This is a genomic window from Streptomyces sp. NPDC048664 (genome assembly GCF_040650555.1).
Lineage (GTDB): Bacteria > Actinomycetota > Actinomycetes > Streptomycetales > Streptomycetaceae > Streptomyces.
In genome coordinates, this window is sequence record NZ_JBEZHK010000013.1 from 1 (window position 1) to 57,671 (window position 57,671).

The following is a 57,671-nucleotide window of genomic DNA, read 5'->3' on the forward strand; positions in this document are numbered from 1 at the left end:
CTGAACCCCCCCCCACCACCCGGCGGCCCCAACCCCCAACACGGGGCCGCCGGACCCCCACACCCCCCACCAAGGCCCGGCCCAGGGCCCCCACGCCGGAGCCCGGACCCACCCGCACCGCACGGGCCTTCGCGGCCCGCGCCGACGGAAGCGGAACACCCAGACCAGGGCAGGATCAGTCCCAACGCCCAGGACCCGCCCACGTCCACCCTTGGCCCGGCCCCCCGGCCCCACCAACCCCCTCCACGCGGGACCCGGGGCCGGGCCACCAACCACGAGCGCAGAAAGGCCGCAGGCATGAAATTCGACGAGTGGGCCGAGCGCCTGGACCAGGTCTACATGGACGGAACCCAGCACGACTGGCGTGATGAGGACAAGACGGCGTGGGAGGATGCCATCCGCGAAATGGCGGCCGAGTTTCCCCACATCACCATCACGTGGATGGATCCAAAGTGTGGCTGCTGCACCTTGGACGCCCCGGCGCTGCTCGCCTTCGACGACCCGCGGGGCCCGGGTGCATTCGAATTGCTCTACCCGACCTTTCGCCCGACACACACCTACTACCTGGGCTGACGACGCCCCCCGCGAGGTCTGCTCGACCTTGATCAAGTCCCAATGCGAGGGCGCGGTGGGGAATCGGCCGGCGGGGTGGTCATGTCGCGGCGCGCAGGGTGGTGCGGCGGGCGAAGGCTGTGACGCCGGGTAGGTCCGGCCGACGCGCGGCGACCTCGGCCGTCAGCGCGCGGACTGAGGGGCGGCGGGCCTCCTGCGGCGCGGCTCGTTCCACGAGTTGTAGCTGGACGAACGCGGTCGCCACGTCTCCGGCGGTCAGCAGGGCGCGGGCGGTGTCGGTCGCCGCGCGGGCTCGGCGCTCCGGTGTGGTCAGCGCGGTCGGCTCCAGGCCCGCGGCGTACGCCAGGGCTCGGTCGACGTCGCCGAGCTTCTGGTGGATGCCGACCCGGTACAGCACGCACTGCGCTGGCGACAGCTCTGCGCCAGCCGGTACCCGTCCGCGGTCGCGGAGGAGGCGGGCCGCGGTCTGTTCGGCCAGGGACGCAAACTGCTCGGCGACGGCGGGCATTCGGGCCTGGGCGGCGGTGTAGGCCGCGGTCAGGGCCACCATGCCGGACGCGTCCAGGACGGCCGCGGACGGCCGGGGAGCGGTGCCCAGCTCATCGTGCGCTTCTGCGAGCAGTTGCAGGGCCGTGTCCGCGCGGCCCGTACGACGCAGCGGTGTCGCGGCCGCGCGCGCGGCGGCCGCGAGGAGTTCCGGTCGGCCCGAGCGGCGGGCCGCCGTCCCTGCCCTGACCGCGAAGGCGGCCGCAGTGCCCATCTCAGCTTCCTTTGCTGCTAGTTGAGAGACGAGTACCCATACCCCCGCCGCGCGGCTGGCGCCGACTGGGTCCGTTCGCTCGCTCTCGCTCGCGCGGGCGATCATCCCTGGGAGCATCTGGTGGAGCCGGTCGTAGCTGCCGGCGGCGAACAGCCTGCGCGCAGCCGGCAGATCCCCCTCGTCCAGGTGCTGGCCGTGTTCGCCGGCCAGCACCGCTGTCGTGCCGCCCGTCCACAGCACCGCCGCGCAGAGCCCGGTCTCCAGTACCCTCCTGCGCTCCATGACCACGCCACCGTCCTCCCCGGCCGCTGTGTCCCGAGCGTCCCCCCGGCGTATTCGGCCCGATGTTGCGACGGTACGGGTCTGGCCGTGCCTCGGGCAGGGCGCACGTCTGTCGGCTCCGTGCGCCTCTTGCGTCCCTGGCGCGCCGGGGCCGTGGGCGAAGGGCGGGTAGGCGGCTGTGCGTAGGCGAGGCCCTGAGGGCATGGCACGGTCTAGGGACGGCGGCGATCGGGTTGGCCCTCTCGCGCCTTCCGGCACCTGGTCCGGGCATTGAGGCAGACGGACTCTTTTTGTTGTTGCATATTGCGCTTCCAATATGTATTGTTGCTCTTGCGGGGCCGGGGAGCGAAGACCTTCGGCCGAGAAGCCACCCGACCAGCGGACCGCCGCCCGCGGCCTCGTCGGGGAAGAAGACCCGGCCGAGGTCACCAACTGGATGTCCCTGGAACGGCCCCGCGCCAGAACGGCCCTTCCCATGGGGCCGTCCGTGCCTACCCACACCACTCCGACGATCGTGAGAGCTCGCGTTGTTCTATCTGATGATGTGCCCTTGTTGCGGCCGCCCGACGTTGTTTCACGAACTGGAGCGACACACCGCCCCGAGCCTCTTGATCGACCCCGAGACGGGCCTGCCGCCTGGTATCTCTCCCGACGGTCGCAGCGTGGCCGCGTCGCCAGAAGCCACAGCCAGAGCGCGTAGGCGGCCCCTGTGCCAGTCGTGCATCAGTGACGTAGAGGCCGGCGGCGCGGTGACCTTCTCCGTACGTCTGAAGGGCGAGCAGACGGCGATGGCCATCGCATCTGAAATGCCCCTCCTCGACGATGAGGGCCGGGTGATGGCCGTCCGCTGCCCGGCCGCCGGGTGCGGTGCGGTTGTCGATCTGATCGATGGCCGGCTGGATCGCCACCTCGTGCGCGGCCAGAAGTGCCGGACTTCGGGCGTACAGGTGGTGGTCGCTGAGGGCTGAAGCGTGAGCTAAACAGCCTCACGTCGGCCTTCGACTGCTGATCACACCTACCGCCTGGCTGACTCTCCAGCCCTCCGGGGCCCATGCCCCAACCCCATCCGACCCCGCTTGTCGGGGCGCGCAAGCAGGAGGACCGCGCCTTGAGCACCAAACTCAGCCCCTCCGACCTGGCCGAGGTCGAAGAACTTCTCGCCCGTTGGAACGAGGCCGTCGATGGCGACAGTAACGACGCCGAGCACGAGATCGGCGTCGACATGTCGGAGTTCCTGTGGAGGCTCCACGGCGGTCTGCCCGAGCGTGAGCTCTGATGGCCATCTACCGTCCCGGCGAGGTCAACTGCGGCCACTGCAACGAACCGACTGGGATCCCGGCTGACGACTGGGTCGGAGAAACCCGTACCGAAGACGGCGACTACGTCGCCTCCGTTGACCCCTGTGTGCGCTGTGAGGTTCACACCTACGGCACCCACGACCGCTGCCCCGACGACTGCCCCGACTGCGCCGAGAACGACGCCGCGTAAGGCATCGGGGCAAACAGATGCGGAGTTGATCTCAACATGAGCGCCCCCGTCCCGGGAACCGGGGCGAGTAAGCGTCCCGCGAGGCGTCGCAAGGTCAAGAACGCTCGGACCGGCTCCGTGGGGAGCAAGATCCTGCCGGGCCGGTACAGCGATGAGGGCGAAAAGGGGCCCTGGTTCCGCCGTCTGGTTCGCCGCGCCGAGACGCGCAGCTGGCGGCGTGAGGCATCGCGGTTCTGACGGCTGCCCTCAACCAGGCCTTGGCGTAACTCCGGACGGCCGAAGAGCCGTACACAGCCAAACGCCTACGGCCCCACTCCTTCCGCCGGTTCGAGGGCGCCGGCCGAGCGACCGAAGCCCCTCTACTTCACCGCTGCCGACAACGCCCGCGGTGCTGTCCCTCTTCATGCGCGCCCGCCGTGGCGCTCGATCGTAGGAAGAATCGTGTCTGCTGATCTGCAGCTCCGCATCCATTCGATTCCCGCTGGCGAGGTCGTCGCGCTTCTCGACCTCATGCGGGAGCACAGGCTTCGCGGCGAGTATGAGCGTGGTCCCTCCGAGACCCTCACGCTGGGACAGGTCTACCGCGCCCGGGACGCCGCATTGGGCCTCTGCGAGGAAGTAGCCGCGCGGCTGGAGGAGGACGCTCCGAACGCCGTGTTCGAGCTGTGGCAGGACCCTCACTGGAGCGCCGACGGGCACTACCACGCGTACGCCCCCGACTTCGGGCACTTCGAGGCTGGTTGCGATACCGAGGGCGTTCCGCATGTCGGCGTGCACGAACTCATCCAGCGGCTCAGCAGCAGCCCGGAAGCGACACTCGGCGACTGGATGGCGGGTGAGGGTGCCGACCTGCTCGGCACCGCCGTGCTCGCCGTGGTGGGCAAGTATCGGGCCCAGCAGTCGTCAGCCTCCTGATCCGGGCAGGCTCCTCCCTCCTCTCACTCCGTCGGGGCCGGCTGGCCCGCGATGCGCGCTGAGGCGCAGCGTCGCTACTCCGCGATCGCCTCAGAGGCGACGCACGCCCTCAGCCAGGCCCTCGTCGGCTCCCCACCCACGATTCACTGGAGAACTGATCATGGCGGACATCCGCATGCGCGTCCTCGGGCACCCCTGGGAGCGAACCACCGTCTCTACCGACGCCGGAAGCCGGGAAGAACTGTTCATCGCCCTCTTCCTCAGGGCGATGGAGGCCGTCCCCGAACTGCTCGCTTTGCCCGGTGACCTGGAGGCGTACACCGTGCGCTGGGACGGCGAGGAGGTGTCGATCTTTCACCCGGATGTGGAGCAGGCCGTCTTCCGCGCCCAGCCCGACGCCGAGGGCTCTGCGCAGGGGGGCGCTCCGGTCGGGACGCGGCCGCCCGAGCTGTGGCGCGAGGAGCGCGGCCACGGCTTCTACCCGGCTCCGGAGGTGCTGGCCGAGATCCCGGCTCTGTGGGCAACGGTCCTGGAGCCGCATGAGCACAGGGTGGTCGGCCTCCGGTACTACTCCGCCGAGGGTGAGTGGTACGTCGTGGAGGTCGACGACGCGAGCGGCCGGGCTTACGGGTGGTCGTGCCTGGGGGGTGACCTGTCGCAAGGCGGGTGGGGCCTGATCGATCTCCCGGCTCTGGAGTCACTTGGTCCGGACGATGACCCGTCCCAGCTGGTCGTCCGCGATCTCGATTTCGCACCCGATGCCGCGGCCAGTGTCTTGCCGAAGGGCCGCCCTCACGATTCTTGCGGAGATGCGGATTGCCCGGTGTGTCCGCCCGACTTCATGACGGCGTACGTTGCTCGGCTGCGGGGCGTAATCGCGGAGCACGGGTTCGCTATCCAGCCAGTTCTTGGTGATGAGAGTTCTGCTTCCTATTGCTACACCATCGGTCTGCACGAATCTCTGGGGTGCGAGTTCGTGATGGCCGGCCTGGACGTCCGGGTGATGCAGGGCCTGCTTCACTCCCTCATCGAGCGGTTCGCCGGATCGTCTGGTCCAGTTGACGGTGAGGCGCTGGACGGGGTTCTTGCGAACGGATTCCAGCTGCTCATGCGCCCCGTGACGTCCCTGGAGCCCTTCTCGATGCTGCGGGCGGTGTACGGCCAGGAGATTGCCGTGCCGTATTGGCAGGCCGTGTGGCCCGATAGCGCCGGCATCTTTCCGACGGACGCTTCCTGCTCGCTTTCTCCTGGAACCCAGCCGCTTCTTTAGCCCAATTTCGGGTTTCCGACTCTTTATGTCTCGGAGATTCTTCTGTGCGCCAGCCTGAACCATTGAATGCCATTGATGAGCTGCGGCTCTTCCTGGATTTCGCAGTTCCGCTGTGCGGTGCTGACATCGCGTACAAGCTCAGGCAATGGGGCCATTCGCGCGAGCAGGCCAAGGCCTGGCTACGTGGCGAGGCCGAGCGCGCTGGTGGCAGCCTGGGCGAGAACGGTGACGCGATCCAGTTCAGCGATGGTCGTCCTCGGTCGGGACGCGCGCAGAACCGTGTGGCCCGGACCGCGAGCGAACTGGCGCGCGGCGTGGCAGCGGCGGCGCTGCTCGCCCAACTGGAAGGGAAGAGCGGCGTCGAGGCCTTCGGCGGCTTCTACGGTGTCACCGCCAGGCCCGCCGAGGCCGACACGCCGCGCGTTCAGGACAGTGGCGACGATGCCGTCGGTGTCGCCGCTCGCGGTACCTGTCCTGTGCGGAAGCCGACGGCGTGATGCCTTGTGGCAGTCCCCTCGCCGTGCTTGTCCTCGTGCTTCGTCCCGGGCCGGTGGAAATCGGTCAGGGGCTCTTGGGTCATTCGTTAGGCTCGCCGTGGCCCGTGCCGGAATGGAGTGTGCGGGACAGGCCCCGGTCCCCGTGACGGGACGCAGTACGGCCGGGGCCGCCACTCCCCGGGCGTAGGTCGTACGCCCGCCGACGGCTCAGTCCAAGCGGGAGAAGTCGAGATCCACCAGGATCTCCTTGAGGTCCACCTTCTCGTCGCGGCAGAAGCCCCGAAGCTCGTCCCACATTTCGGGGACTCCCTCCAGAGCGCCACTGAGCAGGGACAGTTGTCCGCGGTCCTCGTCGTACTCCTCGGCGTGGAGGTAGACCATCTCCGCCTTCTGGAGTTCGCGTACGACGCTGAGCAGCGTCGTACGGTCCGCCGAGAAGCGCCTCAGCACCAGTTCGAAGTCCGTGGTCTCCTCGTGCACCACGAGGGCGAGCACCTGTCGGGCCATCCGCGTGAGGCCGCCGACCCGCCCCGCGAAGCGGTTGACCAGCTGAAGGAAGTCCTGTTCGTCCGACGGGTCCTGGTTGGCGTCCTCCCAGGCGAAGAAGCGCGTCATGGTGGTGGCGGGGCGGACCAGGGAGCCGTTGACCGTGTCGCGGAACTCGGCCTCGATGTCGTCGACCGTGTAGCGGTACGTGGCCTCGTGCTTCTGTTTGACTGCCCGCAGGTACTCGACGGTGTAGTCGTGCCGGGTGACGCTGCTGTCGATCAGGTCGTGGTGCACCCCGCACAGCAGCATCAGATTGTCGAAGTCCCGCAGCTGGTCGACGTCCTGGCCGTCCCACGCCTCGTGACGGGCGCTACCGGGCTCGGCGCCGATGATGTGGGCGATCTTGCCGACCCAGGCGCCCTCCTCCGTGACCAGCCGGGTTGAGCAGTGCGGGTCGCCCCAGGCGCATTCGTTGCCGGAGAACGCCCACAGCCGGCGTGCGACGCCGGACAGCGGCTCCTTGCGGTTCTTCTCGGAGCCGTTCGTCCGCTTGGCCACAGCCCGCCCTTCCTTCGCCCTGACGACAACTCGCAGCGTAGTCCAGCTGATTGAGGTGCGGCGGGCGTGCTGATTGTCCGGCTGCTACCAGCGCAGGGTCGGCCGGGGGCGGGGGACGAGTTCGGCCTGCTCGGCGACGGCGACGAGGCGGTCGGCGGTCTCTTGGCCGACCGCCTCGACGAGGCAGTCGAGGTTCGAGGCGATCAGGAGCCAGGAACGCCCCGGCAGCACGCTCAGACGGGCGACGGCATCCGCGAGTGCTCCCGCCTCCAGGGCCATCATGGCCTGGACGTCGGCGGGGTCCGGCTTCAGCGGCACCTTCGCCTCGCGCACCAGGTCGACGGAGAGTGTCAGGTCGTCGATGACCGTGACGGCGGTGGTGTTCTCGATCATGCTGGGCTCGTAGCTGCGCTTGAGCTCATAAGCCTGGTGGACGGTGATGTTCTCCTCGCGGTAGCCGGCGGCGAGGAGGCGACGCAGCCCGGCGTAGGCGGTGTGGGACTTGCCGGACCAGTGCGGTCCCAGGAGGAGCAGGCGGGCGGTGTCGCCGGCCAGGATGGTGGAGCACCATTCGGCGATGGCGGGGTGGTCGGACTCGGCATCGCTGAAGAGCGGGGGTACGACGGGCATCGGCCCAGCGTATGCGGCCGCGTAGTTGGCGGTTGTGCTGGGTTTGATGCCGGGCGCTGCTGGCTGGCTTCTGGTGTGGGTGAACTTCGGGCGTTGTCGCCCGCGTGCGTGTCGTGGCCGGGATGATGTGGCACGCGCAGGGCTGCGGCGGTCGTGGGAGGGGATCGAAGTGAGCAGGTGGGGGAAGCAGGAGGACCGGCTGGTGGTGCGGGCCGTCGACGTGCTGTCGGGCGTGCTGAGCGGCGCGGCGCCGGAGCCGGCCCGCCGTGTCGTCGCCTCCCGGGCGCTGCTGGTTGTCGAGGAGTTGATCTTCCCGCTGCACGAAGAGCTGGTGTTGGCGGAGAACGCGGACGCCGCGGCTCGGGAGGCCACCGATGAGCAGTGGACGGACGACGCCGCGGTGCGCCGGTGGGTGACCGAGACGCTGGCCGAGCACGCCTTTTCCTACAACATGCTCCATGAGGTGTGGGAGGACGATCCGGACCACGTCGAGCCCCAGGGTGACCACCCGGTATGGGCGCTGCTGGAGCTGTCCCCCCTCGCGCGGCGCCTGCGGCTATGGCAGGAGGCGTCCGCGAAGACCGCGGTCGGCCTGGGCGGCGAGGTCGGCGTCGGCGCGCACCAGATCGGACACTGGGCGGCGGGCCGCTCCCGACCCGGGGATGGAGAGCGGGCGGCACTGGCCGGGGCGCTGGGTGTCCATCCGGCGTGGCTGCACGCGGCGCGCGACGAGCAGCCCGATGTGCAGTTGTACCGGTTCGCGTCCTGCCCGTGCGAGAAGCCGACCGCCCTGGCGCGCCTCGGGCTGGGCCGGGAGGAGCCGGACTGGTACGACAGCCCCGCCGAGCAGGCTGCCGCCGTGCACTGGTGCGGGTGCGGGCAGTCGTGGGTGAAGGACGTGGCCGGGTGGCTGCTGCCGCTTCCGCCGGGGGAGGAGCCGGCCCCGTCCTACGGGGACCGGGTCGACCTCGGCCATCCCCTCAGCCGCAGCCCCTCGGTGACTCTCGAAGAGCCGTGGCCGCGGGCACTGTGGCAGCCTCCGGCCGGCAGGAAGAGCCGCGCCCGCACCGCCTACCGGGTCCCCGAACTGCTCACCCAGGAGCCGCAGGTCCTGCCCGTACGGCCGGATGTCGCGCGCGTCGTCGTCCCGGAGCCGGTGTGGGGTGCCGGTTCGGCGGAGCGGCTTGCCGCGAACGCGTCGTGGTGCCGCACCTGCCGGGCCCTGGTCGACGCGCCCAAGGGGACGGCCGGCGGCCCGTGGGTTCTGCTGCACCGCAGCGAGCCGGAACGCGAGCTGAGCACCTGGACCTACCCCACCGAGAAGGACGCTCTGCACCACGGCGCCCATCTGGCCATGACGTACCTGCAGCTGGACGACGGTCCCCTCGACCGCGTGGCACTGGACCTGTTCACCGGCCAGGCGCACGCCCAGGTCATCGACCGGTTCCTCGAACTGCACCCCGAGACGACCCAGTTCGAGGTCGCCGAGCTCGTCCCCATGCGCCCTGACGAGTTCTGATCGCCGACGCGCTACCCCGGCCGCGCCGGGTCGGGCGGTCAGGCGTCAGCCGTCGTCAGCCAGGCGATCCACGCGCCGTCCTGTGCCCGGCCAAGGTGAAGGTCCGGCGTGTGATCGGCCATGCGGGCACAGATCCGGCCGTAGGCCCCGTGGCGGGCGGGGCACAGCCGGGCCAGTTCCTCGGGGGTGAGCGCCGCGAGGTCGTCGGAAAGGCTCTGGCCGGCCGCGGTCGCGCGTGCCTGGGCGCCTCGGCGACGCTCGACGGCGTCCCGGCGCTCGGCGAGCAGGCGCAACCAGCGCAGGTCGCTGTCGTCCTGGTCGCCCGCAGGGGTGTAGAGGCACTGGCGCGCACCGTGCTCGTCGAGCTCGTCGACGACGGTCATGCCGATCGCCTCGAGCATGCGGCACGAGCCGCTGTTGGCCTTCTGGGTGACCGCGACCAGCGGGCCACCGCCGGGGACGGCGTCCGTCCACCAGCTGACGGCTGCCGCGACGGCCTCCCTGCCCAGGCCTTCGCCCCAGGCGGCGGGGAGCAGCTGGTAGGAGATTTCGGCGCGGCCCTCGCACCTGTGGTCGGCGACGATGGTCACCAGGCCGATCGGCCGCTGGTCGGCGACGCGGACGACGGTGAAGGCGCCGGCCGTCGTTGGGTAGGCGGCCTGCCGGGCGGCGACGCGATCCTCCGTGACCGGACCGCCGAGATGCGCGCGCACCCGGTCGTCGGTCAACAACTCGCTTACCAGGGGGCCGTCTTCCCGGGTGACCGGCCGCAGGAGGAGACGGTCGGTGCGCAACTGGGCGGGCCAGACACGGTCCAGGGCGGTGTCGACAGAATCCATGGCGCTCACCCTTCCTTGAGCCGAGCATCGCCGTGCGGGATTCGCCCGCTACAGTCACGCGGCAGGGGGCCGGAGCCACTGACATTGGCTCCGGCCCCTGTGTCTGGCGGCGAAAACGGGTCAGTCGGTATCCTCGCGCGGTTCGAGCAGGGCGAAGTACGTCTCACGCTGCTGCTCGGTCAGCTCGCCGTCGAGCGAGAGCGCCGACCTCAGGGCGCTCAGGGTGTCCGCCGCCGGCATCTTCCACGTCTTGTGGGCCTGGCGCTGGATCTCCCCGATGGTGGCGTACGCCTCGCCGGGGAAGCACCGGATGTACCAGTCGAGCATCTTGCCCACCGAGGGCGTCAGGTTGAGGTGCCACCACTCCGGGGACGCCTCACCATCCGTGGCGTCCTCGTCGTCGGCGAACATCTCGACGGTTTCGGCGAAGTCGTGCAGCACCGCTGCCCGCACGGTGCGCCCGAGGTGTTCAGTGGGGACGATCTGGTCGAGGCCGGCGGCCACCGACCAGGCGAGCTCGCCCGCGATCTGGGTGACGGACTCCTTGTTGCGGTGGCGCAGCACCCACCGCTTGCGCACGTCGGGCCGGTCGTACAGGGCGTGCTGGAAGTCGGCGGCGAACCGGTCGCGCACCTCGGCCGCCCCGGGCGAGAGGGCGTCACGGTCGCCGGCGGACATGGCCTCTCCGACGCCCGTGTAGGAGCGCTTGCGGGCCTCCACCCAGTCATCGGCCACCGCGCGGGCCCACTGGTCGCGACCGCCGACGACGGCCTGCGGGCGCGGGACCTCGCTGTTGCCGCGTGAGATGTAGGCCCGCAGCGTCGAGGCGGTGATGCCGCCCAGCTCCGCCATCTCCGGTGCGCCGATGAGCTGCGCCCCCGTCAGCTCGGGGCTGGAGACGTCGACCACGCACCGCTCCAGCGGCAGGGCACCGTCCTGCTCCTGGTGGTGCTTTGCCCATAGCGCCAGGTGGTCGAGCCAGTTGTCCGGCCGCGGGGCGTCCGGGTCGAAGGTGGCTACCTTGCTGACGTAGGCCTTGGCCGGGTCGGCGCGGCCGTCGAGCATGTCGGAGGCGGTGACGGTGACGGCCATGCGGGCCTTGCGCTTCTCGTAATCCTGGGCGACGGGGTCCCAGACCTGGCCGGGCCGGTACCACGTATCACCGTTCCACCAGTAGCCGCCGGCGCGGAACAGCAGCACCTCGCCGTCCCACTCGGTGTGCAGGCCGGAGGTCTCGCCGTCCCGCACGAGCAGCACGGTCCGGCCGTGGTCGGGGTGGTAGCGCACCGCCCAGCCGAGCGCGTGGTTGAGCGGGTCAGTGGTGAAGGCCCGCCAGCTCTTGTCGGAGCGGTCCATGTCGAAGCGGCCCCACATGCCCGGGCCCCGGTTGCGGCCGATGGCCTCGATGGCCTCCGGCCCCTCGTCGAGCGGGAGGTGGGAGTCGTCGATGAAGGGCAGGCCCGGCACCGGATGATCGGTGCGCAGGCCGTTGGCGAGCGGAAGAACGTGATTCAAGGCTGATTCCTCGTTTCACTTCAAGTGCTGCACTTCTTGTGCATCACTGATGTTGTCTCCCTTATACATGTGCGGCAACCCTCTTCGTGCAGCCGTTTCCAGCCAACCTCACAGCCAGTCGTCCGGGAACCGCTTACAGAGGTGACCGCGTCGGATACCTTCCTCTCTCATCCAACGCGACGGACAGGACACGACGACTCGTCGCAGCGTGTCACGACAGGAAGGAAAGCCAGCCCGTGCTCGAGTACTTCGCCCATGACGAGCCCCGCCCCGCCCCGTTCAACGCCGACGAGCTCAAGCCGGAGCACGCCAAGGCCATCGGTGCCTTCCTGGACGAGCGCGTGAAGGAACTCCGTGCGAAGCATCCTGCGGGCAGCCCCGAGGAACGCGCGGCCCGCGCCTTGAAGGAAGCCGTCGGCGTGCACCTCGACGCGCTAAACGAGTGCTTCGAGGATGAGGAGCCCGACACCCTCCAGGCGCGTAAGACGTCCTGGAACCGGCTGGTGTTCATTGTCTGGCCTTGGGAGGGAACGGAGGGATACGACGCCTACCAGTGGCGGCTGGTCCGCCACCTTGACGCCGACGCCGCGGTCGAGAGCGCCCGCCGTCTGCTCGCCACCCGCCAGGAGGTCGCGGACAAGAAGCGTGCCGAGCGGCAATAGCCACGGCCACCCGGTACCTCGGGCCGCTCAGAGCCAACCGTTACGGCGGACGGGGCCCACTGCGGGCTGAGAGTCACCAGGTAGAGGCGGCGACGTGGCGTTTGCAGGGGACGCGATGATGCGGGGCCCTGTACCCCTTGAGCGCTCTGAGCTTCGGCCGGAAAGGACCATGCCCGCAGCCGGTTCAGGCGGCTGGACGGACGTCTTCCTGCTCGAGGGGCGCGCCTTCCGGAACGGCGCCCTTCGCGTGCTTGAGGGCCTGCCGTGCGGCGACCATGTCTGGGCCCTTGATGCCCTCCTGTTCGCAGTGCGCCCACCAGGTGTGGCACTGCACCAGCGCCGTGGCGGCGCGCAGTTCCTCCATGAGCCGGTCGAACTTGTTGGCCTCGTCGGGCGTCCAGCCGGGCGACGCGGGTCGGCCGCACCGTTCCCTTCCCTGCTCCGTCTCGTCTGGCCAGCCGGCATGAGGTTCACGGGACCAGGGGAGCGTCGCCTGGTGGGCGCGGAGAGCGGCGTACAGCTCCGTCACCTGGCGCTGGGCCGCGACCAGGTCGGCGGGGAAGTTCCGCGGGTCGAACGGGCCCGGTTCTGGTGCGGGGGTACTCATGCTTCGGAGCTTAGTTCGACCGGCTGACAAACCTCCGCCAGCGCGCGACCGTGCATCTGACCGCTTCATCCCGGCTCGGGTCGAGCGGAAGCGGGGCGGGTCCCTCCTTGGTTCTTCAGCACGAGGGGCCCGCCATGCTCTTCCAGGCAGGAAGGTGCGATGCGCTGCTCATGATGCCCCCGGCTTCAGCAGGCGGGTAAGGGCCCTCACGTTGTCATTTGCCTCGGGCTGCGAGCAGTTGGGCTCGGGTGTAGGTCACCGTGCCGGGGGCGTCGCGCAGGAGCTCGAACAGCGCTCGCGGTGCCGCGGGATCGTCGGGACGTACCGCGGGGGCGGAGATGTCGTCGAGGAGGACATCGACGAGGCGGGCGAGGGTGAGGCAGCCGTTGCCCGAGTAGCCGTAGCCGATGCCCCAGCCGTCCCGTTCGGGTGCCAGCCACAAGGTCTGGTCTTCGGTACGGATCCAGCAGATCCCGGCGCTGAGGACGAGGGCCGCGAGCGGCGAGCGGGTCGGCAGGCGCTGCAGTGTGCAGGTGGACAGATCCGTAGCGCCAGTGTCCGGGTCGCGCTGCAGCACGGGGACGCCGGCGACGGGATCGTGGAGGAGGACGTCGCTGTCGGCACGGCGGTCGTTGTCCAGCAGGACCTTCTCCAGGACGGTCGGTGGTTGGTCGGCATCTGCCGGGACCAGGCGCCTGGCCCACTCACGGGCGGTGGCGCAGGCCTCCGGCCGCACGCTGACCACAGCTCCGGTGTGCCAGTCCCGGCCACCGTCCCAGCGCTGCGCGAAGGCAGCGACCCGGTGGGCGAGAACGTCGCGGCGTTCGGTGATGCTCAGCCAGCCGGCGCGGCGGACCATCTCCGTCGGCTCCTCTGGGGCGGGGCGCAGCAGCGAGGCCGGTACCGCGCCAAGGACAAGGTGGGCACCGTCGCCGCCGTCGGCCGCGTTCTTGCGCAGTTCGGCGATGTAGCGGGTGGTCGACGAGTGGCCGCGGTGGCGGACTTCGCGAGCGAGGTACCAGCACAGCTCGGCCGCCGGGGACCCGTCCGGCTCGTCCGCAGCGAGCTCCGTCAACGCCGTGACTGGGGTGGCGATGTCATGCGCGGGCACCACCGCCGGTGGGGCGCCCGGCCGCCAGGCGGCGATCGAGTCACGGTCGCGCAGCGCGTGGAACCAGTACGGCGCCGGCTGTCCGAGAAGGGCCGCCAGCTCGGCCCATGTTGTGTAGTACGGCTGGTCGCCCCCGTCAACGTCATAGGCCTGGAGGTCAGGCACCCAGGGTTGGCTCACTTGGGTGCTGGTCTGTGCCACGACCACGCACGCGTATCTGTCGGCCAGGCGTGCACCGTGGTGTCGGCGCAGGGCACTGGTGACGGTCTTGGGGGCGGCGTTGCCGTCGACCAGCGAGTGCACAAGCGCGACGCCGCCGAGGTCGGTGTCCCACCGCAGCACCGCGTAACGGTCGATGAACTCCGCCCGGTCGAACACGGCTTTTCCTGCAGGCTGTTGGAGCCATTGCTGCTGGTTCGCATGGCCGTTGCCGTCGTCCGGTGCGTTCCGTGTGAACAGCGTCATGCCGTCCCCTCCCCAAGACCGTCAGCACATCCCCCTGGCCGGTAGACCGGCCCGGATTGTCTGCCGCCCCCACTCTGCCCGGCGTTGCGGCCCGGCACCCGTGAAGCACGAGAACCGGACATGGCTGACACCTGACCGCCCGACTGTTCGGCATTGAAGCCTTGCGGTACACCCACCCGCTTGATGTCGTGGCGCGTACGAGTATCGCCGGTACGGAAGGAGGGGACCGGCATGCTCCTCGGCGGCCGTCTTGCCCATGCAGAGCGGCTGTTGCAAGGCCGTAGAGTCGTGGGTGGGCTCCGGGGTGAGTGCCGGGTCGTCCGACAGACCCGGGCGCCCTTGCCGTCGGCTTGGGCTTGACCGGTGGATCTCACCTGGAGTTGCAGGCTGCCGAGTGACAAGCAGGTGCTGGTGGTCTTCACTCCAGGGAATCCAGCACAATCGGCCGCTGCCGTCATTGGTTCATCGGGCGGCAGAACGGACCAGACCGAGGACCGGGTCGAGACGCAGGATGTGTCGTTCTGTCCGTCGGCCCTGAATACGCCCGTCAGGCAGTACCCGGTGAGGCAGCAGACGCAGCTCGCGGGCGAGCGGAGTCTTGTTCCACTCCGTGGGCGGGGCGGTGTCGGGGTCGTCGGGTAGATACGTTGCGGGAGCCGGGATGCTGAGACGGGCGAGATCGGCGACCTGTTCGCGGGTCAGCCGCTTGCGCCCGGGGGCTGGCATGGGCAGGGGGCAGCTGCGCTGGGGGTCGAGCCAGTAGGTGGCGTCGTCTGCGTGGTAGACGGGCAGCAGCCGTGCCGAGTCGGCGCCGAGGCGGGTGGTAAGCAGGTCGGGGTCGAGGTCGCGGTCGGTGATCGGGTAGAGGTCAGTGAGGGTGTCGGGGGCGGGGATGGCAGCGGTGTCAGCGGCCGCAGCGTATGCGGCATCCTGGCCAGCGCGCCGGTGGTCGTCGTGCAGAGCTTGTTCGGCGAGGGTGTTCAGGTCCGCGTAGACGGTTTCGATCATGGGGGTGACGGCGTCCGGGATGGCGACGGGTATGTCAGCCTTCTCGGCGAGCAGGTCGCGGGTCCGGCGCAACAGGGCCTGGTCGTAGACGTTCCCCCACGCTGGTGGTGGCAGCTCCCCGGCGGGTGACAAGACGACTAGGCGTGGGGCGGGTGCCCAGGCGGGACGGTGCCCGCGGCCGGCGAGGGAGTGGCGGTGTCCGCGGCCGGCGCGCTGAAGGAGCTGGGCGAGGGGTGCGAGGTCGGTGATGACGAGGTCGAAGTCGACGTCGAGGGACTGCTCGGCGACCTGAGTGGTCACCACGATCCACGGCTCGCGCGGTCGGCGGGCGCGGGGGCCGAGGAGAGCGAGGAGTCGGCGGGTGATGTCCTCGCGCTGCCATTGCGGCATGCGGGCGTGGAGCAGCAGGAGCTTCGGGGTGCGGGTGCCGGAGCGGGCGGCGAGGGCTTGGTAGGTGGCCTGAGCGTCAGGAACGGTGTTGCAGACGATGAGGACGGCACCGGGGTCTTCACTGGCGTCGTAGAGCGGGGCGAGGGTTCGCCTCAGCTGTGTGGCGCGTCCGTCGGGGGCGCTGGGGTCATGGGTGTGGCGCACGAGGTGCTGGTCGACGCCGAGAAAGTGCGCGCGGGCGCTGGGGATCGTGCCGGAGTCGGTCACGACGCCGGTGGTCGAGTCCGCGAACAGCCAGCCTGGGTAGGCCGGGTCGACGGGCTGTGGGGTGGTGTGGCCGGCGCCCTGGAGGTAGGCGTGGACCAGGCGCTCGGCGAGGTGGCCGGCGAGGGTCGCGGACAGCAGTACGACGGGAGCGCCGAAGTGGCCGAGCCACTGGAGCAGGCGGACAGTGAGGGCGTGGCCGAAGGCGTCGTAGGCGTGGGCCTCGTCGATGATCACGGTTTTGCCGGACAGGCCGAGCCAGCGCAGGGTGTTGAATCGCATGGGCAGGCAGGCCATCGCGGCCTGGTCCCAGGTGCCGACTGCTGCGCCGGCGGCCAGGCCGAGGTGCTTGCGGCGCATGAAGTCGCCCGCCGTCGTGGACACCCCGTCGTCGGAGAGTTCGGTGTCGGGGGCGTCCGTGGAGTATGCCTCCTTCAGCCAGGCCATTCCGTGCAGCAGAGTCACTGGAGTGTCGGCGGCCGCGGCACGGCGGACGTAGGTGCGTACGCGGTCCCACATCGCATCGGTCGTGGCCATCGTCGGCAGCAGGACCGCGAGGCCGGGGTGGCCGGCCGCCGCGCCGAGAAGGCGGGCGCCGAAGAGTCCCGTCTCCGTCTTACCGTCACCGGTGGGTGCGGTCACCAGCAAAATCCCTGGTCCGGTCACGAGGCCGGGCAGGCGGGCGCCGATATCGGCCTGCAGCGGGTACGGGTGGGTGATCTCCGGGAAGACGTCCGAGAACCGGGTCGCAGGCGCCCACTGTGGTGCCGCAAGCTGCAACTTCTCCACGGCTGGGCTCGCAGCGGCGAGGGCCCGCTGGAAGTGGGCCTCCCAGTCCTCATCTGCGGCAGCCAGCCAGCCGCTTTGCCGCGCCGACACCCACTGGTGCCCGGACGCGATCCAGTCCGCGAGCACCACCAGCCCGGTCACCAGCACCGCCGCTCCCGCAGGCGCCACCCGCGCCGGCGCAGCAGGGCGTCCGCACGCCCGGTGCACGACGTCCACCAAAGCGGCCCGCTGCTCCTGCCATCCCGTCGCCGTCCCGATGCGCGGCTCCGTCTTCTCCGGGTGCAGCAGCGTCACCCGGTCCAGCATGGAGCCGTAGACGCCGTGATGTCCTCCAAGGATCTGCGCCACCTGATGCGCCACCGACTTCCCCGGACGCGACGCAACGTCGTACCCGAAGTCGGCCAGGATGGACGGAAGAACGAGATGCGTCACCCGTTCATGACGTACGGAACCCTCGTTCATCCACCCTGCCGGGGATGCGAATTCCTTCCGCTGCAGGAACTCCGGTTCGGGGCCTGTTGGGGATGCTTGGAAAGAAGGGCAGCATTTTCCCAGGTCATGGAGGCCAGCCCAGAACCCCACCAGTGCACGCGCCTGACGCTCCGAGACCCCGAAGGACTCGGCTGCAAATCTGCGCTGACCTGCCGAGAGGTGAACGTCCCAGAGCAGCATGGCGACCGCTGCAGTATCCAGCAAATGGCACCCCAGCGGATACGGAGCGGGAAGCTCATCGAACTTTCCCCATACGCAGGAACACAAGTCAGTAACCATTAAATACATCACCTCAAATAAACGAAAGAAAAATGAAACATCAGCCTGAGGAACAACAGGACCCACGCGTCGGCGGCCAAGACTGTTTACTCCCTGGCGATCGCCGACGGGTGGAAGATGGACGTCCCCGTCGGCCAGCTGCACACAGTGGTGTACGACAGGGGGCGCCACCCCAAGGGCGGGCTCCCGCACAAGCAGGCTGCGCTCCGGTCGGCGCCAGGTCAGGTACGTAGCGTGCGATGACCCCGAGCAAACGGGCTGTCCTCGTAACCACTCAAGTCGGGTGGCCCCCGCATAGGCGGTTTTTCAGATGCCACTGACCGAGCCTTCCGCTCCCGGCCTCGCTCGGTGAACAGCTCATCCGGGACAGGTGGATTGGACGGTTAGACCACAACAAGGGCCGCCACCAGATTCACAACCACGGAGGACTCCCGCACGGGCGGGCGGCACCGGATCGGCCCGAAGTGCCGCGACTGCCGCGACGGTTGACTCCCGCACGGGCAGGCTGCGCTGTCTCGGGTCCTGCCTGTACGACGCAGCAGGTATCGGGCGCGTGCCTTCCACGATGGTCTCCCGCACAGGCGGATTGCACGCCGGCTGGAACGCCAGGAGTTCCGGTGGACCCTCGCGCTTGCTGGCTGGACAACGGGATGACCTCACCCGCGCTGGTGGACTTGCGCACGGGCGGGCGGCACATCGTCGGCAGCGCCGTCGTCGCGGTCATGATCGGAGGACTCCCGCACAGGCGGGCGGCACGTGAGCACGTGGACATCCGGGATCGCCACAACCGGAGGACTCCCGCACGGGCGGGCGAATCTCAGCCGTTGTCCTCGCGCCACTCGTTCATCGCCGGAGAACTCCCGCATGGACGGAACCCGGGTGTACTGCCGCCGTACACGATGGACGACGGAGGATTCCCGCACAGGCGGGCTGCGGCCTCGGCAGCTTCCGACCCGCTACACGACGCGCGGTGGACTCCCGCGCGGGCAGAGGCACTAGACGTCAACCGGGATCCACGGTGCACCGATCGGACGACTCCCGCGTGGGCGGGCTGCACTGGAGCTCCATCAGGTCGCGCCGGTCGGTTCCCGGTGGACCCACTCATTGGCAAGCTGCTCGACGCAGTCACGGGAAACGCTGGTACGGCAACGATGGACGCCCGCACGGGCGGGCGGCACCGGATGAAGTGCTTGACGAAGCAGGCGTACATCGGGCGACTCCTGCACGGGAGGGCGCCATTTCACGGGCTGGGAGTCGCTGGCTTCCCAGCTCGGAGGACCCTCGCGCGGGCGGGCTGCACGTCTACGGATCTTGTTCAGTTGATCTGTGCAGCGGTGGACCCCGCTGAGCGGGTTGATGGCCGCCGTTGCCAGACTCCCGCACGGGCAGGCAGCACCTTCAGTGCCGGGTCGCCTGCTTCGGTAGTCATTGAAGGACTCCCGCACCGGCGGGAGATCGATGGCATCCCGCACGGGCGGGCTTGGAGTACGTCCAGGAGACCATCGGAGGCCCCCGCATAGGCGGGTGACACAACCACTTCGTCGTCGACCCAGGGAAGTACGACGGAGGACTCCCGCACGGGCGGGCAGCGTCCGAACGTACTACAACGAGGCCGGGGACCTGATCGGAGGACTCCCGCACGGGCGGATTGCGCACGAGCCCCGTGGCAGTCCACGTTTTCACCATCGGCGGACCTCCGCACAAGCGGGTGACGCTGTCCCCTGTCGTCTACGTGATGGGTCGGTGGTGGAGGACTCCCGCACGAGCGGGCTGCACTGGAGCTCCATCAGGTCGCGCCGGTCGGTTCCCGGTGGACCCACTCATTGGCAAGCTGCTCGACGCAGTCACGGGAAACGTGCTGTACGGCAACGGTGGACACCCGCACGGGCGGGCGGCACGAGGAGAAGCCGGTCATCACGCCCGGCTAGGTCGGAGGACTCCGCACTGGCCGGCACGTGCGCTCCGGAAGCAGAAGCCAGGCACGCTCCGGAGGACCCCCGCATGGGCGGGCCGCACTCCAGGCCGATCAGCGGTGCGGACTCGGGAACCGGAGGACTCCCGCGCGGGCAGGCGGCACAGCTCCAGAGCGCGGGCTGCTTGCTGTCCTGCGTTGGAGGTCAACCGCACGGGCGGGCGGCACGAAGCCAAGGCCAACGCCGCACTGCTCGGTCTCGGAGGACTCCCGCACGGGCGGGCTCCCCATCCGGCAGATACACGAGGGCACGGGCCTGATCGGAGGACTCCCGCACAAGCGGGCAGCACTACCTGGCCACCGTCAGGGATCGCGCGTTCGGCGGAGGACTCCCGCACAGGCGGGCGGCAGTAGATGGTCTTGTAGCCGAGGTCGATGGGCTCCGTTGAACTCCCGCACAGGCGGGTGACACTCGCCGGTGATGCTGTTCTCGTCGATGTACGCCGGACGACTCCCGCACGGGCGAGCGGCACATCTGTCCGTCCGAGCCGATCGGGATCGCGTACGAAGGACTCCCGCAAGGGCGGACGGCGCATGATCCCGATGTCGCGCCAACTCCTCTTGCCAGGGATCGCTCCCGTGCCGATGCCGCTATCCGAGTGGGTCGCGATCGACCCGAAAGCCGACGGAAGACCCCCGCACTGGCGGACGGCACTCGATGATGGTCTCGAACTCGCCGACGATGTACGGGGAACTCCCGCATGGGCGGGCGACACAGCGGGGCGAAGATCCAGCGCGACCAGCGGACCGGAAGACTTCCGCGCGGGCCAGCTGCACCGCCCCCAAGCTGGGGACCCCTTGAGCGGAGGACTCCCGTAGGCGGGCTGCATGTTATCGGCCGCGTCCAGAAGCCCATGGGTAACGGAGGACTCCCACGGGCGGGCTGCACCGCCGCCGATCCCTATGGGGCTGTTTCCTCGGCGGAGGACCCCCGCACGGGCGGGGCGGGCGGCACCCACACGGACGACTCCCGCGCGGGCGGGCACTTGGTGAGGTCGACCTTCTCGGTGTCCTCCTTCGGGGGAGTCCCGCGCGGGCGGGCGGCACACCCGGTGCGCCCGCCGGTACGGCACCGTGCACGGAGGACTCCCGCATGGGCGAGCGGCACAACTCCGCCTCAATCTCGTGCATCTCCTCCATCGGAGGACTCCCCCACCGGCGGGTGACGCAGCCTGGCAGGCTTGTTGTTGGCGACCGCCCACGGAGGACTCCCGCACAGGCGGGCTGCATTCCCAATTGCCGCGGCTGCACAGCACGGTCAGCGGACGACTCCCGCATGGACGGGCAGCGCTTCGCCAGCTGCCGGGTGTCGATCATGCCCTTCGAAGGACCCCCGCGCAGGCGGGCTGCACCTAGCAGCGTTCACCGGCGTGCGGACCTGGCTCGATGGACTCCCGCATGGACCGTCTGTACATCGCGGGCGGCGCTGTAGTCGCGGTCGTGATCGGTGGACTCCCGCACAGGCGGGCAGCATCTGCAGTGCCGGGTCGCCTGCTCGGTAGTCATTGAAGGACTCCCGCATCGGCGGGGATCGATGGCATCTTGCGAAGACGGGTATGCACTCGTCGTGTGCGCCCCAGTGGTAGGCGCCGAATGGTGGACCCCGCGCGGGCGGGTGGGACACTCTGACGTCGTTGTTCCGTTGGTCGGGGATCGACGGCCTCCGCAGGAGCGGATTGCAGTTGGGATGGCGTCTCCCGTCAGCGCTGGCCTCCCGCACGGGCAGGCGGCACCGGATGACCATGCCCTCCATGACGCCGGGCACCGGACGACTCCCGCACAGGCAGTCGGCATGTCAGCTCGACGGGCGCCTCGTGTCCGGCGGCCGGACGACTCCCGCACGGGCGGGTGGCACTTGTCGCCGCCTTGTGTTTCTTCTCCGGCTACGGTGGACTCCGCACAGGCGGCAGCACTTCGCCGCCGAGTCGGTGGGACTGGAGCACGACGGAGGACTCCCGCACAGGCAGGCGGCGCGATTCCTCGTCGCTCTCGTGGAAGCAACAGGCCTTGCACCAAGCGAACCCTGCGATGAGTTGCCCCTCCCAACGCACGTATCACGGCGTCCGGGCCGGTGGACTCCTGCACGGGCGGGCTGCACAGGGCCCGCGCCGTTACGCGCGGCTGGTGATCCGGAGGACTCCCGTACGGACGGGCGGCACACCCAGTCCGGCGACCTCTCCGCCGACCTCAACGGAGGACTCCCGCGCGGGCGGGGGCACATCCGGCAGATGAAGGAAGGGACTGGTCTCGTCGGAGGACTCCCGCACAGGCAGGCGGCACGATTCCTCGTCGCTCTCGTGGTTCTCCTCCATCGAATGACTCCCGCACGGGCGGGCTGTGCTTGATGGTGTTGGCCATTTTGCCAACCCCACCCGGAGGACCCCCGCGCCATTAGGGACTCCCACACGGACGGGCCGCACGGCGACAAGCTCACGGCCGTGATCGCGGAGACCGGAGGACTCTCGCGGGCGGCAGCACCGCGTCCTTCTCCCCGTAGAACAGGGAGAGTTCGAACGACTCCCGCACGGGCGGGTGGCACACGTTCTCCAGCGTGGTCGCCTTGCCGTCAACCGGACGACTCCCGCACGGGCGGGCGGCACTCTCCGGGGTGTCCGTGGAGGTGGTCTCGGAGTGGACGACTCCCGCACGGGCGGGCGGCACCTGGTCAGCATCTTCAAGGCCCTGGGCAGCGTCGGACGACTCCCGCACGGGCGGGTGGCATCAAGTCGCGCCGGACGGTCATGCCGAGCGCTGAAGGACTCCCGCGCGGGCGGGCACGACCGCCGGTGACATTCGGGATGTCACCGCCACGGAGGACTCCCGCATGGGCGGGCCGCGCACCACGTGCGCGAACAGGACCCACCAGTACCGCGGAGGACCCCCGCACGGGCGGGCCGCACGTGTCCCGGGCGCGCAGCGTCAGGATGTTGAACGGCGGGCTCCCGCACGGGCGGGCTACACCGTTCCCCGCGGGAGCGACCGGATCGGGGATAGGAGGACCCCCGCACGGGCGGGCTGCACGACATGCTGACGCAGCCGGAGATGGTGGAGGCGGGAGGACACCCGCGGGGGCGGGCTGCACTCTACGTGACCTGCGCGTTTCTAAGCGATTTGCTGTTTTCGTATCAAGGTTCAAAGCCTGAAGGCTGTGGCGTTGGTGTAGCTCTATACCCGGGTGAGGGGTGCTATGGAGAGCAGTCCGCTTCCGAAAGCGCGGCCTCGGCCGATGCCGGCGGTGAGTGCGCCGTGGAGTGCGGTGGTGTCGGTGATGGTGGCGGTTCCTTCGAAGCGGGTGACGCGGCTTCGGATACGGATGCGTTTGCCTTCGTGGTCAGGGTCGTTCTTCCATCCGGCGATGTCAGGTTGAGCCGCTGAGCTGGTGGTGTCGGTGTGGGGCGCAAGGCCAGCAGTGGTGGCGCGTTCGTGCCACCACTGGGTGGCCTCGTCGCCGTGGAGGTGCATGCGGCGACCTCGCTTGAGTCGTCCCTTCTCGTCTCGTTCTGTAGTCGCGGCGTTGCGGGAGCAGCGCATGGGCTCTGTGTGGATGCGGTAGCGGATGGGGGTGCCGGGTTGGCACCAGGTGAGCAGCGGGGTGAGGTCGCGTTCGTCGGTGGCGGTGGCGTAGCCGATGGGGAGGGAGGCGAGGTTGAGGGGCTGGGTGGACTGGATGAGGAGGGTGTGGCCGCGGGGGTGGTGTTCGAGGCGGAAGAGGATGCCGGCTGCTTGGCGGGGGCTGTGGCCGAGGTGGTCGGGGGCGAGGGTGAGGACGGTGCGGTGGAGTGAGTGGACGTTGCGGAGGTCGCGGGCGGCCTCGGTGGACAGGGGGTTGAGTTTGAGTCGGGTGAGGTGGGCGGTGGTGGTCATGGTGGTGCTCCGTTGTGGGTTCCCGCGTGGGCGGGTGACGGTCGTCAGGTGGTGCGGTGGGCGGTGACTGCGTTGAGGTAGGCGGTTCCGAGGCCGGCGCATCGGGTGGTGGGGAGGTGTCGTGTGGTCTCCCACAGGCGGCGGGTGGTGAAGGTGCGGCCGGGGCGGGAGACGTCGTCGATGGTGTGGGTGTGGGGGGTGGTGGGGGTGGGTGGGTGTTCGGTGAGGAAGGTCACGGGCACGGTGTCGCCGGTGCGGGGGGCTGGGCGGTGGAGGGGGAGGTGTTCGAGGGAGGTGTCGGGGTCGTGGGTGGTGGTGATGAGGACGGGGGTGTCGGGTCGGCAGGCGCGGCGGCCGAGGTGGGGTGGGTAGACGGGGTTGCGCAGAGCGGTGGCGAGGTCGTCGATGAGCGGGGCTGGTCCGGTGACGGCGATGGTGAAGGCGGCGTCGTGGAGGTACCAGTCGCGGAAGACGAGTGCGTTGCCGCGGTGTCCGCCTTCGGCGGTGGGGACGGTGTGCTGTTTGGGGTGTCCGCCGCCGACGGTGTGGAAGTCGAGGAGGCGTTGTCCGGGCCGGTCGATGCGGATGGTGTGGGTGAGGTGGTCGAGGTCGCTGAGGTCGCTTCCGCGGGGGCGGCCTTGTGCGGCGGCGAGGAGGCCGGTGATGCCGCTGCGGGTGGGGTGGGGGTGGCTGGTGCGGGTGGTGCCGCCTTGGGGGCCGCCCCAGAATTGCGGGCCGGACAGGTGCAGGAGGAGTGCAGTGGTCACTGCCGGCCTGCCGGTGTGAGGGCGGCTTCGGTGATGGTGGTGACGAGGGTGTCGAGGCGGGGGATGTGGGTGCCGAGGGCGGTCAAGCCGGTCAGGTCGGCGGTGCCGGAGTGGGCGGCGGCCAGGAGGTGTTCGTCGCCGAGGAAGCGGTTGACGGCGACGGTGTGTTGGTCGAGGGCGGTAATGCTGGGGCCGGTCCAGCCGGAGGTGTCGTCGGCGGTGACGGGGGCTTCGAAGGCGCCGGCGAGGTTCATGGGCTGGTCGGTGCGGACGGTGATGTGGACCAGGGCGGGCGGGGTGAAGGGGGCGGTGCTGTTCTTCTTGGCGGTCGGGATGTGGCGGGCGAACTCGGTCAGGAAGGCGCGGATGAGTTCGCGGGCCATGGCCTGGTCGTGGTCGAGGTTGTGCAGGAGTTCGTCGACGTTGATGGTGGCGTAGCGGTAGAAGGTGCCGGAGGCGTGGGCGTGCTGGCCCATGTGGGCGGAGCCGTTGTCGGTTCCGGGGATGTCGTCGACGGCGGTGAAGAAGTCGGGCTGTTCTTCGCCGGCGTGGGTGGTGATGGCGTGGGCGACGGCGATGGAGCCGTCGACGGTGGCTTCGGGGGTGTTGGCGAGCATCCGGCCGAAGGCGGCTATAGAGCCGTTGCGCCGGCACAGGATGGTGCGGACGGTGTCCTTGAGTTCAGCGATTTTGGCCTTGGTGTCCTTGTCCAGTGCGGGTGCCTTGGTCTTGGTCTTCGCCTTGGTTTTGTCGGCGGCTTCGGCCTGGGCGCGGGCCTGTTCGGCGGCCGGGGCGAGCAGGTCGTGGTGGGTGGCGGCGAGGTCGGCGAGGTCGGTGATCGCCGATTCGGGGACGAAGAGCATGACGTTGGTGGTGCCGGCTTCGGCGAGCTTCATGCCGGAGAACTGGGCGGTCAGCGCGATGGCCTGCCCGGCGTCGAGGGCGTCCTGTTCGCTCCAGCCGCGGGTGCGGAGCTCGGCGGCGACCTTCTCGGGGATGCGGCGGGTACGTAGGGCCCTGTCGCCGAGGACGGTCTCGGTGTTTATGCGGCAGCCGCGCTTTTGGCAGGCGGAGGAGATCCGGGTGCGTTCGACGCCGCCGAGGAGTGCGATCTTCGGGGAGCCGAACTCGTCGCGGTTGAGGTTGGACAGGGGGTAGGCGTGCAGGACGTGGACGTCGATGACGAGGCTCATGCGGGGGTCTCCTCGGGGGTTTCGGTGAGGCGGGTGGGGTCGGGGCTGTAGTGGCTTTGCATCCAGGCGTCGGCGATCTGGGGGCGGTACTTCGGCCAGCCGTTCAGGTCGCGTAGTAGCCGGGGCCAGGAGACGGGGATGCCGGCTGCCGTCATGCGGGTCACGGGCCGGTGCAGCAGTGCGAGGGCCGGTTGTAGGCGGCGCTGGCGGGCTACGCGTTCCAGGAGGTCGGCGGTGCTGTCCTCGCGCAGGACGCCTTGGCGCACGGCGCGCTCGAGGGACCAGCCGAGGTTGCCGTGTGCGGGGTCGTACAGGATGGGGGTGGTGCGGTCGGTGGTGGGGTTGGCGGCCTGGTGGGCGTAGAGGCCGGCGACGGCAAGGTGCGCGAGGGTGGCGTCGGGGCCCCAGTTGGGGATGCGGGGGCGCAGGTGGCGCATCATGCGCCAGGACTCGTCCAAGCGGCGGATGTTGAGGCCGTCTCTCAGGTCGCGGCGGCCCTGTGGGGTGGAGCAGACGTCGGCGACGTAGCGCATGTAGGCGGTGTCGCGGGCGAGCCACCGGGGCGGCTCGAGGCTCTGGCCGGTCGTCTCTTCTGCCGGACTCGCCAGGGAATCGGAGTAGGTCATCGGTTCTTCCGGGTGGCTGCAGGCCGGTCAGGCTGCCGGGCGGCGGGGGCCTGCGGTCTGGCGGGGCGATCGGGTGAGTTGGGCGCGGGCCTCGGCGGTGGCCCGGCGGCCACGGGCCGTGGACTTCAGGGCGGTGGCGTTGGTGTCGAAACAGGCAATTGCCAGGGGCTGAAAGGCGGGAGGTGTGTCGGGGTTGGTGATGGCGGTCCAGAACTCGGTCTCGGCGCGTTCCCAGTACCGTGCGGCGCTTTGGTCGATGAAGCCGTGCTGTTCGTCCTTGTGACGTAGAGGGTTGGCTCCGCGCCAGGCCGCTGAGAGGGCGCGGCGCAGCTGCCAGGCCCAGGCCTCGGCGCTGCGGTGGGTGGCGGCGATCGCGGCCGCGCTGTCAGGGTCGGCTTCGGCGAGGTGCCGCAGCACGGGCGGGGTGGTGGCGCTGTACCAGGCGCGGTCGAGGTCGCGGCGCTCCTGGTCCCAGCCCAGGGCGCGGACGCCGAGGTGGGCGAGGAGGTCGGGGTCGAGTTCGGCGAGGTGGTCGAAGACGGTGGGGCGGCGCAGGGTGTTCTTGTCGCCGGGCCGTTGGTGGAGAAGCAGAGCGTCCAGGTCGCGCCAGACGGCGCGGCTGCGGGAGGCGCGCAAGGGGCCGCCGGTGTCGCGTTCGATGACGTACGGGTCGGTCGCGGGCGGGAGATCGGTGGTGGTGCCCCAGGTGATCCGGCATCCGACGGTCCGGCCGGTGTCGTCGCCGTTCAGCAGGACGGCGTGGGCGGCACGTCCGGCAAGGAGAGATGCAGGGCCGGCGGGTGGCTGAGAAGTCAGGGGATCGGGGAGGTTCTCGTTCTCCCAGGGGGCCAGGTCGATACCGGGGTTGGTGGGCCAGGTGCTTGGTGCGGGTACGGAGAGGACGAGGGTGGTGAAGAGGCTGTCGGGGTGGTGGGGGAAGTAGGAGATGACGGCGCGGTGGGGGCCGGCCTTCACGATGTGGCTGCTGCGGCCGGCGCGGCTACGCGTCCCGGCGGTGCCGGAAGGGCCGTAGCCGATCCAGGCCAGCAGCCAGGCGACGGCATCCTTCGCGCCGACGGGGACGTCCTGGGGGGTGGGATCCGTCCACAGGGCGTTCGCGCCGGACGCGCGGGTCATCACCAGCCGGCCAGGGGACGCCACGTCACCGCCCTCATCTGCTAGGCGCGGGTCCTGAAGAAACGGGCGGGGCCCGCCGTACAGGCGCCACCGCTCTGGCGCCGGGTCGAAGTAGTCGGCGATCCGGGCCGTGTCGAACCGTCCGTACTCCAGGAGGTCCTCGCGGGAGTCGAGCCAGGTCTCGCCGTGCGGGGTGTCGAGGCCGCCGACGCGGAGGGCGATCGCGGCTAGGACGCGTCGCCACATCGCCTCGATCGGCGGTTCGGGCACATCGAGGTCGGCCAGCAGATGCGCGGCGGTCAGCAGAGACCGAAGGCCGACCATTGCAGTTGCTCCGTCCGTCGCACCGGGGACCAGACCGGCCAGCTCCTCGGCCTCGTCCGCCGTGAGACCAGCGCGGACGCGGACCGGGACACAGGGGTCACGGTCAACACGAAATGGGTGCGACATGATGCTCCTTCCTCTTACTCCAACGACCTCCCGGAGCGGCATCAGTGCAGCTCAGGGCAGTGAGCGAGCGTCATGGAAGCAGCCGCTACGACGTGGCGCAAAACAGCCGCTGTGGCCGGATGCTGACGAGGCGTCCTGTTGTCAGAGGTGGTGGGTAAGGTCCGGCGGCTCACTACCGGGCGAGGCAGGCGACCGCTTTCCGCGCGGCACCTTCCCGAACAGCTCCGGTTGCCACGCAGGTGCCCTGGTCGCTGCTAACTGCGTCGCTGCGGACCCTTGGTGACGGCCCGCCAGTTGATCGCTAATCGGGCAGAGAGGTTGGTCAGCGACCATCAGTGATTCGAGGCCTTCACCGTGGACCTCACGGGACGCTTATCGAGGCCCACGGTGAATCTCCACGCTCGTCGGAAACGGCGTGTGAGATATTGCACAGCTCTACGACCGGCGTCTGGAGAAGCCCAACAGCCTCGCCTACCCGCGTCGCTGGCAAACCGAGTGGCCTGGGTGGCTGACTCGCGCCCGGCCGCCGCGAGCAGCCGCCCGCGCCGCCCCCGTCCTCGTCCCCGCGCTTGACTGACTTGGTCTTTCCCCGCACCGCCGCTCGTCGCGCGCGTCGTTACTGGTAAAGGTGTGAAACCCGGCCGGGGTAGGCCGGTACGCCGGTGGATACTGCCGGGGTGCTGAACGATCTGAAGAGCGCGCTGGCCGCGCTGGAGTCCCACCAGCCCGGCTCTCTGCTGGGACTGCGAGAGACCCAGTGGCTCGACGCGAAGAGCGGCCCGTACCAGCTGGCGGACCCCAAGGCGGTCGAGGAACTCGCCAAGGATGTAGCCGGGTTCGCCAACGGGGGCGGCGGGGTCATCATCATCGGCATAGCCACCCGCCTGGAGCATGAGGAAGAGGTCCTGGACCACATCGTCGGTGTCGACCCGGCGACGGTGAACATGGACCAGATCCGCAAGCTGATCCGTCGATGGATTACTCCGGCACCTCGGGGCGTGCGCGTCGGATGGTCCGGCGCGGACGGCGAGCGGGTGGCGTTCATCGACGTTCCCGCGCAGGCTGGCGACACGCTCTTCGTCGTGCCGGCACCGGTGGGCAAGCCTGGTTCGCCGCGCACGGACACGGTCGCCGTGCCGAGGCGGGACGGCGACAGCACGTATTGGCTGCCGCGGACCGAGATCCAGCAGCTGCTCTCCGCCGGTGTCCGAGCCTCCGGCATGACCACCGCCCAGGCCCTCACCGAGCTCGTACGGCGGGCCACCTCGAAAGCTGGGCCGGACAGCGGGCTGCGGGTCGGACAGGGCGTGCCCGAGCGCGAGCGGGAGATGCGTGCGGCCTACGAGCAGCTGGCCGACGCAGGGCTGGGCCAGCCGGCCGGAGAGGCGCGGGCGCAGGGCTCAGCTGCTCTGCAGGATCTGCACCACGAACAGGACGGCGTGCCGGGCTGGGTGCTGTGTCTGGTGGCCGGGCGCCCTCCGGCGGCCGTCGCCGCGCCCGTCTGGCAGGCGATCGTCGAAGCCGGTCGGCATGCACCGGGCCAGGACCCGCTCGCGGCCATCGGTTTGCCCTGTCCGCCGAAGGACACGGACACGGCGTGGGTGATCGCGGCCGACGCCCGAAGTGTGGACCTTGACGGCGGATCGTGGGGCGCGGGCCGCCTGACACGTTCGAAGCGCGGCGTGTGGCGGTGGCAGCCGCTCCCCCGCTTCAGCCTCAACCAGGGTCGGTCCGCCGAGATCGGGACCTCCGGCCAGACACCGGCGCTGCGCCTGCGCGCCCTGGTGAACCTGCCCTGGGCCGACCCGGGCACGCTGGAGGTCAGCAAACCCCGGCGTACGCTGCTCGAACAGAAGCTGCCGCACAGCGCGGTGGCGGGCGCGCTGACGATGCTGTCCCGGCGCCGAGGCGCGGATCTGCCCGCCGCTCGCTGGGAGCGGGGGCCCTTTGGCAACTCTGCCCGTTCCGTCGGCTACGTGTGCACGATCGCCAGGCCGGACGGCGGCCCGGCCGTGAAGGCCTCCGTCATGCTCGCCCTGCCCACCACGATGGAGACCACCGTGGTCGCCTGCGCAGACGTCCTGATCGAGAACCCGGAGGCGTGGGCCGCGGTCCTGGGTGCCGGCGAGGACACGCAGTTGGGACTCGACGAGGTCCAGGCCGTGCTGCTCGCCGCGTGGGAGACGGCCGCCGAGGTGCTGCCCGATGTCGTCGGCGACCCGGCCGGGCTGTCGTGGGCCGCCCCGCCCACCACCGAACTGCGGATGACGTGCGAACAACCTGCCGACAACGGCGTCCTGCCGGATCTGGACACGCGCGTCGACCTGACGTCGCTCGGCCCCAACGACGGCGGCCCCAGGTCGCGGATGGCCGTCACCATCACCGCGGCACCGGCCATGGGCCGCGCAGAGCGCCAGCGCCTGCTGCGGGAGGCGCTGGCGTACATGGTCGGCCAGTTCGGGTACGTCGACGCGGAGATGGACCTGCTGTAGGACCGGGCCATCTCACGGGTCGGGACCCACCGCTGTCACGGCCCTCTCGCCCGCCGCCGGGGACGCAGACAGGACCTCGACGGTGGCCGGAGGGTTACCCAGTTGCTTCCCAGGCACGCGCTTCATCGGGTCGGGCGAGTCGGTCGTGTTCCGAACGCGCGGTCTCAAGCAGCCGGCGCCAGGACGTGACCAGGGGGCGCCGTCGCAGGAGAGCCCGCCGTTCACGTTCGGTCATGCCGCCCCAGATTCCGTGTTCGATCCGGTGATCGAGGGCGTAGGCCAGGCACTCGGTACGCACCGGGCAGCCGGTGCACAGGGCCTTGGCTCTGTTCTGGGCCGCGCCCTCGACGAAAAGCTCGTCCGGATCAGCGGTTCTGCAGACCGCTCGCTCACCCCAGGTCTCCTGGTCTTCCCCGTCCACTCCGATGCCGCCCTCTCCCCGGTCCGGCCCGCCGCACTCCCCTGGGCAGGCGCAGTCCGAGAACGGTACGGCAAACGCCGGCGGCATGGGACATCGTCGTATCGGGGCAATCCCTTCGGGTGAAGGGGCCTTGACGAAGGCCCCAACGCCTCGTGCCCAGAGTCATCCGGTTCCCGGGCAACCGGGCATGGCGGGCAGCGATGCCTCGCCCGTCAGGGCACTGGTGCGTCGCCTGATCGCCGCGAACATGTCGGCGCGGTCCTTCTTGATCGGGTAGTCGATCCGGTCGTAGCGCAGCTGGAGAGCGGCGGTGCGGTCGGGCGACTTCAGCAGAACCAGGCCGAGGCTGCCGCCGGGTGTCAGGTCGCGGTGGCCGCAGAGCTCCAGCGGCAGACCATGATGCGGGTCGGTCAGGGCCTGGACCAGTTCGGCGCGGCGTAGGGCGGTGTCGGAGTCGTGCTCGAGTTGGAGGACCCACCACTCCCCCAGGCGCGCTTCGTGTCCGGTGACGACCTGGGGGACGGCGACGGTGTGGAGGAGTCCGAGGCGGCGGACCAGTCCGCTGGGGAGCCAGGCGGCGTCGCGCCAGGTGGATTCGTAGGCGATCGGTTGGCGTTCGGTGTCCCACTGCTTCTCGTAGGGGGTCCAGGTGTCGCCGACCAGCCAGCAGGCTTCTCCGCCGTTGCTGTGGACCCGCTTCGCGAGCACGCTCTCGGCCTTTTGGAAGGCGCGGCGCGAGGGGCCGGTGAGCCGGATGCTGGTCGGCTGTCCGAGGCGGCGGAGCTCGATGCCGCGATCGGTGCGTGCGCTGATGCGGACGCCGTTGAGGCCGTAGATCTCGTCTCGTCCGGTGCGCATCGGTGAGCGGCACGGCAGGAGCCCGCTCAGCAGGCTGTCGAGGCTGGCGTTGCTCTCCAGGTGGAGCCGGATGCCGTGTGGGGTGGGCTGAACGTACCGGATGCCGAAGGGGTACTCGAAGAAGTGCCTCTGAGCGTTGAGGATCCAGTAGAACACCTCGGATTCGAGGAGGAGTTGCTCGTGCTGGGCGGGTGCCGGGATGAGGGGAGCTTGTGGCTCCAAGGCAGCGACGGCGTCACATGCGGCCTGGTAGGGGGCGCCGGTGTAGACGGCGTAGGTCCGGGCGCGGCTGCTGATCTGGGTCGTCGGCATGGCGGGTACCTTTCGCTCCGCTCCGTCGGCCCGCGGAGCGTGAGGAACAGGCACTGGTGTGCGGTGGTGCGGTCGGTGGGATGGCTCTGGTCGAAGCCGAGCTTCTTCGCCTCCGCCTTGAACCTGTGGGCCGAGGTTCGCGTGAGGAGCAGCAGACCGATGCCGCAGGGCGCCACCGTATCCATCGGGCTCGGCTCGATGGGTGCGCCACGCTGTTCGTCGGTTCGGGGCGCTGGGTTACGACGGGGACGCGACCGACTGGGGATCGCTCTGTTCGGCGAGTTGGGCGCGGGCAACGGCTTCTTGTCGGAGTGCGGTCCTCAGGTGCCACAACGATATCGTCGGCAGGGGGCCGAGCCGGGCCACCGCCCGCAATGCCTCGGCAGCCTGAGCCAGAGGCTCGGCGGCCGTCCGCGACCGCTCGTCGCTTCGATCCGCGCTCAGGCGTTCCACGACCTCGTCCAGTAGCTGTGCCAGCTCACCCGGTCCTGGGTCCTCCGGCACATCGACGCCCCACGACTGGACGGCAGCCTCCAACAACGTGAAGGCGTGCGTGCGGTCGAGTGGCGGCCTGGCTTCTGCATCCCCGTGCGTCCCGATCGCCATCATTCACCGTCGGCGCTGTTCTGGTGGCCGGAACCGAGGATCGATTGCTCTCGGATCAGACCGTGGCGCGGGGTGCGAGGGGTGCCACAGACGGCGAAGGCGCTGCGGGCACGGGAATGCCGCGGCGCAGGGCCTCGCGGGTGAGGGCGTCGAGCTGGGCGCCGGCCGCAGTGTAGGCGTCGGCGGCGCGCGCCAGGCGTTGCTCGGCGGCGGCCAGGTCTGCGGCGAGTTCTTCATCGGTTCGTGGCTGGGCCCGGGAGCCGGGCTGTGCTGATGCCGCCTTCTCACCAAGGCGCGGCTCGTCCTGTCGTACGGAGCGACGGACGAACACGCCCTTGCCCTTGATCGCGTAGACGAGGCCTTCGCGTTTGAGCACGCGCACGGCGTTCTGTGCCGTTGAGTTGGCGATACCGAAGCTGTCTTGGAGTTCCCGCGCGGAGGGAAGCCGGCTCCCCGGTTCGAGGTTGCCGGACCGTATCTCTTGCCTGAGTAGGTCGGCCGTACGGACGTAGGGGGGCCTGGGGTCGTGTTCGTTGTCGATCACGTTGTTGGGGGCGGGAGAGGGCGGTGTGCGGGCCGCCGGCAGGAGGCCGGGGTGTGCGCTGCTGACGTAGCTGCCGCGGCCGAGCACGGAGTAGACCATGCCCTCCCGCTTCAGCACTCTCAGTGCGTTCTGCACGGTCGAACTGGATACCCCGAAGTGCGCTTGGAGTATCCGTGCCGACGGCAGCCGGCTCCCGGCCGGGTACTCGCCGGTGTGGATCCTGTCGCGCAGCACCTCGGCGGCTTGGAGGTAGGGCGGCCTCGAGTCGTCTTCCAGCGGCAAGATCATGGTCGTACCGTACGCAGCGCCCTCTCCGCTCCTGGCCGTGGACCCGAGCACGGCTGGAGCGGGAGACGGCTGTCCCTGTGCCACCACGAGGATCATCAGAGGGCGCGCATGACGGCGACGACCTTGCCCAGGATGACCGCCTCATCGGCCGCGAGCGGCTGGAACGCGGGATTGTGCGCGACGAGCCAGGCGTGGCCGGCCGCGTCGCGCTGGAACCTCTTCACCGTCGCTTCGCCGTCGAGCATGGCGGCGACGATGTCGCCCGGCTCGGCGGCCTGCTGCCACCGGACGGTGACCACGTCGCCGTCGCAGATGGCTGCATCGATCATGCTTTCCCCCGACACCTTCAGGGCGAAGAGCTCGCCTTCACCGACCAGCTGGCGAGGCAGAACATACGTGTCCTCGACCATCTCCTCGGCGAGGATCGGTGCGCCGGCCGCGATCCGGCCGACCAGAGGCACCTCCGCCGCCGCGGGCTCGCTCTCCGGCCCTTCGTACTCTCCCGCAGAGAACTTGAGGGGGAGGCAGTAGGCGCGGGGACGGTGCGGGTCGCGGCGGAGTGCTCCCTTGCGTTCCAGGGCGAGGAGCTGGTGCGCGACGCTGGAGGTGCTCGTCAGGCCGACCGCCTGCCCGATCTCGCGCATCGAGGGCGGGTACCCGCGGTCAGCGACGGAACGGGCGATGCAGTCGACGATGGCCCGCTGCCTGTCGGTGAGCCCGTCGGGACCCCGGCGAATGCCCGGAGGCCGGCCCGGTCCAGCGTGGGTGATGGTCATGTGCCCCCCTTGCGATCTTGCGTCTTTGGACAGTAGCCCCACACACCGACAAACGGAACGTCTTTCGATTGCCTTTCCGGCCTGACGGTGGCGACGTCGACCCACGTCGCAGGGCGTGGAGATAGGACAGATGGCGTCACAGACGTAGGGCAGGGTGGTCTTCCGGCCTTGGCTATCGCACAGACGTACGCGCTGCCTCGGTGGGACGAGTCCGTCTCCACGACGGCGTCCTGGATGTCGGGCCAGCGAGGCCCACCTCCGCGCCCCGGCTGGGCTACCTACTTGGCGGCCCAGTAGCCCAAGTTGTTGCGGTTCCCCTCCGCCGCCCGGCGCGGCGCGTCCGGCGATCCCAGCAGACCGTACGGCAGATACCCGGACCGGACACCGAGTTCCCACCCATGGACCTGGACGGCGAGGCAAGCCAGGGTGAGGGAGCCGAGGGGGAGGAGGGACCGGGGTGCGGGTTCACCGGCCTTGGCCTCGACGCTCTCCCGGTACGCGACCAGCCGGGCTACGAGGGCGTCCTCGAAGGCGTGCTGGTCGTCGTCGAGGAGTACGCGAAGCAGCCGCTGGTCCGCGCTCAGCGCGTCGCCGACCTCGTCGAGCCGCCGGGCGGCCTCCGCGCGCTCCCCGGCGTCCGGCTTGCGCAGCGGAACCGTAGGCCAGTCGCGCGGCAGATGCCCGGCCGCCTCGGTGAGATAGAGGCACAGGGCGTCCATGGCGGCGAGGTCCGCGGGGTCGGAGACGGAGGTGTACCGGTTGTAGGGCACGCCGTCACGGATGGCGGGCGCGTAGTCGCCGCGCAGCAGCAGCCCGATGACCCGCTCCCAGTCCCACACATGCCCGCTGACGACACACACCTCAAACATGTCGAGCCACGTCCGCGCGGTGGGCGCCTCCTTGACGACGTCCCGGAAGGTGATGGGCCCATCCCCGAACTCGTCGTCGTCCGGGTCCGTGCTAATCCGCTCCCCGACGAGGGGGAACCGGATCTCCTGGTCCCCGTCCGGGAAGCACATGATGCTCAGCACCCCGTGCACACACTCTGCGGCGGTGACGGCGACCGTGCCGGCCGCGGCGTCGAGCTCCGGCTCCGTCACCGCCCGCGCGGCGACATGGTCGAGAAGCTCGTCCGCCATCGCCTGTATCAGGGCCGGCGAGATGCTGCCGTACCGCAGCGAGTGCCACCGCTTGTAGGCCCGCCCATCGATGTCGTCGAGCGCCTCGGCCAACCGCAGCTCGCCGACCCGATGACACGTCACATTCCGCACGTACCCCGCCCCTTCATGAACTCCACGACTGGACGAAGCACGTTATCAACGGGCACTGACAGCACTTAGTCCTCGCAAGGCCGGGCAGGAGCTGTTGGCCCGGTGCGGTATACACGAGGAGATCACAGACCGCCGCCCTGTGAGGCGGCGCACCGGGGGTAGGGAATGACCGTTCCGCACGTGAGTACCGCGCTTCGCCCGGGGGACTACCTCCAGATCGCTTCGGAACGGATGGCCGTCGACGGCGTGCCGGACGGCGAAGGGTTCGCCCGGATCGAACGGGTGGAGATCATCACCGACATCGGTTTCCTGGCTCCGGACTCCACCCACGTGCGTACCCGGGCAGCCCGGCAGATCGCGGTGGTGTTCTGTCACGGCATGCCGGGCCCGGTCATCTTGCGCGAAGGTGATCAGTGGACCCTCGGCGAGGTCGACAGCGGCCGAGCCCTCTGGGATTCCGCCCATCCCTGGTGGCCAGAGACCCAAGAACCCCTGTTCACCGGAAGCCACTTGGCCGCCGGACCGCACCCCTTTCGCAACACCATCCAGGGCCCCGACCTCGTGGCGCCGGCCGCCGCGACCGAGCCGCAGCCGCCCCGGCAGCGTGCAGCCGTGTTCGAGAAGCCGGCCCACATGGTCATGGTTGGTGACTACCTGCAGATCCATGCCCTGCGACACCCGCAGTGGGACATGCGCATCGACGAAGGATTCCACCGCGTCGAATGGATCGGCCACCTCACCGGGGACGCCCTCGACGCAGTGTTGAACGATCCGGCCTGGGCACGCGGTCGTCTTACCCTCGCTTCGGTCCACGGCCTGTCCGGCATCCTCGTGCTGCCCGAGGTTCCGGTGACCGTCCTGATCCAGCCCAACCCGGAGCGTCGACGCTCCGACGAGGACGAAGCCTGGCACGACGGTCCCTTCTACGAACTGGCCGGTGTCACCCAACCCGACCTCACCGAGCAGCTCCACGCCGATGCCCGTCTACGGCCGGAGCCGCCTGGTTCGGAGGCCGCTCTGTACCCCAGCAGGTTCAGCAGCCCCGCCCAGAGGGCTCTGCACCTGGACGGTGTCACCGGCATCCGCCCCGTCGCCGCCTCCCAGCTCCCCTGGCCACATGGCCTGTTCAAGTGTCCCTACGGTGAGCGGGCGAAGGCCCTGGCCGCCACCTACCCCAAGGGGCACAGCAAAACCGCCCACGCCGAGCTGTTCACCCGGCTCGGCGATCAGGACTTCGCCGCCTGCCCCTACCACCAGGCCGACGACTGGAAGGCGATCACCGCGGCCGTGCTCGCCTTCGCCCGCGCCGAACCCGACAGCGACGAACAGGACCGGCTCTACCGCGCCACGCACCTGAGCGAGCGCGACCGCGCCTGGTTTCGCTCCCTCATCGGAGGGGGCCACATCTGGTGGGACACCGGACAGCAGAATCTGACCAACGGCCAGCACCGCCTGTGCGCGCTGCGTGCCGCCGGCATCGAGATGATTCCCGTCTACGGTCGGCACCTTCCCGACCACGATGAGACCACGCCGTCCCAGGACGCCCTGACGCACGCCAGGCGCACCGTGGAGGACTTCTGGCTTGCCCACGTTGCAGCCGCCCTCAGGCCGGGCCGCCTCAGCACCCACCTGGCCCGGCTGATCGCCCGCTACCCACGCCTGCGTGCCCTGCTGCCGAAGGGAAAGTAGCGCGTTACGCCCACATCGCGGTGAACGCGTGGCCGGCGGCTTGCCGTTTACCAGACAGGAGGCGGCCGGTGGGCACGCAGCATCCGGCGGGTATGCCCCCGGACGCCGCGCACGGGGGGACGCGACGCCCGGGAGGACTGCTTGCCAACGTACCGCGCCATCCAGTCGCTTATCGCATATATCGGGGAAACCGATCGCGTGGCGGGGGCCGACGCGGATCGAACGCAGTCTGGCCCGGGAGGCGGTCACGAGGACGCCGGATCGGCCACGACGGACCTGGTGCCGGGGGATGATGAGGAAGCCATGGCCAAGTCGCAGAAGGGCAGCCGCGTTGAGCCACTTCTCCGGGCATGAGACCAGCCCTCATGAGGCGCTCCGGCAGGGCCGGACGGCAGTGGATCGTCTGATGGCGGGGATGCTGGACGCCGGCGGGATGTTCCGTGAGGTGACGGCGACCCAGGTGCTCCTGTCCACCGCATCCCCTCGCATCCGGTTCGTCGAGTTCGCAGCCGACGAGGAGAAGGAGAACGGAGCCGACTGGCTGTGGTGGTGGGTGGACCGGGACGGTACCTGCTACGGGCTCCTGGTCCAGGCGAAGATCTTGAAGTTGCACGGCAAGCGCTGGAGCATCGACTTCAGCTACAAGACGCGCGGCGACGACCGGACGCAGCTCTCGAAGTTGATCAAGGCGGCGAACCGCTTCCATGTCCCCGCCGCGTACGTCTTGTACTGCGGGGACGCCCAGTACCGATCGACGCTGGCCTGCGACCGAGCTCATGACGACGTTCCGTGCAAGGAGCGCGACCGGGTCGGTGTGGCCACTGTCTCCGCTCTGGTGGCGGAGAACGCGGTCGGCCTGGACGCCAAGAACGCGGGCGTGAGCGCCTTCCACGACGCCGTTCCCGTCGAAGACATCGCCAGCCCCGACGGCCTGGACGCGCCGATCGTGCCCCTCGCGCGCGGACTGGACCATGACCTCGAGCGCTTCCTGCGGCAACCGCAGCGAGGATCTCGCAGGGTGGCAAAGGAACTTCTCCGGCCTGTCCAGCGGATCAGGCACGGCCAGTTCGCCGGCGCGGCGGTCATGGAACGCGCCGCCACGGTCACCGGCGCCCTTTTCGAGAACGTCCCCAACGACTACGGGCATTTCTCCGTGCCGTACCTCGCTCACATGCTCCGCGGGCTGCGGGCGGAGGTCCCCGACTACGTACGCGACGTCCTGGCAGGCCGGACTCCTCCAACATGGGTCACAGACCACGTCGGCGGGATCGTCGTGATCCCCGACGCGGACGCCCCGATCACGGCGTCACCGGCCCGGGCTGGTGACGGTGGCGCCGGGCTGCTCCCCCCGGATTTCCTTGAGGCGCCTCAGCCTCCACATGACCACCGTCCTGGGCACGCCGCGTGAGTTCGACGCGAAGCGTCCGGCACTGACCGACCGGCCGGAGCCAGCCGACAGGCCCAGTCCCGGTGTCCCGGGCGGTGTCATCCGCTCCAGGGGACCCGGGCGAGAACGAGCCCCCGGACGTCGGCGGCTCCGGTCGCCCGGAGCCGGAGCGCGACGTGCTGGAGCTGCGATCCGCTGGTGAACACGTCGTCGACGAGCAGGATGGTGGCCGATTTGATGTCGCTGATGTCCCCGGTCCAGGTCAGGGCGGCGGCATGCGCGGTCGCGGCCGCGCGCTTCTCCTCCAGGGTGCGGTTCGCGGACCGGGCCGTCTCAGCGTGCTTCACCAGCCGGTGCGCGCCCGGCGGGCTGAGCGGGAAGGCCCGGTTCACGTCCTCTGTGTAGGCGGCGTTCATGATCGCCTCGATGTGCTGGATGGGCTGTCGGCCGACGTGGGACGGGTTGCCGACAACGTAGTCGACGCCGTTCATCGCCTCGGGGTGGCTCTCCATCCAACCAACGAGGAGCCGGCCGAAGATCAGCGCCCAGCCGGCCCTCCCCTCGTACTTCAGCGTGTGGATCTTGTCGCGCAGGGCTCCGGAGTACATGGCCACCGCGTCGACACGCGAGAACCCCCGCTCAGCTTCCGGGAGCGCACACACCCGATTACTGCACTGCCTGCCGGGCGCGACGGCCTGGGAGCAGACGGGGCAGTGGGGTTCGGCGACCGGCTGGAGTGTACGGCCGGCGCAGTCGGAGCACAGGCGGGCGGTGCCGGTGATGCGGTACGCGCACACCGGGCAGTTGGGAAAGCCTGCTGGATTGGGGAGACCGGCCGTCACAGGCCGGCCAGGGCGAGCTGCTGGCGCTGCTGTCCTGCGGCCTGGATGTCCGCTGCCTGGCCGAGGCGGTCGGTGATGTCGCTGGAGGCGGTGACCAGGATCGCCCGGCCCTCGTCCAGCATCTTCTTGGCCCAGGGCTGGGTGTCGGCGAGGGAACGGATCAGGAAAACGAGCTTGCCGTGCTCGGCGGCCAGGCGAGCCTGCATCTTCGCGCCTGACGTGCTCGAGGCCTCGATGACGACGCTGCCCAGCGTGGTGCCGGACGTGACGACGTTGCGTCGGGGGAAGGTGTACTTCGCCGGCGGGCTCGTGGGCCAGAACTGACTCAGCAGCGCTCCCCCAGCGCTGAGGATCGCCTTCGCGAGCGGACGGTTCTCGGCCGGGTAGATCGGGGCGGCGATGCCGGTACCCATGACGGCGAACGTCCGGCCGCCCGCGGTGAGCGTTGCCTGATGGGCGGCAGCGTCGATGCCCTTGGCGAGACCGCTGGCGATCACGACGTCGTGCTCGACGAGCTCGCGGGCCATCCGTGCCGCCCGGCGCAACCCGTCCTCGGATGCCTGGCGGGTGCCGACGATGGCGATGGAGCGGGCGTCGCGCTGATCGAGCTCGCCGCGGTAGAAGAGGAACGGCGGCAGGTTGCCGATCACGCGCAGGTTCGCCGGGTAGTCCTTGTCCAGGACGGTGACCAGGCGCGCGCCAGCCTTGTCGGCGGCGGCGAGCTCGTCGTCGACGCGGGCACGGGCGACGTCCAGGCCGGCGGACAGGGCCTGCTGCAGCAGGGGGCGGTTCTTGGTCGCGGCACGCGAGTCCTCGTGCAGCTGTCCGTCCATGAGCGCGGCCAAGCCCTCGGGGCTCTGGGCGCCGCGGGCGAGCAGGCTCCAGTCGAGAGTGGCATCGCCAGCACGCAGCGCGCACAGGGTCAGCAGATCGTGCTGGTCAGCGGTGATATCAAGGTCCATCAGGGTGTCCTTCTACTCGTGGCCCCGGGATGTTCGAAGGATGAAGCGAGGTACTCGGGCCACTTCCATCATGGCGTACGGAGCCCCCAGACGGACAGGAAGGGGGGCCGTCGAGCCGGTTCCTCAGGCCTGTCGCCGCTGTTCCATACGGGCGAGGGCTTCGGCAAGCTGGGCGGCCCCGCCGGGCGCCGCGACCGGTTCCCAGATGATCCCTACCGCCAGGCAGATGCCGCTGACCAGGCGCTCCGCCTCGCTGGTGTCGTACCACTGCTCGACCTGCCCCGGCAGGGCGATCCACCACAAGGCGGTGGTCGTCGTCTCCCCGGTCGGCACGAGGTACTCGCCGCGCCAGACGAGGGGGTACGCATGCTGCTGGAGGTGGGTGAGCATGTCGGCGAGGTGCCGCTGCCGGGCGATCTTGTAGGCGGTCATGGCAGAGCGGGTGCCAGCAGGAACCGGGCGGGGTGCCGGATGAGCCATCCGGGCAGGGGCCGCCTCAGGAGCGGCCTGGGGTTCGACGGCACCCTCCGCAGCGGCGGCGAAGTGCTCCATAGCCGTCGTCAGGACTGCCGACGGCCCTTCCTCCGCTCCTCCAGGGCCCGTCGTCGTCTGGAAGTGCGTCAGGGGGATGTCGTTGGTGGTGAAGGGATCGATCGTGACGCCGGGGCGCAGCTGGTAGACGGTGTGGCGCGATGGGTACTTTCCGATGGTCAGTGCGATGACCCGTGCTGCTCCGGCCTCGCTGAGGAGGGTGCGGGCCCACTCCAGGGACTTGCCCTCGGTGGTGAAGTCGTCGAAGACGATCACCGTCTTGCCGGCGATCTTCTTCTTGTAGGTTGGGTTGACTCGTACGGTGCGGGCTTGGGCGGCGATGGAGATGTCCCGTCCCGTCGACTGGCCGACGCTCCTCTTGTACCGCTCCAGGCTGGTATCCGGGGCCTGAACGACGCGTTCGAGAAGGTCCTCCTTGTAGGAGGAGCCGGTCATGACCTTGGCGCGCTGCAGGAAACCGTCGAGCTGCGGGTTGCCCTTGGCCGGTGTGCTGCTGGGGTACACGCAGAAGAAGCTCTGACCAGGCAGCGCACCGTCGAGGTAGGCCGCACACAGAAGGTGCAGCATCAGGACATCGCGCGCGTCCTCGTCACCGACCTTGACGGTGTTCTCGTAGGTGAAGATGTCCTTGATCGTGAAGGTCCGGCCGCCGCCGCGGGGGAACCGCGCGTTGAAGGGCAGCATCGAGCGAATCGCGAAGGCGCGGTCCTCGTCATCGAGACGGAACGCCCAGCTCGGCTCGTGCAGCAGGAAGTACTCCAAGAGCTCGATGACGTCGGCGGGCTCATCGGACATCAGCGAGGTGATCTTCGCTCCCAGGCGGCTGGCCCAGCGGGCGTGGATGTGGACGACGCCGGCGTGGATGCCTGTGTACCAGTCGAACTGCGAGGTCCCGATGAGGATGAGCTGGTTCATGCGGAGGCCGAGTCTGTCCGCGACCGCCTCCAGCCAGGCCTTGTTTCCGCGCTTCGCCTTGTCCGGGATGTCGTCGCGGCACAGATGCAGGGCCGGTTCGGGAAGGCCGGCCGCAGCAAGGGCCGACTTGGCGTCCATCGGGTCGTTGGTCAGCAGCACCCACGCCACATCGCGTTGATCGAGCCACCCCAGCAGTTCAGCGATCCCCTCGTGCGCGCGCCCGGGCCCGTGCAGGACTGCCTTGTAGTCGATCGCGACCGCGCGCACCGTGCACTTCTCGTCCATCGGCGCCCCCACTGCTGTGCCCTGATCATGAACTGACCCTCTTGCCATGATCTCAGCCGTTCTGACGGCGCATCTGCAGATTCCGGATCCCCGGCTTCGGATCCGGCGGCAGCCGGCTGGCACAACGCCCATGGTCGTGCGTCTCCGTCGGAGGGCTGATAGCCGCTTTTACCCAGAACGATGACGACGGGTCAGAGGGGTCAGGATTCTGGGGCGTCGTGGGGCTCGGGTCGGTCTGGTGAAGTGAGGTGCTCTACCAGGGCGAGCAGCATCAGCAGGAGGACGGCTCCGAGAAGGATGGCGGCCCATCCCACGGCCCATGGCGTACTGCGGGTGCTGATCACGGTCGGCGTGAGCGCCACCATCAAGGCGACCACGCCGCTTGGAAGGACAAACTGCCGCCTCACGACCGGGTACCCGGGACCGTCGGGTCGGCCTGGTGCCCGTCACGGGCCTGATTGGCCGGGTGGTGAGGGTGGTCGCACCACGGAGCCGCCATGTCGGTGAGCTCCTCAAGGAGCTGCTCAGCTTTGTCGAGGTCATCGGCATGTACGGCCTCGGTGAAGTGTTTCTCCAGATCGTGGGCGGCGCTCCAGTCGGCCTCGTACGCCTCACGGCCGGCGGGGTACTGCTCGCGGCGCCGGTCCTCGAGCCGGTCGACGATGAACTGGTAGACGCGTACGCCGGTCTGCGGATCCAAGGGCATGCGGTGGGTCTTTCGGGCTCGGGACGTCCTGGTCAGGTCGCCGGTCGGGCTATCGCCTGAGTGGTCGTGCGGCGCGGGCGCGCCGTGCGGCGCGGAAGGCCTCGGCAGGATCGTCGCAGGCTCCGGGTGCGGGACGCCACTCGTCGGCGCGCCAGAGGGTGAAGGGGTACCAGCGGCCGTCGGGGCCCGGGCGGATCTGGACTCCGGCGGTCGTGTCGGTGAGCGCACCGCCGTCGACGGTGATGGTCCCGAGGCCGACAGCGCGGGAGGCGTGGACGGTCTCTCGTGCCCGTTCGAGGACGTCGATGGTTGCTGGCGCGGCGGCGAGGGTGGCGTGGGCGCCGGCCGGGCCGCCGTGGCGGTAGCCGATCATCATCGCCCGCAGGGTGGCTTCGGGGATGCCGGTGGTGTGCTGGGCGGCCTGCAGATGGTCTGCGCCGTCGGGGCTGGCGAGGATCCGCATGATGTCGGCCAGCTCGTCGTGGGGCGGAGCGGCGGTGCCGGCCAGGAGGGTCCTAGCGCGGGCGGCGGCATCGGTGGTCATCCACATCAGGTCGTGGGCTCGGGGCCCGGGGAGGGGTGCGTCGCTCCAGGTGAGGGTGCTGACGGCATCGAGGTCGAGGTCCGGCGGGGGTTGTGGGGGGCGGTGGGCGGCCAGCGCGTAGAGCTGGGTGGCGCGCACGGTGCCGTTGGCGTCTGCAGGGAGGGGGCCGGGGTCGGCGCCATCGACGAGGTCGCGTACGTGGGCAGCGAGCGCCCGGGCGGTCATGCCGCGGGCGCCGAGCAGCAGGGACGGGGTAGCGGCGAGGCGTTCGGCGACGGCGTGGCCGAGGGCTGCACTGTGGTCGCAGACGCGGTGGGTCCGGCCGGTGGGGCAGGAACAGGAGAAGGTGATGCCGTCGGCCGGCGGGGCGACGGAGATGCCGCCAGCGTGCCCTGAGTCGGCGATCGTGGCAGGGACCCGGTTGGCGACGAGGTCGGCAACGGCCTGGGGATCGTCGGCGAGCTTGGCCGCCAGCGTGTCCCATTGGGTCGCGGTCAGCTCGGGGACGTGGATCGCGGCCTGGTGGGTGGCCTTCTTCGCGGCGACGGGGGCGCTGATTCTGCCCGGCTGAGTCTGGATCTGGGCGACGGCCCCTTTGCGCGCAAGGTTGAGGCCCTTGCCGTAGGAACCGGAGCCGTTGGTGGCGAGGTGAAAGGCCTGCTTCCACGCGCCAGCCAGCGGCGCGAGAGATCGGGCGGTGCCAGTCATCGGGTTCCCAGGGTGACGAGGGCGGTCAGCTCGGTGTCGTCGAGTTCGGTGAAGGCGCCTTCGCCGGAGGCGAGAACGGCGTCGGTCAGGGCCCGCTTGCGGGCGAGCAGTTCGTTGATGTGATCCTCGACGGTGCCCTCGGTGATCAGGTGGTGGACCTGGACGGTGCGGTGCTGTCCGATGCGGTGGGCGCGGTCGGTGGCCTGATCCTCCACGGCGGGGTTCCAGGGCCGGTCGTAGTGGATGACGTGCTCGGCCCGGGTGAGGGTCAGTCCGGTGCCGGCCGCCTTGACGGACAGGATGAACACCGGGGCTGGGTCGGGGTCGTGCTGGAAGGCGTCGACGAGCTCCTGGCGGCGGGCCGGCGGGGTGCCGCCGTGGAGGAAGCGGACGGAGCGGCCGCGGACGCGCAGGTGGTGCTCGAGGATGCGACCCATCTGGACATAGCCGGTGAAGACGAGCGCGGCTTCGCCCCGGTCGGCGAGGGTCGCCGTGAGCTCGTCCAGGGCTGCGAGCTTGCCCGAGCGCCGGGCGAGGCCTGCCGGCTCGGCGTCGTCCAGGGACTCCTTCAGGTAGAGGGTGGGGGTGTTGCAGATCTGGCGCAGGGCCTGGAGCAACTTCAGGACCAGGCCGCGGCGTTCGATCCCGCTACTGGTGGTGATCTTGTCCATGGTGTCGCGGACGATCGCCTCGTACAGGCCGGTCTGCTCGTCGGTGAGCGCGACGATGCGGTGATGGTGGACCTTGCCGGGCAGCTCGGGGGCGATGCCGGGGTCAGTCTTTCGTCGGCGCAGCATGAACGGGGCGACAAGCCGGGCAAGCCCCGCGGCGGCGGGCGCGTTGGGGTCTTTCTCGACGGCGCCGTAGCGGGCGCGAAAGGCGGAACGGGTGCCGAACAGGCCGGGGTTGGTCCAGTCGAGGATGGCCCACAGTTCCGTCAGGTTGTTCTCGACGGGGGTGCCGGTGACCGCGAGCCGGGCCCGGGCGGGGACGTCGCGTAGTGCCTTGGCTGTGGCGGAGGCCGGGTTCTTGATGTGCTGGGCCTCGTCGGCCACGACCATGCCCCACTGGGTGGCGGTGAGGGCGGGGTCGCGGCGCAGGGTGCCGTAGGTGGTGATGACGACCGTGGTGTGGTCGAGCGCATCGGTGTCGAGGGTGCGGCCGGTGCCGTGGTACCGGAGGACAGCGGTGTCCGGGGCGAAGCGGGCGATCTCGCGCTGCCAGTTCGTGATGAGGGAGGCCGGGCAGACCACGAGGGTCGGGCCGGCGGCTTCGCCAGCCGTTTCGGCGCGGTAGAGGTGCAAAGCGATGGTCGTCAGCGTCTTGCCCAGGCCCATGTCGTCGGCGAGGAGCGCTCCGAAGCCCAGGTCGAAGGTGTGCGCGAGCCAGGTCAGGGCCCGCTGCTGGTAGTGACGAAGGCTCGCGTGCAAGCCGGTCGGCGGTGGCACGGGCCGGGGGTCGTCGGGGGCCTGGCGCAGGGCGTCGACGAGGGTGGCCAGCGTGCCAGCGGCCCGGACGTCGAGGGTCTCGCCTTCGTGCGTGAGGGTGCCGGACAGGGCGGCGGCGAGCGCGTCGAGCGAGGGCAGCGGCGCGAGGTCGCGATGGCGGGCGCGGCGGGCGGTGTCGGGGTCGATGAGCAGCCAGCGCCCGCGCATGCGGATCAGCGGCCACGCGGCGTCGGCGAGGGCGGTCATCTCGTCCTCGGTCAGCGGTTCGCCGTCGATGCTGATGTGCCAGCGGCAGTCCACCAGGCGGTCCAGGGCCAGGAAGCCGCTGCCGGCGGTGAACTCGTCGGCGGCGTCCTGGCGGCGGCCGATGACCGCGGTGGCGGTGAGCGCGCCGAGGAGCGCGGGCGGCCACTGGACGGTGATGCCGGCCGTGGCGAGCGGGGCGGCGGCGTGGTCGTGGAGGCGGGCCAAATCCTCGGCGGACAGGGTGAGGCGGCGGGGGCGTTCCTGTCCGGCGAGGTCGCCGAGCGGCGGGAAGTGGCGGGCGCCGCGGCGCAGCGCGCGGCGTACGCCGGGCAGTACGGCGGGCGTCAGGGCGGGGTGGGTGGGGTGGCCGTCCCCGATGCTGCTCGCCGACACGGGGTCGTCCTGGTCGTCGGCGGCCAGGTGCAGGACAGCTTGGGCGGTGGGGGCGTGCTCGCCTGCCTCGGGCTCCTTGATGCGCAGCGTGAGGCGGGGAGCGGGGCAGGGGTCGGCGGCGTCCTCGATGGCGTCGGCCCAGGCCCACAGCTCTGCGCTGGGCTCGGTGTCGGGGGCCGGGGTGCTGGTGAACGGGCCGGGTCCCAGGAGGCAAGCGGTCCCTGGGGTTCGGATCATCGCGTCGGCGACGGCGTCGAGCAGGGGCCAGAGGGCGGTCTCGGGTGCCGGGACGCGCAGGGGGCTGTGGCCGGCGAGGAGGCAGTGTCCCTCGGGGGCCATCCGGGCGGCGGCCGCGGTGACGGCGGTGCGCAGCGGTTCGGTGATCGGGCCGATGCGCCAGCAGCCCTGGCCGTCGGCGGTCAGGGCGGGGTAGACGCGCTGCTGGGCCACGCATTCCACGGCCAGGCGAAGGCCTGCTCGCCATCCGGTGACGGAGGGGTGTTCGCCTGCTCGGGGGGTGAGCAGTGTGGGCAGGGCGAGGCCGACGGGGACGGCGAGGCCGGTGACGGTGGCTCGGCGGGGCATGATGCCGCCGGCTCCGGCGAGGACGAGGTCGCGGGTGACCGGCTGAAGCGGCGGAGGCACATGGCCGGGGGCAGGCAGGGGTGTGCCGTCGGGCTGGAACAGCATCCATGCGGTCCGGCCGGGGTGGCGTGAGGGCAGCAGGGCCAGGGCGGCGCCGTCGGCGAGGGCCTGTTCGAGACGGCGGTGGGCGGCGAACAGGTCGGCGGGGCCGGCGGGGAGGGCGTGCGGCGGCTCCTGGTTCTCTGTCGGCGCGGTGGGTACGGGGAGCGCGGGTTGGGCGGACGCCGCCGCCGGTTCGGTCACGGCCGGGGGCTCGGCGTCGGCGCCGAGAGCGGTCTGCAGGGCCTCGAGGAGCCGGTCGGCTGCTTCGGCCCGGGCCTGCCGCTTGGTGGGGCCGGTTCCTTCACCGGTGAGCTGCCGGCCACGGTGGACGGCGGTGACCGTGGCCGTGAAGCCGGTGGGCGCCGGTGTGGGGGGCCGGTAGTCGGGCCGGGTGATGTGGCCGGCCTGGTGGAACTCGTTCAAGGCCGACACGGGGTTAACTTCGACTGCTGGAGCGGGCACCTGGGGCTGGGCGGCGGGCGTGTCCCAGGTCCAGTCGAGTACCGCGCGATCGGCGAGGGGGTCCGGCAGCCCGGCGAGCGCGGCAATGAGGGTGGTCATGGCCTGCTGCCGCGCCGCCTTACGGGTGCGGGCCCGCTGGGCGCTGCCGGTGATGTCACGGCCAGCTGGGGCGAAGGTGGCCTGTGCGACGAAGAACGGCTGGCCATCATCCCCCTGTCCCTCCCGGACGGTCGCGGAGGGGGTGCGCAGCAGTTGGGCGTGCATGGAGATGATGCTCGGCGCCAGGGCCGGGCTGGCGGCGACGGCGGTGATGGCAGCGTGCTGTACGGGCGGCCAGACGTCTGTTCCGGCCGTGTCGAGCAGCACGGTCCGCAGGGCGGCGACGTCGAGGTCGCCCCCGGCGATCCGGCGGGTGGCTTCGGACGCGACCGCAGCAGCGGATGTGCCCTGGGCGACGACGCGTTGAAGCGTATTGCGGAAGGCGTCCGCGTCCATCAGGGCCAAGGGCGTGCTCTCGACCGAGGCGTCGTCGGCGTCGGCGCGGGAGGGAGGGATCTGAACTCGGGTTGTACGGGCGGCCAGCGCTGCGGGACTGATGGGCTGCAGGCGGTCGATGGACAAAGACACTCCCCCAGTAGCCGGACGCCGTCGAGACCACCCCCATTGTGACCTGCGTGCGCGTGAGATCGGCGCCGTACACACAGACAGAGTTGTTGCATATTCGCATTTCAGTATGTAGATTGGTCATGTCGCCGGGTCAGACCGGCCCTCTTCCTCTCCCTTGATCGCATTCGCTGCGGCCGCCTTCTTGCGCGGCCGGGACGAAAGGTGGCTCCTCCATGCCCCAAGACCTCCAGCCCCTCCCCGCTGCGCACCCGTCGCACGACCTGGCCTCCGACATGGTCGCCTCCGTCCTGGCCGACATCGAATCCCGGCTCGGTGAACAACAGGGCTGGGACCTTCCTCCCCGCCTGTTCATGCTCCGTCTGCGGCCCCCGCGCGTGGAGGTGGAGTTCATCCCGGAGGTCGTGTGGAACCCGGTGGGGATCAACCCCGCCGACGCCTTGCGGCACCACGCTGAGGCACTGCCGCCCGTTCCGTCCCTCCTGGTCCCCGGCGAGGTGCATGAGGACTCCATCTTCGCTGTTGGGTTCATGTTCGAGGGGTGGAACAAGCCGAAGAACGTCCAACTCCCGCCGGAACTGCGCATGCTGCGGGACAGCGGTGAACGGGTGAACCATCTCCTGCCCGGCCGCCAGGAAGTCCGGATCGTCCACGCCGTCGACCTCAACCAGCGCGCCTTCCACATCGTGCGGGCCCGTGGCGGGCAGCCCCACTTGTCGGTCGCCGGACGAGAGGGCGCACCGGAGCTGGAGGGAACCATCCCCGTCGCCCTGGGCCGATTCGTGCACGCCCTCAACAGCGGCCCCGGCCAGCAGACCGAACTCCCGGCGCCCGGCGCCCAGATGTGAGGACCGACATGATCACGGACCCCATGCTGTTCCGCTTCACGGCGAGCGGGCCCACGCCCGAAGCGGCCTTCACCGCGTTCGCCGCCCAGGACGCCGAACAGCCGCACGATCCGTTCCGGCCCCGCGCGGACCTGTCGAAGGTGACCGAGGTGAAGGTCGTCGACGGCCGAGACCGGCTGCGCGCCGACGGCTGCTTCGACGGCCAAGACGGCGCGCCGCTGTGCGAGGACGACGCCGACTGGCTCGCCGACCGCCTGATCGAGGATTTCGACCCGATCGTCAGATCCGGCGCCGCCGCACTGCTGCTGCGCACGCCGGGAGACGAACCGACCTGGTGCTTCTTCGGGTGGAGCACCCGGGGCGAGTAGCCCCCTCCCCGCTCCGGCCGGTGCCCGCCGAACCCACTCCGCCCGGTCCGGTGCCGTCGTACTTGCGCGATGACACCGGACCGGCACGCAGCAGCAGGCCAGAACCCACCCAAACGCCCTCCGACTTCGAGGACCCCGATGCCCGCCCCGGACACCCGGCTCCGCGCCCAGCACCTCACCGACCGCCTCCCGCCTCTGCCCCCGGCCATGGGAGGCAACGCAGGCCGAGAACGCGCCCGTCACGCCTTCATCACCCGCACCCTCACCACACTGCGTACGGACCGGAGCATCACCGGTGACCGCGCGGAGGACTGGCGCCGGGTGGCCTCAGAGCTCGCCATGCTCGGGCAGATGGCAGCCCCCGGGGACAATTTTCAGGTGGCCGTCCTCGAACTGGAGGCGCTCGCCAGGCAGACCGCCGGTCTTGAACCGGCGCTCGCAGGTCTTCCCTCCGGCACCGGCCCTCAGGGAGGAGACCTGATCTTCCCCTGGCAGGCCCACGAGGACGACTGGATCTCGGTGCCGGGCGGCCCGGCGGGGCCCTTCGTGTCGACGGCGATGGCGATGCCGAACCAGGCGGGTATCGCCCTGACCGTGGTCATGGTCAGCCAGCGCCACCGGTACCACGCTGGTTCGTCGCACGCCGATGTCCACATCAAGGACGGAACGCGCGTCGAGCGTCTCGACGCAGAAGTGGAGCGGGCCCGGGCCCGGGAGCAGTGGAACGAGGACCACTCTGCTTGGCACAACCGGTGATCGTGGTGGGGCACCTGGACGGATCAGCCGAGCGGCGAAAGGCGACGTGGCCCGGGCCATGCGGTCACCGCGCGACGTCGTCCGCGTCCTCCATGGCGGGGGGCTCCTGCCAGGTCAGGGTGTCCAGTGGCCGCGGCAGGTTTCGGGCCGCGCCGGGCACGGCTCTCGTCACCGCGGACGCCTCGTCGCTGAAGAGGGCGACGGGGGCGCCCGGCGTACAGCTGGGCACCGGTACTGCCGGGCTTGAGGTCTTCGTGGTGGTCATCTGGTCCCCCTGATTCGTCCCGGGCCGGGCCCGGCTGGACGCCGGCGCGCAGGCCGGCTGCGAAAGCGTATACAGATTCCGAACTGCGGCCCGAGGAGATTTCCTTCGGGCCGCATTCCCATGTCAGCCTGCCCCGCTCCCGACCGGCCACCCGCCCGCTGCTCCTGACACGCCCGCCCGTGCTCACGTCTGCCGACGCGACGCGGCGAGCACCGCCTCCGGCCCGAACCGTTACCGCTCGTCCGCCGCTTCACGCTCACCCCCCGGGTACCACCGGAGCGGTTGCAGTGGGCGGCTCGGCTCGTACACCCAGCGGGTGGGCCCGGCCGGCGCTGGGCCGCAGGCGGGCTCGGCGACCTTGCTGACGACGGGGGCCATCTCGTCCATGAACGGCGTGGCTGGCTTGGGCAGCACCATGACGACGTCCACCGCTGGTCCTCGCTCACGGACCGCGTGCGCCAGGTGGTGGAGCTCGTCGTGGCCGGGGTAGCGGTCCCGGATCTGGTGCTCGTCCACGAGCACGGTCACACGGTCGTCGGAGGTGTCCGCGAACGGTCCGAACTTCTGACCGGCGGCCTCCGGGCCGAGTTCGCGGCATTCGACGGTGTGCAGGGCGCGCCTGAGCACGGCCGTGTACTGGTCGGCGTCGGCGTCACCCGACAGCGGCGCCTTCCCGCGTCCGATGACCCCTACGAACGCTGTCGGGTCCGCCAGTTGATCGCTCATCGTGCGGTTGCTCCTTCTTCCGAGGTCGGCGGGGTTCAGGCCCGGTCGAGGTGGTGTTCGTACCAGGCGGTCAGCTGGGCAGGGTCCTGTGGGATGGACCGGACCAGGCGGAGGAGCCGTTCGCCGACGGGGCGGATCTCGGTGCGGGCCAGGGCGGACAGGTCGGTGGTGCGCAGGGCTGCGAAGCCGGCGAGGTGCCGTTCTTCGAAGGTGCGCGCGCCGGGGAGATTGTCGGCGGCGGCGAGGTAGCGGGTGACGAACGGGTCGAGCGCCGCGCGGTGGGCAGCGAGGTGGCGGAGATAGTCAGGGCTGTCGACGGTGGCGGTGTTGGCGGCTTCGCCGTGGTGAGGTGAGGGCAGCGCGCACCAGTCGCTGATGAGAGCGGTGAGGGTGGCCGGGCCGTCGGGCGGGGGGTCGCTTCGCCAGTGGCCGTCGGCTACTCCCTGGGTGGAGCACACGCGCTCGTGGAGGCGGCCGAGGACGCTGGCGAAGGTGAAGAACCCCAGAACGTAGTCGGCTCCGGCGATGACGGACCGGATCGTCGGATCGGCCGACACCGCCGCGGGCAGCAGGAGGCGCTGCTTGCGGTGTTCGCGCTGGAAGGGCAGGCAGACGGCGGCTTCGATCGCGGCGTGTTCGGCGAGCAGGACGGCGGCGCTCTGCGAGGGCGCGGCCTCCCCTTCCCATTCCACGGTGTCGTCCTCGTCGGCGAGGTCGCTCAGCCCCAGTGCGTCCAGGCTGACGCGGTAGACGCCGGTGGTGGTGGCGGTCAGGGTCAGGATGCCGTCGTGGTCGGGCAGCGGCTGGGCGTGCTGAAGCGTGCCGTCGGTCCTGTCGCGGGTCCAGTCCGGCCGGTTGGCGGGGCGGGTCGCGACGGCGAGTGCCCAGTCGAGCAGGTGGACGAGTTCCTCCCGGCCGGCGCCGGCGAGGTCGGTGTGGGAGGTGTCCAAGGGCCGGCTGGAGAAGTGCTGGCCGAGGCGCTGGACGGCTTCCTCGGGGAGGTCGGTGACGGCCTCGGCGCCGGGCGGGAGGCAGGGGTCGCTTCCGTGGACCGTGCCTTCGGGGTACCTGCGGCAGCTGCCTGCCCAGCCGCCGGCGGCGTACACGCTGGCGTGGGCGGGGTCGGCGAGAACGCGGGTGGCGACGTCGAGAGCGTGCCCGGCGGCCTGGACCAGAACAGGCTCCGTACTGAGGCCGGCGATGAGGCAGAGGGCGCGGGCAGCGGGGTGATCGGCGGTGCCGGACGGGGCGCGGGCGGGTTCGATCTCGGTAAGCAGGTCGAGGACAGCTGCGCGTGGGTCGGCAGGGCCCGGAGCGGGGATCGGTCCGGCGGGCCACAGGGCCAGGGGGACGGACCGGGAGGTCCACAGCGGCAGGACGGTGGGGGTGGCCTCACATGCCTCGATCAGGTGGAGGCCGCCGTGGTGGCGGGTGGTGAACAGGTGGACGTGACCGCTGATACGGGTGAGGGCGTCGAGGAGCCGGATCCGGCGCAAGGTGGCGCACAGGTGGTCGGCGAGGCCCGCGAGTTCGGCGTCCTGGGCGGCTGCGTACTCGGGTTCGCCGCGGAACTGGGGGATCCAGTGCGGCATCAGGCTGCTCTGGTCGGCGGACCGGCGGCCGAGCGCGGCACGCCAGTCGGTCTCGCTGATGCCGGCGAGGAGCAGCCTCATCCCGGGCAGCGTCAGGGCAATCCCCTCTCGCAGGCCGGCCCAGCGCAGGCCTGCGACGCCTGTCCCGCCCGGCCGGTGGGCGAGGGCGTCGATCCACCGGTCCATCTGGGCGGGCGCGATCCGCACCACCAGTTCGTCGGTGCGGGGGGTGAGGCTGCGGATGCCGAACGGGCCGCCGGTGAAGGTGGGGCGGTGCCGGCCGTAGGCGGTGATCAGCGCATGGAAGATCCGTGCCTCGCCTCGGGCCTGTTCGGGCGCTGGCGTCGGGATGAGGTGCTCGACGTCCGGGAGCTCGTCTCGGGCGGTCTCTTCCGTTTCGCCCGTGGCCATCTGGCGCAGGGCGACCGGGGGGACGGCCGTGTCGGTCGGGCGAAGGCCCTGCTGTCGCCGGGGCTCTTTCGTGGTGAGGGTGTTGGTCTGGGTCACGTGCTGCTCCCGCTGTGAGGTCCGCTGTCACCTGGTACAGGTGTGCGGACGGCGCGCGGTGTGACAGTCAGAGCGGACGAGTTTCCGGGATCGTTCGGACGCCGGGCGAAGGCTCCCCAGGGTCACCGAGGTTGCGGACGCCGGAGTGTGCCAGCGAGCCTTGATCGCGCATGCGGATCGGACGAGTGTCGGATGTCAGTGCAGGGCGGCGTCGAAGGCCGTGCGGTTGGCCAAGGTGTAGGCGTGCTCCCGTTCGGACCACCGGATGCGCTCGGCGATCTCGTGGTCGTCAGCGACGTGCGGAGACGGGCGCATGAGGTGGTGGCGCCACCACCGGGCATTGCGCATCTGGCGGTCGAGCGCGGCATCGATGAGACGTGAGCGGGAGGCGTCATCGAGCCCGTACGCGCCAGCGAGGATTCGTACCTGTGCGGCCTGGCTGGCGGCGGCTGGAGCGTCAGGCTTGGAGGAAATGCACCAGGTCCATGCCATGTAACCGAGGTCTTCCATCGGATCACCGGGGGCGGCGGTGTCGAAGTCGATGAAGGCGAACGGGACGTCGTCTGCGAAGACCGTGTTGTTCGGCCCCGGGTCGTGGTGGCAGACAACGGGGTGCCGACCGGCCAGGCGGCTCGCACTGGTGGCGTCGTGGAAAGCGCGGAGCAGGGAGCCGGCGGCAGCCACCTGAGGGTCGGTCCAGCGCTGGAAGCGGGCGGGCACCCAGCCAGGAAGGTAGCTGAGGATCTCGCGGTGGGCCTCGTCGAACCCCAGATGACGCGGAGCGCCAGTGAAGCCCTGCCGTCGAAGGTCATCGAGCAATTCGGCGACGAAGGCGGACGACGCGGTGACTGGCCGCCGGACGGTATCGCCGATCCTGACCACCCCTGTAGTGATGCGTCCACCGGACAAGGGCACCTCGTTCTCCATGGCTACATCCTGCACGCGCGAGCCATCGGTCACAGCCAGTTATCGAGGAAAGGACCCCTGTTTGGGAGGGCGTTTCACGCGTCGGCTTCTGCCTCCTCGTCCGCACTGGTTTCGTCCTCGATCAGCCCGTACGGCGGACGGTCCTCGTTGCGGCTGTAGCGCACCACCACGCTGCCTTCCACCAGCGGTGGCGGGCTGTTGTCGGCGACGATGAGCTGTGCTCGGCTACCGCGCTCTGCGAGCCAGAGGGAGAGGTGGTGGTAGAAGTCGTCGATGGCGACGGCGTCCGCGATCACGGCATCGAGGGTGCCGCCGTGGCCGAGGTTTTTCTGGGGGCTGTCGATCATGAGGAATCCCGGGTGTGCGGCCCCTGCTTCGACGGCGATTTCGAATACGGCCAGCTGCCAGGCGAGGGTGAGCAGGGTGCGGGCGCCGGAGGAGGCTTCCTGGTACGGCTCACCGCGCACGAAGGGGGTGAGGTCGGTCTTGATGAAGGGCGTACTGACCTTGGGGTAGCGCCAGGCTCGCAGGAGCTCGCCGTATCGGCCGCTGATCTTGGCGATGACCCGATCGCGGTCGTGGGAGGCGTCTCCGAGTCGTGCGAGTTCCTCGCGGAGACGGGCGATCTGGGCTTCGTGGCGTTCCACGGCGTCGGCCCGTTTGGCAAGTCCTTCGCGGAGTTTGACCGCGCTCTCGGCCTGTTCGAGTTGGCGCAGGACCTGTTCGCGCCTTCGGTGGAGGTCGTCGCGGGCTGCAAGGAACGGTGAGACTGAGGGCGACGTCGCGGCGTCCAGCGCGGCAGCGGCTTCCTCTTCCCGGACGGCCGCCTCTTCCGCCCGGAGTTTGAGTGTGACGAGCGAGGCGCCGAGCTCGTCGATGTAGGTGGTGATCTCCTTGAGGCGGGCCTTGGTGGACCGGGTCTCGGCTGCGACGTCCACCCGGTTGTCTCCGGCCTGGCTGCCGGTGTCGGCAGCACCCAGGACCAACGTCCCTTCCGCTGCTGTCAGTTCGTGGCGGCAGAGGCTGCAGCGTCCGTTGTCGGCGGTGGGGGGAGCCGACAGCCGGTTCAGGCAGGCGGGGCAGGTGGTGACGCTCAGGGGGTCGAAGATCTGCTGTGCCTCGCCGAGCATGCCGAGCTTGAGGAGATCGTCGGCGTACTGTGCGCGGAGAGGCATCAGGCGTTGGAGCTGTGTTTCACAGTCCCGCAGGACCGCTGCCGCCCGGTGAGAAGCCTGGGCCGCCTCTTTGTGCTGGTGGCGCAGCTCGGCCGCGAATTCCGTTCCCGCCTGCGCCCGGCGGTCCAACTCCGTGAGCTGGCTCGTGATGTCAGCCAGCTCCTGTTCGTGGACGGCAGGTGTGGGTTCACCGTCCAGTGCGGTGGGAGCCTGCTCCACGACGAAGGTACGGGCTGCTGCGAGTTCGGCTTTGGCGCGGTTGAGCCGGCCGCCGAGTTCCTGGATGCGCTGGCCGAGTTCGACGGCGCGGTCGTCATGGACCCCGAAGGCGACGTCGACGACCTGCCGCAGTTTGTGCTTGCGCATGTAGTCGTTCTCGAACAGGAAGTTCTTGTCCGCGACGCGTTCGTTGGGCAGGAAGGCGAGCCACATCAAGTCGCGGAAGCTGAGCGGGTCCGTGCGGGATTCGCTGTTGGTGGGCGCTTCGCGTAGCTGGACGCCTTCGAGCTTGCAGTGACTCAGGAGGAGGGAGGACAGGCTCTCCGGTGCCCCGGGCGGGTCGATGGGCCTGCTCTCGGCCCTGGAGGTGGGCTTGCTGTCGAGCGTTCCGCGGCGTACGAAGGCGACCTTCGAGGGCTCTCCGACCGACCGCTCGATCACGTGCGGCTCGCCGGAGAGCTCGACCTCTAGGAGGCATGAACGGACCCTTCGCAGCACCTCCTGGTGGCGGGGGTGCCGTTTCGCGCCGAGCCCGTAGGCGATGAATTCCAGGACCGCTGTTTTGCCGGAGCTGAATGCCCCGGCGATGACGGAGAGGTTCCGTACCCGTTGTTCGGCGGTGAAATCGACGTCGTAGGACCGCTCCATGCCGACCAGGCGCAGACGGCGGATCCGGATGCCGGGAAGCGGCTCCATGGTGATCATCCCTCCCAGGACGTTTCCAGCAACGGGCCTGGCCCCAGGACGCTCATGAGGGCAGCTGCGGGTCCGTCGGGTCCGTCCGGCCTGAGCCACTGTGCGGTCTGCTCGCGCAGCCTTTTGTCGCTGAGTTTGCGGAGCTGGCGGACGACGATGTCGGCGGCGGTAGCAAAGGAGGTGGCGTAGGTGGCGGTGAACTGCCCGCCGAGGTGCTGACCGGCCTCTGTGATCGAGTAGGTGAGGGAGCCGTTGCGATTTCGGACCTGGCAGCACCCATAGGCCACCAGGAGCGCCAAGTCGTGCTGGATCCGTTCTCGCCGGCTCGTGAATCGCTGTGAAGAGGACGCGTAGGCAAGGACCTGCGGGTCGAATCCGGCCAGCCGGAGGAGGCTCGCGTCCCGGCCCTCGGAGGGAACTACGAGGAAGGGGTTCGCGGACAGGAAGTCGTAGTACCCGATGCGTTCCAGGGTCGCCCCGTTTGCGTCCTGCGCGGCGACGGCGTCAAGGAGCAGCAGCAGTTGAGCGAGACGGAAAGGTACCTCGTCCTCGGGCATCACAACCGGCCGGTCTGCTTGCACGGCATGCTCCTCATCAGTGGTCGAGCGGTACGGACAGACGCGAAACCTCAGTCGTCGGCATGACCGCTCGCGATCTGCCGCCAGTGTGCGACCCACCCTGCCCGACGGTTGTCGACCAGCCGGTGGACCAGACCCCAGCTGTGCGTCACCTCCAGACGCAGCACTTTGGGCAGTTTGTCGTGCTCGCCGCGCACCTCGCGCCATACCCGGCCGTGCAGAGCAGCGAGGGTGCCCTCGGCCGAGCACTCGTTGAACTGCATCTCCCACACCCCGTGAAGGGTGGCGTCAGCAGAGCTCAGTGCGGCAACCTCAGCTGGCACGCCCTTGTGCGCGACTTCGCGCGCCACCAGGTCGGCGTTGAAGAACTGCCGTTTCGCCGAGTCCAGTTCGACGTGGCCGGCCTCGGTCATCTGGCGCACGAATAGAGCCGAGTCGAGCGCCGCCGCCTTGTCCTCCTCCACGTCCAGCACGAGGCGTATCTGCTCCTGGGTGGGGGCGGCGGGCGCCGTGAAGGGTTCGTAATAGGCACGGCGTACCTGGTCACCTTCGGGGCTCAGCAGCTTCTTCATGAGCGTGGTCTCGTCCCACAGTTCGATGACGAGGCCATGCGCCTTCTCCTGCCGCTTCTTCCAGCCATCCCACCATTGGGCTGCCGGCCCGTCCATGCTGGAGGGGATGCACAGGATCCAGAGCGTGATGGTGTGACCGTTGGCCGCTGCGGCTTTCAGCCCGTTCGCGAGGGACTCGCGAATCTGCTGCGACTGGCTGGTTGTGGTCTTCGGCATGAAGTACTTGGACTGCCAGACCGTGATGGCACCGCCGAGGTCACCGGCGAAAGCGTCGATTCCCCAGTCGCCCGGATTCGCGGCGATCATCCGGACGTTCGGATTGGTCGCACTGGCGAGCTGCGCGAGCATCTTCTCGAAGTCGGCCCGTGCCCCGTCCGCGCTTCCGGTCCTCAGTTCGTGCACTCCGAAATGGATGGGCGGAACACCAGCTGCCACCGGCATGGAGTTGTCCAACCTGCACCCCCGCATCCCGCAGGCAACCCGAGCGAACCGCGTTCAGCGGACTGTTCACTCTGCGCCACACACAGTAACGGCCGTCAGCGTACGTGTTACGGAATCATGCGATCAAGGTGCTTGCGGTCGGCAGTATCCCGGCAGTGGCACGGTGGATGGGGCTGGCGCTCAGAGACAGCGGCAGTCCACTGGGTCCAATCGCCTTGGCGCCGGAAGGCGATCACGTACCGTGGCGCGGACCCAGGTGTCGGCCCGCGACAGCGCGGTCACCGCCGGGACAGGTGGAGCAGGGCCGAGCGGCCTGTGGTCGTACAAGGGGAGGAAGCGGTGACGGAGTCCGCGGACAGCGCGACGCGCCCGGTCCTTGACCCGGATGCGGAGCTCTCGGACGCCACTCGGAAGGTCCTGCGGCAGGCTCTTGAGGACCCTGGCCGGTACGTGGGCCGCCCGGCCAACCCGCTGTGGGCGGCCGTCCCCCTTCTTGCGCGCGGCGGAGCGGGAGTCGCGGTTGCCGGTGTGGTGTGGTGGTGGACCGGTGGCCTTGAGATCGTGGATCCCGC

General features: G+C 70.0%; 49 protein-coding genes (1 of these 49 running past the window's edge). 16 read left to right on the forward strand and 33 right to left on the reverse strand.

Annotation, left to right across the window (positions count from 1 at the left end):
• Nucleotides 1-297: 297 nt before the first annotated feature.
• Complete coding sequence (locus AB0C59_RS16275; RefSeq protein WP_331724678.1) at nt 298-573, forward strand: hypothetical protein; 276 nt, start codon at nt 298-300, stop codon at nt 571-573.
• A gap of 79 nt (nt 574-652) precedes the next feature.
• On the opposite strand, the gene AB0C59_RS16280 is transcribed toward AB0C59_RS16275, so the two are convergent.
• Nucleotides 653-1,615 carry a transcriptional regulator gene (locus AB0C59_RS16280; protein ID WP_363004925.1) on the reverse strand — a complete coding sequence of 321 codons (963 nt, stop codon included), beginning with the start codon at nt 1,613-1,615 and terminating at the stop codon, nt 653-655.
• Between the two features lie 749 nt (nt 1,616-2,364).
• Between AB0C59_RS16280 and AB0C59_RS16285 the strand changes: the two genes are divergently transcribed.
• The 6 genes from AB0C59_RS16285 (at nt 2,365) to AB0C59_RS16310 (ending at nt 5,785) form a co-directional block, all read left to right on the forward strand.
• Nucleotides 2,365-2,583: a hypothetical protein gene (locus AB0C59_RS16285; protein WP_363004927.1), complete on the forward strand. Its 219-nt coding sequence runs from the start codon at nt 2,365-2,367 to the stop codon at nt 2,581-2,583.
• A gap of 140 nt (nt 2,584-2,723) precedes the next feature.
• A complete protein-coding gene (locus tag AB0C59_RS16290; RefSeq protein WP_200402129.1) occupies nt 2,724-2,891 on the forward strand; it encodes a hypothetical protein in 168 nt (55 codons plus the stop codon).
• Nucleotides 2,891-3,103 (forward strand): hypothetical protein, encoded by a 213-nt coding sequence (locus AB0C59_RS16295; RefSeq protein WP_205383783.1) that lies wholly within the window; start codon nt 2,891-2,893, stop codon nt 3,101-3,103. The genes AB0C59_RS16290 and AB0C59_RS16295 overlap by 1 nt, the downstream gene beginning before the upstream one ends.
• 441 nt (nt 3,104-3,544) lie before the next feature.
• Entirely contained in the window at nt 3,545-4,018 is a 474-nt protein-coding gene (locus tag AB0C59_RS16300; protein ID WP_363004929.1) for a hypothetical protein, read from the forward strand.
• Nucleotides 4,019-4,178: 160 nt separating this feature from the next.
• Nucleotides 4,179-5,288 carry a DUF4262 domain-containing protein gene (locus tag AB0C59_RS16305; RefSeq protein WP_363004931.1) on the forward strand — a complete coding sequence of 370 codons (1,110 nt, stop codon included), beginning with the start codon at nt 4,179-4,181 and terminating at the stop codon, nt 5,286-5,288.
• 62 nt (nt 5,289-5,350) lie between these two features.
• Nucleotides 5,351-5,785, forward strand: a complete 435-nt coding sequence (locus AB0C59_RS16310; protein WP_205383788.1) for a hypothetical protein — start codon at nt 5,351-5,353, stop codon at nt 5,783-5,785.
• Nucleotides 5,786-5,992: 207 nt separating this feature from the next.
• On the opposite strand, the gene AB0C59_RS16315 is transcribed toward AB0C59_RS16310, so the two are convergent.
• Together AB0C59_RS16315 and AB0C59_RS16320 are read right to left on the reverse strand one after the other, a co-directional pair.
• Nucleotides 5,993-6,832, reverse strand: a complete 840-nt coding sequence (locus tag AB0C59_RS16315; RefSeq protein WP_205383789.1) for a hypothetical protein — start codon at nt 6,830-6,832, stop codon at nt 5,993-5,995.
• Between the two features lie 84 nt (nt 6,833-6,916).
• Complete coding sequence (locus AB0C59_RS16320) at nt 6,917-7,462, reverse strand: hypothetical protein (protein WP_331724674.1); 546 nt, start codon at nt 7,460-7,462, stop codon at nt 6,917-6,919.
• Between the two features lie 169 nt (nt 7,463-7,631).
• On the opposite strand from AB0C59_RS16320, the gene AB0C59_RS16325 reads away from it, so the two are divergent.
• Entirely contained in the window at nt 7,632-8,981 is a 1,350-nt protein-coding gene (locus AB0C59_RS16325; protein ID WP_363004934.1) for an XRE family transcriptional regulator, read from the forward strand.
• 38 nt (nt 8,982-9,019) lie between these two features.
• Here AB0C59_RS16325 and AB0C59_RS16330 read toward each other — a convergent pair whose 3' ends face one another.
• Together AB0C59_RS16330 and AB0C59_RS16335 are read right to left on the reverse strand one after the other, a co-directional pair.
• Nucleotides 9,020-9,820 carry a GNAT family N-acetyltransferase gene (locus AB0C59_RS16330; protein WP_363004936.1) on the reverse strand — a complete coding sequence of 267 codons (801 nt, stop codon included), beginning with the start codon at nt 9,818-9,820 and terminating at the stop codon, nt 9,020-9,022.
• A 120-nt stretch (nt 9,821-9,940) separates the two neighbouring features.
• Complete coding sequence (locus tag AB0C59_RS16335; protein WP_363004938.1) at nt 9,941-11,335, reverse strand: hypothetical protein; 1,395 nt, start codon at nt 11,333-11,335, stop codon at nt 9,941-9,943.
• 236 nt (nt 11,336-11,571) lie between these two features.
• On the opposite strand from AB0C59_RS16335, the gene AB0C59_RS16340 reads away from it, so the two are divergent.
• The gene (locus AB0C59_RS16340; protein ID WP_205383792.1) at nt 11,572-11,997 is read left to right on the forward strand and encodes a hypothetical protein; all 426 of its coding nucleotides are present in this window, start codon (nt 11,572-11,574) and stop codon (nt 11,995-11,997) included.
• A 184-nt stretch (nt 11,998-12,181) separates the two neighbouring features.
• On the opposite strand, the gene AB0C59_RS16345 is transcribed toward AB0C59_RS16340, so the two are convergent.
• The 10 genes from AB0C59_RS16345 to casA form a co-directional block, all read right to left on the reverse strand.
• Nucleotides 12,182-12,604 (reverse strand): hypothetical protein, encoded by a 423-nt coding sequence (locus AB0C59_RS16345; RefSeq protein ID WP_205383793.1) that lies wholly within the window; start codon nt 12,602-12,604, stop codon nt 12,182-12,184.
• A 214-nt stretch (nt 12,605-12,818) separates the two neighbouring features.
• Entirely contained in the window at nt 12,819-14,180 is a 1,362-nt protein-coding gene (locus AB0C59_RS16350) for a hypothetical protein (protein ID WP_363004941.1), read from the reverse strand.
• A gap of 462 nt (nt 14,181-14,642) precedes the next feature.
• Nucleotides 14,643-17,411 carry a CRISPR-associated helicase Cas3' gene (gene cas3 / locus AB0C59_RS16355; protein WP_363005215.1) on the reverse strand — a complete coding sequence of 923 codons (2,769 nt, stop codon included), beginning with the start codon at nt 17,409-17,411 and terminating at the stop codon, nt 14,643-14,645.
• Between the two features lie 4,074 nt (nt 17,412-21,485).
• The gene (locus AB0C59_RS16360; protein WP_363004943.1) at nt 21,486-21,686 is read right to left on the reverse strand and encodes a hypothetical protein; all 201 of its coding nucleotides are present in this window, start codon (nt 21,684-21,686) and stop codon (nt 21,486-21,488) included.
• 118 nt (nt 21,687-21,804) lie between these two features.
• Nucleotides 21,805-22,035, reverse strand: a complete 231-nt coding sequence (locus tag AB0C59_RS16365; protein WP_363004945.1) for a hypothetical protein — start codon at nt 22,033-22,035, stop codon at nt 21,805-21,807.
• Between the two features lie 504 nt (nt 22,036-22,539).
• Nucleotides 22,540-23,238, reverse strand: a complete 699-nt coding sequence (gene cas6e, locus AB0C59_RS16370; RefSeq protein WP_363004947.1) for a type I-E CRISPR-associated protein Cas6/Cse3/CasE — start codon at nt 23,236-23,238, stop codon at nt 22,540-22,542.
• A gap of 44 nt (nt 23,239-23,282) precedes the next feature.
• A complete protein-coding gene (cas5e, locus tag AB0C59_RS16375) occupies nt 23,283-24,005 on the reverse strand; it encodes a type I-E CRISPR-associated protein Cas5/CasD (RefSeq protein ID WP_363004949.1) in 723 nt (240 codons plus the stop codon).
• The gene (cas7e, locus tag AB0C59_RS16380; protein ID WP_363004951.1) at nt 24,002-25,198 is read right to left on the reverse strand and encodes a type I-E CRISPR-associated protein Cas7/Cse4/CasC; all 1,197 of its coding nucleotides are present in this window, start codon (nt 25,196-25,198) and stop codon (nt 24,002-24,004) included. Before cas7e ends, cas5e begins: the two co-directional genes overlap by 4 nt.
• Complete coding sequence (casB, locus tag AB0C59_RS16385) at nt 25,195-25,824, reverse strand: type I-E CRISPR-associated protein Cse2/CasB (RefSeq protein ID WP_363004953.1); 630 nt, start codon at nt 25,822-25,824, stop codon at nt 25,195-25,197. Before casB ends, cas7e begins: the two co-directional genes overlap by 4 nt.
• A 27-nt stretch (nt 25,825-25,851) precedes the next feature.
• Nucleotides 25,852-27,411 carry a type I-E CRISPR-associated protein Cse1/CasA gene (gene casA, locus AB0C59_RS16390; protein ID WP_363004955.1) on the reverse strand — a complete coding sequence of 520 codons (1,560 nt, stop codon included), beginning with the start codon at nt 27,409-27,411 and terminating at the stop codon, nt 25,852-25,854.
• 677 nt (nt 27,412-28,088) lie between these two features.
• Here casA and AB0C59_RS16395 point away from each other — a divergent pair.
• On the forward strand, nt 28,089-29,903 hold the full coding sequence (locus tag AB0C59_RS16395) for an RNA-binding domain-containing protein (RefSeq protein ID WP_363004958.1): 1,815 nt from the start codon (nt 28,089-28,091) through the stop codon (nt 29,901-29,903).
• Nucleotides 29,904-29,997: 94 nt separating this feature from the next.
• Here the strand turns inward: AB0C59_RS16395 and AB0C59_RS16400 are convergent, their stop codons facing one another.
• From AB0C59_RS16400 to AB0C59_RS16420, 5 genes are all read right to left on the reverse strand, one after another.
• Nucleotides 29,998-30,324 (reverse strand): WhiB family transcriptional regulator, encoded by a 327-nt coding sequence (locus tag AB0C59_RS16400; RefSeq protein ID WP_234048915.1) that lies wholly within the window; start codon nt 30,322-30,324, stop codon nt 29,998-30,000.
• A 162-nt stretch (nt 30,325-30,486) separates the two neighbouring features.
• Nucleotides 30,487-31,494, reverse strand: coding sequence for a hypothetical protein (locus AB0C59_RS16405; protein ID WP_363004960.1), 1,008 nt, complete (start codon nt 31,492-31,494; stop codon nt 30,487-30,489).
• A 661-nt stretch (nt 31,495-32,155) separates the two neighbouring features.
• A complete protein-coding gene (locus AB0C59_RS16410; RefSeq protein WP_363004962.1) occupies nt 32,156-32,932 on the reverse strand; it encodes a GntR family transcriptional regulator in 777 nt (258 codons plus the stop codon).
• Nucleotides 32,933-33,027: 95 nt separating this feature from the next.
• Nucleotides 33,028-33,708: a transcriptional repressor LexA gene (lexA, locus tag AB0C59_RS16415; RefSeq protein ID WP_363004964.1), complete on the reverse strand. Its 681-nt coding sequence runs from the start codon at nt 33,706-33,708 to the stop codon at nt 33,028-33,030.
• A 278-nt stretch (nt 33,709-33,986) separates the two neighbouring features.
• Nucleotides 33,987-34,979, reverse strand: a complete 993-nt coding sequence (locus AB0C59_RS16420; RefSeq protein WP_363004966.1) for an immunity 49 family protein — start codon at nt 34,977-34,979, stop codon at nt 33,987-33,989.
• Nucleotides 34,980-35,159: 180 nt separating this feature from the next.
• Here AB0C59_RS16420 and AB0C59_RS16425 point away from each other — a divergent pair, with 180 nt between their 5' ends.
• Complete coding sequence (locus tag AB0C59_RS16425; RefSeq protein ID WP_363004968.1) at nt 35,160-36,668, forward strand: hypothetical protein; 1,509 nt, start codon at nt 35,160-35,162, stop codon at nt 36,666-36,668.
• Between the two features lie 406 nt (nt 36,669-37,074).
• Nucleotides 37,075-38,076 (forward strand): hypothetical protein, encoded by a 1,002-nt coding sequence (locus tag AB0C59_RS16430; RefSeq protein ID WP_363004970.1) that lies wholly within the window; start codon nt 37,075-37,077, stop codon nt 38,074-38,076.
• Between the two features lie 77 nt (nt 38,077-38,153).
• Here the strand turns inward: AB0C59_RS16430 and AB0C59_RS16435 are convergent, their stop codons facing one another.
• The 6 genes from AB0C59_RS16435 to AB0C59_RS16460 form a co-directional block, all read right to left on the reverse strand.
• Nucleotides 38,154-38,663 carry a ComF family protein gene (locus AB0C59_RS16435; protein WP_363004972.1) on the reverse strand — a complete coding sequence of 170 codons (510 nt, stop codon included), beginning with the start codon at nt 38,661-38,663 and terminating at the stop codon, nt 38,154-38,156.
• A gap of 230 nt (nt 38,664-38,893) precedes the next feature.
• Nucleotides 38,894-39,859 (reverse strand): DNA-processing protein DprA, encoded by a 966-nt coding sequence (locus AB0C59_RS16440; protein ID WP_363004974.1) that lies wholly within the window; start codon nt 39,857-39,859, stop codon nt 38,894-38,896.
• 123 nt (nt 39,860-39,982) lie between these two features.
• The gene (locus tag AB0C59_RS16445; protein WP_363004976.1) at nt 39,983-41,611 is read right to left on the reverse strand and encodes a hypothetical protein; all 1,629 of its coding nucleotides are present in this window, start codon (nt 41,609-41,611) and stop codon (nt 39,983-39,985) included.
• Nucleotides 41,612-42,014: 403 nt separating this feature from the next.
• A complete protein-coding gene (locus AB0C59_RS16450) occupies nt 42,015-42,317 on the reverse strand; it encodes a hypothetical protein (protein WP_363004978.1) in 303 nt (100 codons plus the stop codon).
• 49 nt (nt 42,318-42,366) lie between these two features.
• Complete coding sequence (locus AB0C59_RS16455) at nt 42,367-43,569, reverse strand: hypothetical protein (protein WP_363004980.1); 1,203 nt, start codon at nt 43,567-43,569, stop codon at nt 42,367-42,369.
• Nucleotides 43,566-47,426 carry an SNF2-related protein gene (locus AB0C59_RS16460; RefSeq protein WP_363004982.1) on the reverse strand — a complete coding sequence of 1,287 codons (3,861 nt, stop codon included), beginning with the start codon at nt 47,424-47,426 and terminating at the stop codon, nt 43,566-43,568. The genes AB0C59_RS16455 and AB0C59_RS16460 overlap by 4 nt, the downstream gene beginning before the upstream one ends.
• 218 nt (nt 47,427-47,644) lie before the next feature.
• On the opposite strand from AB0C59_RS16460, the gene AB0C59_RS16465 reads away from it, so the two are divergent.
• From AB0C59_RS16465 to AB0C59_RS16475, 3 genes are all read left to right on the forward strand, one after another.
• Nucleotides 47,645-48,277, forward strand: a complete 633-nt coding sequence (locus AB0C59_RS16465; protein WP_363004984.1) for a hypothetical protein — start codon at nt 47,645-47,647, stop codon at nt 48,275-48,277.
• Nucleotides 48,278-48,285: 8 nt separating this feature from the next.
• The gene (locus tag AB0C59_RS16470) at nt 48,286-48,645 is read left to right on the forward strand and encodes a hypothetical protein (RefSeq protein WP_363004986.1); all 360 of its coding nucleotides are present in this window, start codon (nt 48,286-48,288) and stop codon (nt 48,643-48,645) included.
• A gap of 138 nt (nt 48,646-48,783) precedes the next feature.
• The gene (locus AB0C59_RS16475; RefSeq protein ID WP_363004988.1) at nt 48,784-49,401 is read left to right on the forward strand and encodes a hypothetical protein; all 618 of its coding nucleotides are present in this window, start codon (nt 48,784-48,786) and stop codon (nt 49,399-49,401) included.
• A 64-nt stretch (nt 49,402-49,465) separates the two neighbouring features.
• On the opposite strand, the gene AB0C59_RS16480 is transcribed toward AB0C59_RS16475, so the two are convergent.
• The 7 genes from AB0C59_RS16480 to AB0C59_RS16510 all read right to left on the reverse strand — a co-directional run bounded on the left by AB0C59_RS16480 (nt 49,466) and on the right by AB0C59_RS16510 (nt 57,099).
• The gene (locus tag AB0C59_RS16480; RefSeq protein ID WP_363004990.1) at nt 49,466-49,666 is read right to left on the reverse strand and encodes a hypothetical protein; all 201 of its coding nucleotides are present in this window, start codon (nt 49,664-49,666) and stop codon (nt 49,466-49,468) included.
• A 231-nt stretch (nt 49,667-49,897) separates the two neighbouring features.
• A complete protein-coding gene (locus AB0C59_RS16485) occupies nt 49,898-50,392 on the reverse strand; it encodes a hypothetical protein (RefSeq protein WP_363004992.1) in 495 nt (164 codons plus the stop codon).
• Nucleotides 50,393-50,427: 35 nt separating this feature from the next.
• The gene (locus AB0C59_RS16490; protein WP_363004994.1) at nt 50,428-52,491 is read right to left on the reverse strand and encodes a hypothetical protein; all 2,064 of its coding nucleotides are present in this window, start codon (nt 52,489-52,491) and stop codon (nt 50,428-50,430) included.
• Nucleotides 52,492-52,686: 195 nt separating this feature from the next.
• Nucleotides 52,687-53,418: a phosphotransferase gene (locus AB0C59_RS16495; RefSeq protein ID WP_363004996.1), complete on the reverse strand. Its 732-nt coding sequence runs from the start codon at nt 53,416-53,418 to the stop codon at nt 52,687-52,689.
• 74 nt (nt 53,419-53,492) lie between these two features.
• Complete coding sequence (locus AB0C59_RS16500) at nt 53,493-55,508, reverse strand: DNA recombination protein RecN (protein WP_363004998.1); 2,016 nt, start codon at nt 55,506-55,508, stop codon at nt 53,493-53,495.
• Between the two features lie 5 nt (nt 55,509-55,513).
• Entirely contained in the window at nt 55,514-56,089 is a 576-nt protein-coding gene (locus tag AB0C59_RS16505; protein ID WP_363005000.1) for an ABC-three component system middle component 2, read from the reverse strand.
• Nucleotides 56,090-56,136: 47 nt separating this feature from the next.
• Nucleotides 56,137-57,099: a serine/threonine protein kinase gene (locus AB0C59_RS16510; protein WP_363005002.1), complete on the reverse strand. Its 963-nt coding sequence runs from the start codon at nt 57,097-57,099 to the stop codon at nt 56,137-56,139.
• Nucleotides 57,100-57,438: 339 nt separating this feature from the next.
• On the opposite strand from AB0C59_RS16510, the gene AB0C59_RS16515 reads away from it, so the two are divergent.
• On the forward strand, nt 57,439-57,671 hold the 5' end (the start) of the coding sequence (locus AB0C59_RS16515) for a hypothetical protein (protein ID WP_363005004.1). It continues 745 nt past the right edge of the window; 233 of the gene's 978 nt are visible here — the first part of the coding sequence; its start codon is at nt 57,439-57,441; the stop codon falls past the right edge of the window.

Bases quoted from the DNA above. Each gene is read 5' to 3' on its own strand.
- cas6e (WP_363004947.1), bottom strand. From the start codon at position 23,238: ATGACCACCACCGCCCACCTCACCCGACTCAAACTCAACCCCCTGTCC.
- AB0C59_RS16435 (WP_363004972.1), bottom strand. From the start codon at position 38,663: ATGTACTCCGGAGCCCTGCGCGACAAGATCCACACGCTGAAGTACGAG.
- cas3 (WP_363005215.1), bottom strand. From the start codon at position 17,411: ATGTATTTAATGGTTACTGACTTGTGTTCCTGCGTATGGGGAAAGTTC.
- AB0C59_RS16495 (WP_363004996.1), bottom strand. From the start codon at position 53,418: ATGGAGAACGAGGTGCCCTTGTCCGGTGGACGCATCACTACAGGGGTG.
- AB0C59_RS16405 (WP_363004960.1), bottom strand. From the start codon at position 31,494: ATGCCGACGACCCAGATCAGCAGCCGCGCCCGGACCTACGCCGTCTAC.
- AB0C59_RS16280 (WP_363004925.1), bottom strand. From the start codon at position 1,615: ATGGAGCGCAGGAGGGTACTGGAGACCGGGCTCTGCGCGGCGGTGCTG.
- AB0C59_RS16450 (WP_363004978.1), bottom strand. From the start codon at position 42,317: ATGCCCTTGGATCCGCAGACCGGCGTACGCGTCTACCAGTTCATCGTC.
- AB0C59_RS16465 (WP_363004984.1), top strand. From the start codon at position 47,645: ATGCCCCAAGACCTCCAGCCCCTCCCCGCTGCGCACCCGTCGCACGAC.
- AB0C59_RS16510 (WP_363005002.1), bottom strand. From the start codon at position 57,099: ATGCCGGTGGCAGCTGGTGTTCCGCCCATCCATTTCGGAGTGCACGAA.
- AB0C59_RS16475 (WP_363004988.1), top strand. From the start codon at position 48,784: ATGCCCGCCCCGGACACCCGGCTCCGCGCCCAGCACCTCACCGACCGC.
- AB0C59_RS16360 (WP_363004943.1), bottom strand. From the start codon at position 21,686: ATGGAGGAGAACCACGAGAGCGACGAGGAATCGTGCCGCCTGCCTGTG.
- AB0C59_RS16440 (WP_363004974.1), bottom strand. From the start codon at position 39,859: ATGGACCTTGATATCACCGCTGACCAGCACGATCTGCTGACCCTGTGC.
- AB0C59_RS16455 (WP_363004980.1), bottom strand. From the start codon at position 43,569: ATGACTGGCACCGCCCGATCTCTCGCGCCGCTGGCTGGCGCGTGGAAG.
- AB0C59_RS16350 (WP_363004941.1), bottom strand. From the start codon at position 14,180: ATGACGCTGTTCACACGGAACGCACCGGACGACGGCAACGGCCATGCG.
- AB0C59_RS16430 (WP_363004970.1), top strand. From the start codon at position 37,075: ATGGCGGGGATGCTGGACGCCGGCGGGATGTTCCGTGAGGTGACGGCG.
- AB0C59_RS16320 (WP_331724674.1), bottom strand. From the start codon at position 7,462: ATGCCCGTCGTACCCCCGCTCTTCAGCGATGCCGAGTCCGACCACCCC.
- AB0C59_RS16330 (WP_363004936.1), bottom strand. From the start codon at position 9,820: ATGGATTCTGTCGACACCGCCCTGGACCGTGTCTGGCCCGCCCAGTTG.
- AB0C59_RS16480 (WP_363004990.1), bottom strand. From the start codon at position 49,666: ATGACCACCACGAAGACCTCAAGCCCGGCAGTACCGGTGCCCAGCTGT.
- AB0C59_RS16295 (WP_205383783.1), top strand. From the start codon at position 2,891: ATGGCCATCTACCGTCCCGGCGAGGTCAACTGCGGCCACTGCAACGAA.
- AB0C59_RS16275 (WP_331724678.1), top strand. From the start codon at position 298: ATGAAATTCGACGAGTGGGCCGAGCGCCTGGACCAGGTCTACATGGAC.
- AB0C59_RS16470 (WP_363004986.1), top strand. From the start codon at position 48,286: ATGATCACGGACCCCATGCTGTTCCGCTTCACGGCGAGCGGGCCCACG.
- AB0C59_RS16305 (WP_363004931.1), top strand. From the start codon at position 4,179: ATGGCGGACATCCGCATGCGCGTCCTCGGGCACCCCTGGGAGCGAACC.
- AB0C59_RS16485 (WP_363004992.1), bottom strand. From the start codon at position 50,392: ATGAGCGATCAACTGGCGGACCCGACAGCGTTCGTAGGGGTCATCGGA.
- AB0C59_RS16410 (WP_363004962.1), bottom strand. From the start codon at position 32,932: ATGATCTTGCCGCTGGAAGACGACTCGAGGCCGCCCTACCTCCAAGCC.
- AB0C59_RS16445 (WP_363004976.1), bottom strand. From the start codon at position 41,611: ATGGACGAGAAGTGCACGGTGCGCGCGGTCGCGATCGACTACAAGGCA.
- AB0C59_RS16500 (WP_363004998.1), bottom strand. From the start codon at position 55,508: ATGGAGCCGCTTCCCGGCATCCGGATCCGCCGTCTGCGCCTGGTCGGC.
- lexA (WP_363004964.1), bottom strand. From the start codon at position 33,708: ATGACCATCACCCACGCTGGACCGGGCCGGCCTCCGGGCATTCGCCGG.
- casB (WP_363004953.1), bottom strand. From the start codon at position 25,824: ATGACCTACTCCGATTCCCTGGCGAGTCCGGCAGAAGAGACGACCGGC.
- AB0C59_RS16345 (WP_205383793.1), bottom strand. From the start codon at position 12,604: ATGAGTACCCCCGCACCAGAACCGGGCCCGTTCGACCCGCGGAACTTC.
- casA (WP_363004955.1), bottom strand. From the start codon at position 27,411: ATGTCGCACCCATTTCGTGTTGACCGTGACCCCTGTGTCCCGGTCCGC.
- cas7e (WP_363004951.1), bottom strand. From the start codon at position 25,198: ATGAGCCTCGTCATCGACGTCCACGTCCTGCACGCCTACCCCCTGTCC.